Source organism: Subtercola sp. PAMC28395 (assembly GCF_018889995.1).
Taxonomy (GTDB): Bacteria; Actinomycetota; Actinomycetes; order Actinomycetales; family Microbacteriaceae; genus Subtercola.
This window is the reverse complement of the sequence record NZ_CP076547.1, coordinates 629,096-685,495: the sequence shown is the minus strand read 5'-3', so window position 1 is coordinate 685,495 and position 56,400 is coordinate 629,096. Positions and strand designations below refer to the sequence as shown.

At 64.3% G+C, this 56,400-nt stretch carries 55 protein-coding genes and 1 tRNA gene (2 of these 56 only partly in view); 35 read left to right on the top strand and 21 right to left on the bottom strand.

Annotation, left to right across the window (positions count from 1 at the left end):
• The 6 genes from KPL76_RS03285 to KPL76_RS03260 form a co-directional block, all read left to right on the top strand.
• Positions 1 to 466, top strand: the 3' portion of a protein-coding gene (locus KPL76_RS03285; protein WP_216335104.1) for a substrate-binding domain-containing protein. It extends 578 nt beyond the left edge of the window; 466 of the gene's 1,044 nt are visible here — the last part of the coding sequence; its start codon lies beyond the left edge, outside the window; its stop codon occupies positions 464 to 466.
• 62 nt (positions 467 to 528) lie between these two features.
• Positions 529 to 1,518 (top strand): ABC transporter permease, encoded by a 990-nt coding sequence (locus KPL76_RS03280; RefSeq protein ID WP_216335103.1) that lies wholly within the window; start codon positions 529 to 531, stop codon positions 1,516 to 1,518.
• Positions 1,515 to 2,306, top strand: a complete 792-nt coding sequence (locus tag KPL76_RS03275; protein WP_216335102.1) for an ATP-binding cassette domain-containing protein — start codon at positions 1,515 to 1,517, stop codon at positions 2,304 to 2,306. The genes KPL76_RS03280 and KPL76_RS03275 overlap by 4 nt, the downstream gene beginning before the upstream one ends.
• A gap of 179 nt (positions 2,307 to 2,485) precedes the next feature.
• Positions 2,486 to 3,394, top strand: coding sequence for a sugar phosphate isomerase/epimerase (locus KPL76_RS03270; RefSeq protein ID WP_216335101.1), 909 nt, complete (start codon positions 2,486 to 2,488; stop codon positions 3,392 to 3,394).
• A gap of 127 nt (positions 3,395 to 3,521) precedes the next feature.
• Positions 3,522 to 4,394: a sugar phosphate isomerase/epimerase gene (locus KPL76_RS03265; RefSeq protein WP_216335100.1), complete on the top strand. Its 873-nt coding sequence runs from the start codon at positions 3,522 to 3,524 to the stop codon at positions 4,392 to 4,394.
• Complete coding sequence (locus KPL76_RS03260; RefSeq protein WP_253202140.1) at positions 4,381 to 5,184, top strand: nucleoside/nucleotide kinase family protein; 804 nt, start codon at positions 4,381 to 4,383, stop codon at positions 5,182 to 5,184. Before KPL76_RS03265 ends, KPL76_RS03260 begins: the two co-directional genes overlap by 14 nt.
• 211 nt (positions 5,185 to 5,395) lie before the next feature.
• On the opposite strand, the gene KPL76_RS03255 is transcribed toward KPL76_RS03260, so the two are convergent.
• Together KPL76_RS03255 and KPL76_RS03250 are read right to left on the bottom strand one after the other, a co-directional pair.
• A complete protein-coding gene (locus tag KPL76_RS03255; protein WP_216335098.1) occupies positions 5,396 to 6,172 on the bottom strand; it encodes a VOC family protein in 777 nt (258 codons plus the stop codon).
• 233 nt (positions 6,173 to 6,405) lie between these two features.
• Complete coding sequence (locus KPL76_RS03250) at positions 6,406 to 6,876, bottom strand: Lrp/AsnC family transcriptional regulator (protein ID WP_216335097.1); 471 nt, start codon at positions 6,874 to 6,876, stop codon at positions 6,406 to 6,408.
• 143 nt (positions 6,877 to 7,019) lie between these two features.
• Between KPL76_RS03250 and ald the strand changes: the two genes are divergently transcribed.
• Positions 7,020 to 8,150, top strand: coding sequence for an alanine dehydrogenase (gene ald / locus KPL76_RS03245; protein WP_216335096.1), 1,131 nt, complete (start codon positions 7,020 to 7,022; stop codon positions 8,148 to 8,150).
• 126 nt (positions 8,151 to 8,276) lie between these two features.
• On the opposite strand, the gene KPL76_RS03240 is transcribed toward ald, so the two are convergent.
• A complete protein-coding gene (locus tag KPL76_RS03240; RefSeq protein WP_216335095.1) occupies positions 8,277 to 8,930 on the bottom strand; it encodes a TetR/AcrR family transcriptional regulator in 654 nt (217 codons plus the stop codon).
• 79 nt (positions 8,931 to 9,009) lie between these two features.
• On the opposite strand from KPL76_RS03240, the gene KPL76_RS03235 reads away from it, so the two are divergent.
• Both KPL76_RS03235 and KPL76_RS03230 read left to right on the top strand, forming a co-directional pair.
• Entirely contained in the window at positions 9,010 to 9,765 is a 756-nt protein-coding gene (locus KPL76_RS03235) for an SDR family NAD(P)-dependent oxidoreductase (RefSeq protein WP_216335094.1), read from the top strand.
• Positions 9,766 to 9,969: 204 nt separating this feature from the next.
• Positions 9,970 to 10,046 (top strand) — tRNA-Arg (locus KPL76_RS03230).
• A gap of 230 nt (positions 10,047 to 10,276) precedes the next feature.
• On the opposite strand, the gene KPL76_RS03225 is transcribed toward KPL76_RS03230, so the two are convergent.
• Together KPL76_RS03225 and KPL76_RS03220 are read right to left on the bottom strand one after the other, a co-directional pair.
• A complete protein-coding gene (locus KPL76_RS03225; protein WP_216335093.1) occupies positions 10,277 to 10,819 on the bottom strand; it encodes a HEAT repeat domain-containing protein in 543 nt (180 codons plus the stop codon).
• A 30-nt stretch (positions 10,820 to 10,849) separates the two neighbouring features.
• The gene (locus KPL76_RS03220; RefSeq protein WP_216335092.1) at positions 10,850 to 11,551 is read right to left on the bottom strand and encodes a phosphonatase-like hydrolase; all 702 of its coding nucleotides are present in this window, start codon (positions 11,549 to 11,551) and stop codon (positions 10,850 to 10,852) included.
• Between the two features lie 162 nt (positions 11,552 to 11,713).
• Between KPL76_RS03220 and KPL76_RS03215 the strand changes: the two genes are divergently transcribed.
• The 7 genes from KPL76_RS03215 (at position 11,714) to KPL76_RS03185 (ending at position 20,461) form a co-directional block, all read left to right on the top strand.
• Positions 11,714 to 12,880, top strand: a complete 1,167-nt coding sequence (locus KPL76_RS03215) for a TIGR03364 family FAD-dependent oxidoreductase (protein ID WP_216335091.1) — start codon at positions 11,714 to 11,716, stop codon at positions 12,878 to 12,880.
• Positions 12,881 to 13,118: 238 nt separating this feature from the next.
• Entirely contained in the window at positions 13,119 to 14,258 is a 1,140-nt protein-coding gene (locus KPL76_RS03210; protein ID WP_253202139.1) for an ABC transporter substrate-binding protein, read from the top strand.
• A gap of 7 nt (positions 14,259 to 14,265) precedes the next feature.
• Positions 14,266 to 15,192: an ABC transporter permease subunit gene (locus KPL76_RS03205; RefSeq protein ID WP_253202138.1), complete on the top strand. Its 927-nt coding sequence runs from the start codon at positions 14,266 to 14,268 to the stop codon at positions 15,190 to 15,192.
• Positions 15,189 to 16,010, top strand: a complete 822-nt coding sequence (locus KPL76_RS03200) for an ABC transporter permease (protein WP_253202137.1) — start codon at positions 15,189 to 15,191, stop codon at positions 16,008 to 16,010. Before KPL76_RS03205 ends, KPL76_RS03200 begins: the two co-directional genes overlap by 4 nt.
• On the top strand, positions 16,007 to 17,095 hold the full coding sequence (locus tag KPL76_RS03195) for an ABC transporter ATP-binding protein (protein ID WP_216335090.1): 1,089 nt from the start codon (positions 16,007 to 16,009) through the stop codon (positions 17,093 to 17,095). The genes KPL76_RS03200 and KPL76_RS03195 overlap by 4 nt, the downstream gene beginning before the upstream one ends.
• A 173-nt stretch (positions 17,096 to 17,268) precedes the next feature.
• Entirely contained in the window at positions 17,269 to 18,645 is a 1,377-nt protein-coding gene (locus KPL76_RS03190) for an aminotransferase class V-fold PLP-dependent enzyme (RefSeq protein ID WP_216335089.1), read from the top strand.
• Between the two features lie 181 nt (positions 18,646 to 18,826).
• Positions 18,827 to 20,461: a phospholipase D-like domain-containing protein gene (locus tag KPL76_RS03185; RefSeq protein ID WP_216335088.1), complete on the top strand. Its 1,635-nt coding sequence runs from the start codon at positions 18,827 to 18,829 to the stop codon at positions 20,459 to 20,461.
• Here KPL76_RS03185 and KPL76_RS03180 read toward each other — a convergent pair.
• Positions 20,458 to 20,910 (bottom strand): pyridoxamine 5'-phosphate oxidase family protein, encoded by a 453-nt coding sequence (locus tag KPL76_RS03180; protein WP_216335087.1) that lies wholly within the window; start codon positions 20,908 to 20,910, stop codon positions 20,458 to 20,460. The genes KPL76_RS03185 and KPL76_RS03180 overlap by 4 nt on opposite strands.
• Before the next feature lie 336 nt (positions 20,911 to 21,246).
• Here KPL76_RS03180 and KPL76_RS03175 point away from each other — a divergent pair, with 336 nt between their 5' ends.
• The 3 genes from KPL76_RS03175 to KPL76_RS03165 are packed head-to-tail and all read left to right on the top strand — an operon-like array spanning position 21,247 to position 24,374.
• Positions 21,247 to 22,407, top strand: a complete 1,161-nt coding sequence (locus tag KPL76_RS03175; RefSeq protein ID WP_216335086.1) for an LLM class flavin-dependent oxidoreductase — start codon at positions 21,247 to 21,249, stop codon at positions 22,405 to 22,407.
• 31 nt (positions 22,408 to 22,438) lie between these two features.
• Positions 22,439 to 22,969 carry a flavin reductase family protein gene (locus KPL76_RS03170; RefSeq protein ID WP_216335085.1) on the top strand — a complete coding sequence of 177 codons (531 nt, stop codon included), beginning with the start codon at positions 22,439 to 22,441 and terminating at the stop codon, positions 22,967 to 22,969.
• Positions 22,970 to 23,009: 40 nt separating this feature from the next.
• Positions 23,010 to 24,374, top strand: coding sequence for an NAD-dependent succinate-semialdehyde dehydrogenase (locus KPL76_RS03165; RefSeq protein ID WP_216335084.1), 1,365 nt, complete (start codon positions 23,010 to 23,012; stop codon positions 24,372 to 24,374).
• A 219-nt stretch (positions 24,375 to 24,593) separates the two neighbouring features.
• Here the strand turns inward: KPL76_RS03165 and KPL76_RS03160 are convergent, their stop codons facing one another.
• The 6 genes from KPL76_RS03160 to KPL76_RS03135 form a co-directional block, all read right to left on the bottom strand.
• The gene (locus KPL76_RS03160; protein ID WP_216335083.1) at positions 24,594 to 25,382 is read right to left on the bottom strand and encodes an SDR family NAD(P)-dependent oxidoreductase; all 789 of its coding nucleotides are present in this window, start codon (positions 25,380 to 25,382) and stop codon (positions 24,594 to 24,596) included.
• Positions 25,383 to 25,472: 90 nt separating this feature from the next.
• Positions 25,473 to 26,441, bottom strand: a complete 969-nt coding sequence (locus KPL76_RS03155) for an ABC transporter permease (RefSeq protein ID WP_216335082.1) — start codon at positions 26,439 to 26,441, stop codon at positions 25,473 to 25,475.
• Entirely contained in the window at positions 26,438 to 27,427 is a 990-nt protein-coding gene (locus KPL76_RS03150) for an ABC transporter permease (RefSeq protein WP_216335081.1), read from the bottom strand. The genes KPL76_RS03155 and KPL76_RS03150 overlap by 4 nt, the downstream gene beginning before the upstream one ends.
• Before the next feature lie 6 nt (positions 27,428 to 27,433).
• The gene (locus KPL76_RS03145) at positions 27,434 to 28,933 is read right to left on the bottom strand and encodes a sugar ABC transporter ATP-binding protein (RefSeq protein ID WP_216335080.1); all 1,500 of its coding nucleotides are present in this window, start codon (positions 28,931 to 28,933) and stop codon (positions 27,434 to 27,436) included.
• Positions 28,934 to 29,064: 131 nt separating this feature from the next.
• Entirely contained in the window at positions 29,065 to 30,231 is a 1,167-nt protein-coding gene (locus tag KPL76_RS03140) for a substrate-binding domain-containing protein (RefSeq protein ID WP_216335079.1), read from the bottom strand.
• A 241-nt stretch (positions 30,232 to 30,472) separates the two neighbouring features.
• Positions 30,473 to 31,537 carry a 2,3-butanediol dehydrogenase gene (locus KPL76_RS03135; RefSeq protein WP_205106570.1) on the bottom strand — a complete coding sequence of 355 codons (1,065 nt, stop codon included), beginning with the start codon at positions 31,535 to 31,537 and terminating at the stop codon, positions 30,473 to 30,475.
• Between the two features lie 327 nt (positions 31,538 to 31,864).
• Between KPL76_RS03135 and KPL76_RS03130 the strand changes: the two genes are divergently transcribed.
• Positions 31,865 to 32,914 (top strand): helix-turn-helix domain-containing protein, encoded by a 1,050-nt coding sequence (locus KPL76_RS03130; protein WP_216335078.1) that lies wholly within the window; start codon positions 31,865 to 31,867, stop codon positions 32,912 to 32,914.
• 59 nt (positions 32,915 to 32,973) lie between these two features.
• Here the strand turns inward: KPL76_RS03130 and KPL76_RS14885 are convergent, their stop codons facing one another.
• Entirely contained in the window at positions 32,974 to 34,014 is a 1,041-nt protein-coding gene (locus tag KPL76_RS14885) for a helix-turn-helix domain-containing protein (RefSeq protein WP_216335077.1), read from the bottom strand.
• Between the two features lie 206 nt (positions 34,015 to 34,220).
• On the opposite strand from KPL76_RS14885, the gene KPL76_RS03120 reads away from it, so the two are divergent.
• Positions 34,221 to 35,321, top strand: coding sequence for an LLM class flavin-dependent oxidoreductase (locus tag KPL76_RS03120; RefSeq protein ID WP_216335076.1), 1,101 nt, complete (start codon positions 34,221 to 34,223; stop codon positions 35,319 to 35,321).
• Between the two features lie 75 nt (positions 35,322 to 35,396).
• On the opposite strand, the gene KPL76_RS03115 is transcribed toward KPL76_RS03120, so the two are convergent.
• On the bottom strand, positions 35,397 to 36,821 hold the full coding sequence (locus KPL76_RS03115) for an NAD-dependent succinate-semialdehyde dehydrogenase (protein WP_256438721.1): 1,425 nt from the start codon (positions 36,819 to 36,821) through the stop codon (positions 35,397 to 35,399).
• Positions 36,822 to 36,969: 148 nt separating this feature from the next.
• On the opposite strand from KPL76_RS03115, the gene KPL76_RS03110 reads away from it, so the two are divergent.
• The 9 genes from KPL76_RS03110 (at position 36,970) to KPL76_RS03070 (ending at position 45,926) form a co-directional block, all read left to right on the top strand.
• On the top strand, positions 36,970 to 37,722 hold the full coding sequence (locus KPL76_RS03110; RefSeq protein ID WP_216335074.1) for an enoyl-CoA hydratase/isomerase family protein: 753 nt from the start codon (positions 36,970 to 36,972) through the stop codon (positions 37,720 to 37,722).
• The gene (locus KPL76_RS03105) at positions 37,719 to 38,582 is read left to right on the top strand and encodes a 3-hydroxyacyl-CoA dehydrogenase family protein (RefSeq protein WP_216335073.1); all 864 of its coding nucleotides are present in this window, start codon (positions 37,719 to 37,721) and stop codon (positions 38,580 to 38,582) included. The genes KPL76_RS03110 and KPL76_RS03105 overlap by 4 nt, the downstream gene beginning before the upstream one ends.
• A 2-nt stretch (positions 38,583 to 38,584) precedes the next feature.
• Positions 38,585 to 39,811: a CaiB/BaiF CoA-transferase family protein gene (locus KPL76_RS03100; protein ID WP_216335072.1), complete on the top strand. Its 1,227-nt coding sequence runs from the start codon at positions 38,585 to 38,587 to the stop codon at positions 39,809 to 39,811.
• Entirely contained in the window at positions 39,792 to 40,997 is a 1,206-nt protein-coding gene (locus KPL76_RS03095; protein WP_253202136.1) for an acyl-CoA dehydrogenase family protein, read from the top strand. The genes KPL76_RS03100 and KPL76_RS03095 overlap by 20 nt, the downstream gene beginning before the upstream one ends.
• A 12-nt stretch (positions 40,998 to 41,009) precedes the next feature.
• Complete coding sequence (locus KPL76_RS03090; RefSeq protein ID WP_216335070.1) at positions 41,010 to 41,543, top strand: flavin reductase family protein; 534 nt, start codon at positions 41,010 to 41,012, stop codon at positions 41,541 to 41,543.
• A gap of 1 nt (position 41,544) precedes the next feature.
• On the top strand, positions 41,545 to 42,717 hold the full coding sequence (locus tag KPL76_RS03085) for a thiolase family protein (RefSeq protein WP_216335069.1): 1,173 nt from the start codon (positions 41,545 to 41,547) through the stop codon (positions 42,715 to 42,717).
• 85 nt (positions 42,718 to 42,802) lie between these two features.
• On the top strand, positions 42,803 to 43,972 hold the full coding sequence (locus KPL76_RS03080; protein WP_216335068.1) for an NADH:flavin oxidoreductase/NADH oxidase: 1,170 nt from the start codon (positions 42,803 to 42,805) through the stop codon (positions 43,970 to 43,972).
• A 98-nt stretch (positions 43,973 to 44,070) separates the two neighbouring features.
• Positions 44,071 to 45,255 (top strand): AI-2E family transporter, encoded by a 1,185-nt coding sequence (locus tag KPL76_RS03075; protein WP_253202135.1) that lies wholly within the window; start codon positions 44,071 to 44,073, stop codon positions 45,253 to 45,255.
• A complete protein-coding gene (locus KPL76_RS03070; RefSeq protein WP_216335067.1) occupies positions 45,252 to 45,926 on the top strand; it encodes a potassium channel family protein in 675 nt (224 codons plus the stop codon). The genes KPL76_RS03075 and KPL76_RS03070 overlap by 4 nt, the downstream gene beginning before the upstream one ends.
• Here KPL76_RS03070 and KPL76_RS03065 read toward each other — a convergent pair whose 3' ends face one another.
• From KPL76_RS03065 to KPL76_RS03055, 3 genes are all read right to left on the bottom strand, one after another.
• Positions 45,927 to 46,424, bottom strand: a complete 498-nt coding sequence (locus KPL76_RS03065) for a gluconokinase (RefSeq protein WP_216335066.1) — start codon at positions 46,422 to 46,424, stop codon at positions 45,927 to 45,929.
• Complete coding sequence (locus KPL76_RS03060) at positions 46,425 to 46,742, bottom strand: putative quinol monooxygenase (RefSeq protein WP_216335065.1); 318 nt, start codon at positions 46,740 to 46,742, stop codon at positions 46,425 to 46,427.
• 64 nt (positions 46,743 to 46,806) lie between these two features.
• Entirely contained in the window at positions 46,807 to 47,901 is a 1,095-nt protein-coding gene (locus KPL76_RS03055; RefSeq protein ID WP_216335064.1) for a LacI family DNA-binding transcriptional regulator, read from the bottom strand.
• A 169-nt stretch (positions 47,902 to 48,070) separates the two neighbouring features.
• Between KPL76_RS03055 and KPL76_RS03050 the strand changes: the two genes are divergently transcribed.
• From KPL76_RS03050 to KPL76_RS03030, 5 genes are all read left to right on the top strand, one after another.
• Positions 48,071 to 49,318, top strand: a complete 1,248-nt coding sequence (locus KPL76_RS03050; RefSeq protein ID WP_216335063.1) for an extracellular solute-binding protein — start codon at positions 48,071 to 48,073, stop codon at positions 49,316 to 49,318.
• Positions 49,318 to 50,469, top strand: coding sequence for a carbohydrate ABC transporter permease (locus tag KPL76_RS03045; RefSeq protein WP_216335062.1), 1,152 nt, complete (start codon positions 49,318 to 49,320; stop codon positions 50,467 to 50,469). Before KPL76_RS03050 ends, KPL76_RS03045 begins: the two co-directional genes overlap by 1 nt.
• Entirely contained in the window at positions 50,469 to 51,371 is a 903-nt protein-coding gene (locus tag KPL76_RS03040) for a carbohydrate ABC transporter permease (RefSeq protein WP_216335061.1), read from the top strand. The genes KPL76_RS03045 and KPL76_RS03040 overlap by 1 nt, the downstream gene beginning before the upstream one ends.
• A gap of 122 nt (positions 51,372 to 51,493) precedes the next feature.
• Entirely contained in the window at positions 51,494 to 53,662 is a 2,169-nt protein-coding gene (locus tag KPL76_RS03035; RefSeq protein WP_216335975.1) for a glycogen debranching N-terminal domain-containing protein, read from the top strand.
• Positions 53,663 to 53,685: 23 nt separating this feature from the next.
• Positions 53,686 to 54,141 carry a DUF2269 family protein gene (locus tag KPL76_RS03030; RefSeq protein WP_216335060.1) on the top strand — a complete coding sequence of 152 codons (456 nt, stop codon included), beginning with the start codon at positions 53,686 to 53,688 and terminating at the stop codon, positions 54,139 to 54,141.
• 24 nt (positions 54,142 to 54,165) lie between these two features.
• On the opposite strand, the gene KPL76_RS03025 is transcribed toward KPL76_RS03030, so the two are convergent.
• The 4 genes in view from KPL76_RS03025 to KPL76_RS03010 are tightly spaced (at most 18 nt apart) and all read right to left on the bottom strand, a layout consistent with a single transcriptional unit that may run on beyond the window.
• Positions 54,166 to 54,435 carry a ferredoxin gene (locus tag KPL76_RS03025; RefSeq protein ID WP_216335059.1) on the bottom strand — a complete coding sequence of 90 codons (270 nt, stop codon included), beginning with the start codon at positions 54,433 to 54,435 and terminating at the stop codon, positions 54,166 to 54,168.
• Between the two features lie 18 nt (positions 54,436 to 54,453).
• A complete protein-coding gene (locus tag KPL76_RS03020; protein WP_216335058.1) occupies positions 54,454 to 55,704 on the bottom strand; it encodes an NADH-ubiquinone oxidoreductase-F iron-sulfur binding region domain-containing protein in 1,251 nt (416 codons plus the stop codon).
• Positions 55,704 to 56,258, bottom strand: a complete 555-nt coding sequence (locus KPL76_RS03015; protein ID WP_216335057.1) for a ferric reductase-like transmembrane domain-containing protein — start codon at positions 56,256 to 56,258, stop codon at positions 55,704 to 55,706. Before KPL76_RS03015 ends, KPL76_RS03020 begins: the two co-directional genes overlap by 1 nt.
• On the bottom strand, positions 56,251 to 56,400 hold the end of the coding sequence (locus KPL76_RS03010; protein WP_216335056.1) for an FAD:protein FMN transferase. 879 nt of this gene lie beyond the right edge of the window; 150 of the gene's 1,029 nt are visible here — the last part of the coding sequence; its start codon lies off the right edge, out of view; its stop codon occupies positions 56,251 to 56,253. Before KPL76_RS03010 ends, KPL76_RS03015 begins: the two co-directional genes overlap by 8 nt.

The window sequence follows — 56,400 nt, the reverse complement described above, 5'->3', positions numbered from 1 at the left end:
CGGCTTCAAAGCTGCCGCCACCGGCCTGACCGTGGTCAACGAAGTCGCCGCGGACTGGAGCCGTGACAAGGCCCTCACCGCAGCGACCGACATCATCGCCGCCAACCCGAACATCGCCGCGATCTTCGCTGCGAACGACGACATGGGCCTCGGCGTCGTGAAGGCCGTCGAGAATGCCGGCCTCACGGGCAAGATCGTGGTTGTGAGCGTCGACGGCAACAAGGACGCCCTCGAGTCGGTGCAGGCCGGTGGCCTCACGGCGACCGTCGCACAGTACCCGTACGCCATCGGTACCCTCGGTGTCGAGGCCTGCCAGGTAGCGGCGGCCGGCAAGACCCTGCCGGCAACGGTCGAGTCCCCCACGGCTCTCGTCACCACCGACGTCGCAGCGAAGGCGATCACAGCGTTCCCGCAGCCGTTCGACACCTTCGAGAACCCGCTGACCGCCCTGCTTCCCACGAAGTAGCAGTCACCCAGCTGCGCTGACCCCACACCGAAACACACCACGAGAGAAGTCGAGCTAACCCTGTGAGTACTGCAACACACACCCAGGCGGCACCGCCCAGACCAGCCAGAGCGCTGCTCGGCCAGGCGCGCAACGTCAGTTTCTGGGCCGAATACGCGGCTCCCATCGGGCTGGTCGCCCTGGTGATCGTCTTCTCGATTCTCTCGCCGACGTTCCTGACGGCCGGCAACATCAAGGCCATGCTGGTGGCCGCCGCGATCCTCGTGATCCTGGCGGTCGCCCAGTCCTTCGTCATCACCACCGGCGGGATCGACCTGTCGATCTCGGCGACGATGACGTTCGGTGCTGTCGGCTTCGGTGTGGCCTGGTCGGCCGGCGCGGGGATCGTCATCTCGATTCTCGCAGCGCTGGTCGCGGCCGGAATCATCGGTGTGATCAACGGGCTCCTCATCGCCAAGGGCAAGGTGACCGACTTCATCGTGACGCTCGGTACCCTGTCGGTGGCGACGGGGTTGGCGCTCATCATCTCCAACGGCAAGCCCATCACCGTGAACAGCCCTGAACTGTTGAAGTTCACAACAGGGTCGATCGGAGTCTTCGGCTACCCGGTCATCCTGGCCGCCGTCATCGCCGCCCTCGGCTGGTTCGTGATGTTCAGAACACGCTTCGGCCTGCACGTGCAGGCTGTGGGTGGCAACGAGGAGAGCTCGGTGGCCAACGGCATCGCGGCCCCCCGCGTTCGCATGGCCGTCTACATCATCTGTTCGCTGCTCGCCGGAATCGGGGCCATCCTGCTGGTGGCCCGCGTCGGTGCGGCTGAACCGTCGATCAACACCTCCTACCTGCTCAACTCGATCGCCGCTGTTGTCCTCGGCGGGGTGAGCCTGACAGGCGGCAAGGGGTCGATCGTCGGCCCCGTCATCGGTGCACTGCTGCTGACGGCCCTCACCAACGGGCTCACGCTTCTCGGTGTCTCGCAGTTCTACCAGCCCCTCGCCGTGGGCATCGTCGTTGTGCTCGCGGCCCTACTCACGAGGTTCCAGAAGAAATGACCGACACCAACGTCCAGGCCGCACTCCCGGTCGACCCGCACTCACCCGATGTCATTCTCTCTGCCCAGGGCATCACCAAGTCATTCGGTGGTGTGCGAGCGCTGAAGGGCGCCTCCATCGAGCTGCTGCGCGGCGAGATCACCGCACTCATCGGCGACAACGGCGCCGGCAAGTCGACGCTGGTGCGCTGCCTCTCCGGCATCCACCGGCCCGATGGCGGCACGATCACGCTCGACGGCGCCGAAGTGTCGTTCAGCACGCCGAACGAAGCGCGAAAGCTCGGCATCGAGACCGTGCAGCAGAACCTCGCTCTCGTCGAAGACCTCACGGTCTGGCAGAACTTCTTCCTCGGCCGCGAACTGACTCACGGCTTCGGCCCGTTCCGCACCCTGAACCGCAAGCAGATGAAGGCCACCGCCAGCGACCTGCTCGCCAACCTCGCCGTGAACTCTCCTCCCGTCGCCAGCAAGGTGCGTCGCCTCTCCGGCGGCCAGCGCCAGGCACTCGCCATCGCGAGGGCTGCCGGGTGGGGCAGCAAGATCGTCATCATGGACGAGCCGACCGCGGCCCTCGGCGTGCAGGAGACGGAGAAGGTCGAACAGACCATTCGCACGCTGCGGGACTCGGGTGTGGCGGTGTTGCTCATCAGCCACAACTTCGACCAGGTCATGCGCCTCTCGAACCACGTGTGGGTCATGCGCGGAGGGCTGGCTGTCGCCGGTCGCCGCACCGCAGAGACCGATGCCGACGAGCTCGTGTCGCTCATCACAGGAGCGAAGTCCGCGTAGGCGCGCGCGCGCCCAGGGTCCGGCTCCGTTCTTCTTCGGAACGGAGCACGATCTCCCAGCACAGCCACGCCTGAAACACAGTCCAGCCAGCCTCAACCCACCCAGCCCCAACCCACCCAGCCCCAACCCACCCAGCCCCACCCACCCAGCCCCACCCCATTCACACCAAGGAGCCACCCGTGCCAGCAAACCCGATCGGCATCCACGCCGGCCTCTGGGTCGGCGACTGGTCGCCCGCCTCGGCCACCTACGCCATCAGCGAGAGCGCCAAGGCCGGCTTCGACCTCATCGAGATCCCGGCCGGCGACGCCCCGAACATCGACGTCGCCCTGACCGCGAAACTCCTCGCCGACCACGGGCTCACGGGCGTCTACTCCCTCGCGCTGCCTGCCAGTGCCGACATCAACGATGAAGACGACTCCGTCGTCGCCAGAGGCGAGCGGATGCTCGAAGCCGCCGTGACCCTGGCCCGTGACACTGGCTCGAGGTATGTCGGCGGGGTCACGTATTCGAAGATGGGGCAGTACGATCATCCATTCACGGCTCGCTCACGGGCGAATTCGCAGGCTGTACTCGGCCGGGTGGCCGAGAAGGCGAAGGCCGCAGGCGTCACGATCGGTCTCGAGTTCGTGAACCGGTATGAGTCGAACCTGCTGAACACGGCGCAACAGACGGTCGATTTCATTCGCGAGATCGGTGCAGACAACCTTGCTGTGCACATCGACACCTTTCATGTGAACACCGAGGAGCCAGACCAGGTCACTCCGGTTCGCGTCGCAGGCCCGCTGCTCGCCTACATCCACGCCGGTGAGAACCACCGTGGGTACCTCGGCTCGGGCAGCATCGACTGGCCTGCGCTCTTCAAGGCGCTGAACGAGTCGAACTTCACGGGGCCGATCACCTTCGAGTCGTTCTCGGGCGCGGTGCTCGATCCGGAGCTCTCGCACACGCTCGGCCTGTGGAGGAACCCCTGGGTCGACCCCGCGGCCGTGGCACGCCACGCTCACGACTTCATTGCCACGCAGCTCGCGGCGGCAGCGGCCACATCATCGTTCTCGATTGCTCCGGCGACCGAGCTCGCGCACTGATCCCTCCGTCAGAACGCGCGCGCCATCCGGCACCATCACCACCCCTGACCACCACCAGATCCACTCCCCCAGACCGACTCACCCAGACCCACTCACCCAGACCGACTCACCCACAGAAGGAACCCTCATGACGCTCAACAAACTCGGTGTGCACGCACTCGTCTTCTCCGGCGGCACGACTCCCTCTGAAGTCGACTACGCCATCGCCCAGACGAAGGCGGCCGGCTACGACATCCTCGAGCTCTCGCTGCACGACGCGCAGAACCTCGACGCACCCGCAGCGCGGGCCGCCCTCGAGGAAGCAGGGCTCGACGTGGTCTGCTCGCGCGGCCTCGCCTTCGACGCCGATGTCTCGAGCGAAGACCTCGAGGTCGTCGCGCGCGGTGCCGCACTTCTGCAGTCGTCGCTGCAGGTGACGCACGACCTCGGTGGCACCATTCTGACCGGTGCGCTCTACAGTGCATTCGGCAACTTCGGCCGCGCACTCACCCCGGCGGGTCGCTCGAACGCCGTCTCGGTGCTCAAAGATCTCGCGGTCGAGGCACAGGGCAAGGGCATGACGCTCGGGCTCGAGATCTGCAACCGTTACGAGACGAACGTCATCAACACCGCAGCCCAGGCGCTCGCGCTCGCCGACGACATCGGCGAAGACAACGTCATGATCCACCTCGACAGCTACCACATGAACATCGAAGAAGACGACTTCGTGCGTCCGTTCCAGCTCGTCGGTGACCGCCTCGGCTACGTGCACATCGGCGAGAACCACCGCGGCTACCTCGGCAGCGGCCACATCGACTTCACGTCGTTCTTCCACGCCATGGCCGACATCGACTACACCGGTGGAATCACCTTCGAGTCGTTCTCCTCGACCGTCGTCTCGCCGACCCTCTCGAACGATCTGTCGATCTGGCGTAACCTGTGGAATGACGGACCCGCGCTGGCCCGCCACGCACACTCGTTCATCACGAACGCCCTCGAAGGAACCCGTGTCTACTCCTGAGCCAGGTGCTGCTGAGACCGCTCCTCGGGAGACGGCCCCAAGCGACCCGGTCTCTCCCGTCGCAGCCCCGGCACTGACCGGGTTGCCGGGCCTCGATGCGCTGGCCCAGCGCGCCATCACCCTGATGGTGCCCGGCCGCCGCGTGATCCTCGGAATCACCGGCAGCCCGGGTGCCGGCAAGACGACCCTCGCCGTCACGCTTGCGGCGCGAGTCACCGAACTGCTGGCCAGCGACGCCGCCAGTCCTGGTGATGGCGCGAGTTCTGGCGCTGACCAGCGCGGCACCGCCGTGCACCTGCCGATGGACGGCTACCACCTCGCCAACGCCACCCTCGACCGCCTCGGCAACCACGACCGCAAGGGTGCCATCGACACCTTCGACGGCTGGGGCTTCGTCGCTCTGCTGAACCGGCTGCTGGTCGAACTCGACCACACCGTCTATGCGCCCAGCTTCGACCGCTCGGTCGATGAGGGCATCGCCGGCGAGATCGCGGTGACTCCGGATGCCCGGCTCGTCATCGTCGAAGGCAACTACCTGCTCGTCGACCAGTCGCCGTGGTCCTCCGTTGCCGGGCTGCTCGCCGAGAGCTGGTTCTGCGCGACCAGCGATGAGGAGCGCCTTCGCCGTCTCGTCGACCGACACGAGCGCCACGGGCGCAGTCCCGAAGCTGCCGCGGAGTGGGCCACCACTGTCGACGGGGCGAACGCACTTCTCATCGAGGCGTCACGGCCGCGCGCAACGATCGTCGTTTCGGGAGTGGATGCGTCGATCATCCAGAGCGCTCGCTGACCGCTGCACCCACCGGGCCACTGGCTGACTGCAGCACCCACCGGGCCGCTGGCTGACCGTGCTTCGCACCTGCCGCGCACACCTTTCAATGGCCGCACGGACCTCGTTCGCCCGCCAAGGAACAGTCCACACGCCCTTCCGCGTGCACACTGCACGTCGTCGGGCGCCTGGACTGTTTCGTGGTGAGCTCCGACGCACCGGAGTCGCCGAGTCAGCTCGAGATGAGCCAGAACACCGCGCCCTGTGGGTCGGTGACCCCAGCCATACGGCCGACGCCGCCCGCGTCAAAGGCCGGCTGCCTCACCGAGCCACCCAGTTCGACGAGCTTCTCGACCGCCTTGTCGACGTCGTCGACCGCGAAGTAGATGTTCCACGCGTTCCGCGAGTCGACCTCGCTCGTCGCGACGGCCCCGGCGATGCTCCGGTCGTCGACGAAGAACTGGGTGTAGTCGCCCAGGCCTTCGGTCGCTTCGGTTTCGCTTCGCATACCTGCGGCGGCTTCATAGAAGGGGAGTGTCGACGCGACGTCGCTCGAGCGCAGTTCGTTCCAGACCACCGCTCCAGGCTCATTGACAACAGCTGAGCCGATGTGGCCTCTGGTCTGCCAGAGTCCGATGGCGGCACCCGAGGGGTCGAGCAGCGAGCCGATGCGTCCGGAGCCCGGGATCTCGTCGACCGGCCTGACCAGTGTTCCACCGGCTTCGACGGCACGCGCCGCGGCCGCATCAGCGTCGTCGACCGCGAGGTAGGTGTTCCAGTGCACATCGGTCTCGGCAGAATCGTCGAAATCCTGCATGAGGCCGGCGACGTTCTTGCCGTGCAGCGTGGACATGTAATAGGTGAGCCCGGCTTCCGGCGGCCCCATCGGGTAGGCGTCGTACTGCCAGCCGAACAGCGAACTGTAGAAATCACGGGCTGCAACGATATCGGTGGTGACCAGGTCCACCCAGCACGGGGTGCCCTGCAGGTAACTCTCGACGATAGCCATCGGTGTCTTCCCTTCGCGTATCGCGGAGCTGCGCGACGGTGCAGCCCTGCACTGGACTCCAGTATGAACTCCTGCGCAACCATTGAGAAGGGGGCTTTGTCAGCGACACCGCGGCAACGCCGCCCACTCGTTCGTCTGCGCGGCCGACGGCGTGCAGGCTGCACGCGCCGCTGCGCGTGGACGAACGGGTGGCGAGCACCCTGCCGCACCAGCGACCGGGGCGAGCTCGGCCGTCAGTTCACGACGTGCTCGAACACTATGCTCGTGCGGGTCGACGCCACAGAGGGGTGCGCCGACAGGTTCGCAACGACGAACTCGCGCAGGTGGTCGCTGTCTCGCGTCGCGACATGGATCACGAAGTCCTCTGCGCCTCCCAGAAAGAACAGCTGAAGCACCTCCGTGCGGCTGCTGATGTCGTCGCTGAATGCCGAGATGCTCTGCCTCGCTCCGGATTTGATACTCACGCTGATGAGGGCCTGAAGTGACAGGCCGAGGGCCGCAGGCGAGACCCGCGCGGTGTACCCGGTGATCACGCCGCGGTCTTCGAGCGATCTCACCCGAGTGATGCACGTCGACTGCGCCACGCCCACCAGTTCGGCGAGACGGCTGTTGGGCATCCGTGCGTTGGCCTTCAGCAGTTCGACCAGTTGGGTGTCGATGTCATCGAGCGGGCCGGATGACCGTGGAATCTTCGAACTAACCATCGTCTGGCACGGCTTTCGTTGCAGTTTGCGCGGCTGCGGGTCAGTTTGCCGCAGTATCCACTGATTTTACCTACCCGAAACGAGTATCTTGCGAAAATTGGATCACTATTCTGGCCGCGCACTGCTGAGCAACGGAGACGATCATGCGAGTTGGCATTCCCACCGAGATCAAGAACAACGAGAAGCGCGTCGCCGCGACTCCCGCCGGCGTGCACGAGCTCGTACGTCGTGGCCACGACGTCGTCGTGCAGAGCGGCGCAGGCCTCGGGTCGCGAATCAGTGACGCCGACTACGTGACTGCTGGTGCGACCATTCTCGGCTCGGCAGACGAGGTGTGGGCGAGTGCCGACCTGCTGCTGAAGGTCAAGGAGCCGATCGCTTCGGAGTACCCGCGCATGCGTGCCGGGCAGGTGTTGTTCACCTACCTGCACCTCGCTGCGTCACGGGAGTGCACCGATGCCCTGATCGCCTCGGGCACCACGGCCATCGCCTACGAGACTGTACAGCTCGACAACCGCAGCCTTCCCCTGCTCTCGCCGATGAGCGAGGTTGCCGGGCGCCTGTCTGTTCAGGTCGGCGGGTATCACCTGATGAGCGCGGCCGGTGGGCGTGGAGTGCTGCTCGGCGGTGTTCCCGGAACCCGCAAGGCCAAAGTTGTCGTCATCGGCGGGGGAGTGGCGGGCGAGCACGCCGCTGCAGACGCCGTCGGAATGGGTGCCGACGTAACCGTGATCGACCTCTCGTTGCCTCGCCTCCGCCAGCTCGAGGCGCAGTTCGGCGGGCGCATCCAGACCCGCGCGTCGTCGGCCTACGAGATCGCCGCGCAGGTACGTGACGCCGACCTCGTCATCGGCTCCGTGCTCATCCCCGGCGCGCAGGCCCCGAAGCTCGTGACCGACGCGATGATCGCCGAGATGAAGCCCGGCTCCGTGCTCGTCGACATCGCCATCGACCAGGGGGGTTGCTTCGAGGGCTCCCACCCGACCACGCACGACGACCCCATCTTCGCCGTGCACAACAGCATCTTCTACTGCGTCGCCAACATGCCGGGTGCTGTGCCCGAGACCTCGACGACCGCTCTGACCAACGCAACGTTGCCCTATGTGATCACGCTCGCCGAGAAGGGGTGGCAGAAGGCCATCGCCGACGACGAAGCGCTCGCCCGTGGCCTCAACGTGCACGCCGGGCTGGTGACGAATGCCCTCGTCGCGTCGGCGCTCGGCCTGCCCTACACGGCTCCGCACGACGCGGCCCTCGAGGTCGTCGCCGCCTGACCGCCCGGCGCGCCACCAGCGCGCCTCTGGGTGTTGCTGGCTCGACGTGACGCGATACGCCCTGACCCCACGGCTTGAGGGGCGAGTCGCGTCAGGTCGATCATCCACTCACGCTGGGCGATGCATTCAGGCGCTGAGGGGCCACCAGGCAGGGAGCAGCTGCCGGTAGGCGTGCAGGAACGCCTCTGCGTCGCGGGGCTCGGGTGTGTCGAGCCAGGTTGCGATCGCCCCCACTGAACCGTCGGCGATGAATCGCGTTGCCATCTCGGTGAGCAGGATGGGCGACGTCTGCTCGGCCCGGATGGAGCCTGCACGTTCGATCGCGGCCCCGCCGTGGCCGGGATGGGCTTCAGCGATGTCGTGGTCTTCGATGGTCACCGCCTGAAGGCTCACCAACAGGCGAATGGATGCTCCGAAGTGCGAACTCAGCATCGGGTGCAGGCTTGCAGACCCGCTCGTCTCGTTCAGGCCGAGTGCGTAGATGAGAGCGTGTTCGTCGACGTGGTGCAGAACGGCACGGGTGACCTCGGCCATCGCGGTGCCGGCAGTCTCTGCCGTCGCGTGCCGCAGGTGGCGCTCGCGGATCTCGTCGAGCTCCGTGCGCAGCACCAGCTCGAGCAGGGCCGAGGGGGACGCGGCGTGTTCGTAGAACGTCGAACGGTTGACGCCGGCGAGAGCGGCCACCTCAGAGGCGGTGATCTCGTCGCCCTGGCGCGAGGCGGCCAGAGTCAGGATCGCCGTTCGGAGTTTCTCGCGTGATTTGAGCTGTCGAGCATCCATGCGCCAAGTTTATCCGACACTTGTTGGTTAACGGGAGTACAGTGGTCATTCATTCGGCACAGAAAGAAGTATGAAAATCATGGCTACCTATGATGTTGCAGGGCGTTCCGCGATCGTGACCGGTGCGGGTTCGGGAATCGGGCGAGCGGTTGCGCTGGAGCTCGCCAAGAACGGCGCGTCGGTGATCGTTTCGGATGTGCGGCTCGAGGGTGCGCAGGCCGTCGTCGAGGAGATTCGCGCTGCCGGGGGCGTCGCCGAGGTGCTTGTGGGCGATGTGTCAGACCCGGCATTCTCCGAGGCGAGCGTTGCGGCGGCGAACGCGCTGGCGCCGCTTCGCATCGCGGTGAACAACGCCGGGATCGGTGGCGAGGCGGCACCGATCGGCGAGTACTCGCTCGAGAGCTGGCGCAAGGTCATCGAAATCAACCTCAATGCCGTGTTCTACGGGCTGAAGTACCAGCTGCCGGCCATTGCGGCCAACGGTGGCGGCTCGATCGTCAACATGGCATCGGTTCTCGGAAGTGTCGGCATCGCGTCGTCGTCGGCCTATGTCACCGCCAAGCACGGGCTCGTGGGGCTGACGAAGAACGCTGCTCTCGAGTACGGTGCGCAGAACGTGCGTACGAACGCTGTGGGCCCCGGCTTCATCCACACTCCGCTTGTCGATGCAAACCTCGATGCTGCCGCGCAGGAGTACCTCGCCTCGAAGCACGCGCTCGGTCGTCTGGGTAAGCCTGAAGAAGTCGCGGCGCTGGTCGCGTTCCTGGTCAGCGATGCCGCTTCGTTCATCTCGGGCAGCTACCACCTGGTCGATGGAGGGTACGCGGCGCAGTAGCACAGACCTGGCAGGGGCACCGCGGTTTTCGATCGCCGTGGCGGCCCGCCAGTCGCCCTCCGCTCTCAAGCATCCCCCTCCGTCTGTGGCCGTGCCTGAGCCATGGTAAATTGAACCAGTGGAGCCGCGAGGCCGCGATGTGCGAGTAGGTGGCACTTTCGTGTACTGTTGCTCCTTGTGTGAAAAACGTGTTTGATCACGCATGCGCCCGTAGCTCAGCTGGATAGAGCGTCTGACTACGGATCAGAAGGCCGGGGGTTCGAATCCCTCCGGGCGCACCACCGAGAACCCCCGCCCAGGCGGGGGTTTTCCTGGTTTCAGGAGCAAATACGTTCCGGTGATGTCTCGAACGATGTGAAGCTCGAGACACGGTTGACCAGCGGCAGCCCCTCGCTGCGGGGCGCCGGGCGCGGACGCGGTTCTGTCAGGTCACAACGCACTCTCGAGATGGTGGGTGCGCGGAGCGACCTGTCGGTCTGAAGTCTGGCTCGACCGCGTCAGAAGATGTCGATCAGGCCTCGTGCAGCCGGGCACGCAGGGCATCGAGTGACTGCTGTGCGGCGCGACGCACTTCTTTGTCGCGGTCACGAAGCAGGCGCTCGAGCACCTCAATGCTCGCTTCGTCGCCGACGGCGGCAATTGCACGCGCTGCGGCAGAGCGCACGCGGGCATATTCGTCGGTGGTGAGCCGGGCGAAATCACTCGGGATTCCGATGCTGCGGGTGGCGCAGACCCTGGCCGCCATTTCGCGCACTCGCCACGATTGGTTGGCGAGGCCAGCCAGAACAGCGGGTGCGGCTGCGTCGTCCCAGACGTAGAGAAGGGCACGGGCTCCCCAGAGCTCCGGCCAGTACAGGGCCGGGGCCCCGGCCAGGATCCCTTCTGCGTGCGGGCCTCCGACGACGCGCAGGAAGTCTTCGCCCTCGTAGCCGCCCGCGAGCAGCGAACGCGCACGACGGGCGACACTATTCTCGCCTTCGATCAGCACGAGCGAGTGGAGGCGCTCCTCGAGGGAGTCGTCAGGGGATGAAGGTGATGCATTCTGGTCTGCCATGGGTGAGTACAGACTAGCCCTGCTACGCGACTAGACCGGCTGACCAGACGGGAGCGTCTCCGGCAGGCGGGGAATGTCGGCGACGCTGTCGAGAATGTACCGGTGCGGGTATTGCATCAGCTCGGCCCGGCTGAGGCCGCCGGTCAGCACGCCCACGCCGATGACGCCGGCATTCTCGGCAGCGAACAGATCGACGGCCGTGTCGCCAGCTGCGAGCACAGCCCGCGTGCTGAGCGTTCCTGTCTTCTCCATCGCGTGGTGAATGAGGTACGGGGCTGGCCGGCCGGCGGCGACGTCAGACGTCGTGATCACGGCGTCCAGCAGGTCGTCATCGCTGTGCCCCACGGTCCAACCGAGCGATGCGAGCAATGGCAGGGCGACGTCGTCGGAGAAACCGGTGCTCAGTGCGATGGCGATTCCGCGGGAGGCGAGTTCGCGCAGGGCGGCTTCGACTCCGGGCAGTGCAACAGGCGGTCGGTCGACGTACGACGCGTGCAGGAGCGTGCGGAACCGGGCGAAGGCGTGGCTCACGAGATCGTCGTCGGCTGGCACCCCTCCGAGGCCGATCAGGGCAGTCAGTGCGGCAACCTTGTCGGTGCCCATCCACTGCTGCACGTCGGAATCGGTGAGGGTTGCGCCCGTCTCGATGACGGCGTCGGCAAGAGCGTCGTAGACGAGCCCATGGTCGTCGATCGTCGTTCCGGCCATGTCGCACACAACGAGCTCGATCACAGTGTTACGGCCTCCCCGTTGCACCAGATCGGACACCAGTGCGTACCTCGACATTTCATCAGTGAGAGTTGAATGCCATGTGAATGGCAGGCGACAGGATGCCCCGTGCTGCTCGCCACGCTTGACTTACGCCTCGTGGCACCCGCAGTCTCGAATACCGTGATGAATTCTCCCGGTCGTGCTCCCGTCGCTGTGATTGCCGAATGTGACGTTCTGGTGGTCGGTGCTGGCATCCTCGGCCTCGCTCACGCGGCCGAAGCCCGCAGGCGAGGGTTGTCAGTAGTCGTGATCGACAGGGACAGCCGCGCGGTTGGCGCGTCGATTCGCAACTTCGGGCACTGCTGTGTCACAGCGCAGTCCGGCGACCTCCTCGAACTCGCGCAGTTCGCACGCGAACGGTGGCTGCATTTCAGCGGCCGCGCCGGGTTCTTCGCCGTCGAGTCCGGAGCGCTCGCCGTTGCACGACGAAGTGAAGAACTGGCGGTACTCGAAGAGCTCGCACAGAGCCGCGAGCCCGGGCAGGTTCAGCTCATCAGCGCGGATGAGACCCGTGACCGCCTCTCCTCTGAACCTGATGAACGGTCTCAGTACGGCCGCGAGGTTCTCGGGGGAGCCATCCTGCGAGACGACCTGCGCGTCGACCCTCGCGAAGCCGTCGGTTCCCTGGCGGCCTGGCTGGCGGGTGAGGCCGGCGTGACCTTCTTGTGGCGCACGTCGTACCTGTTCAGTGATGAAGATCGCGCACAGACTTCGCGAGGGGTCGTCAGGGCGGCACGCACGATCGTCTGCGTCGGCCACGACATCGACTACGTCTTCCCCGAGCTGGCCGAGCAGTACCAGATCGAACGCTGTGGTCTGCAGATGGCACGCATCGAGGCGCCGCGGGCCCTGCGCATCGGCCCCGCTGTTCTCACCGGCACATCGATGCTGCGGTACCCCGCTTTCACTGACATGGATGCCGCGGCCGCCCTGGGCGCAGCCGTCGCCGCCGATGATCCGGAGCTCGTCGCTATCGGGGCGAATGTCATGTTCACCCAACGCCCCGACGGCACCATCATCGTGGGAGACAGTCACCGGTACGACGTCACCATGGACCCCTTCCAGCGTGAGCAGACGACGGAACTTCTCGTCGCGCGAATCTGCGAGATACTCGAGGTGGATGATGCGCGCGTGCTCGAGCGCTGGCAGGGAATCTATGCGTCCAGCCCGCAACGTCCTTACCTGGTCACGGACGTCACGCCCTGGGTGACGGCTGCCGTCATCACCTCGGGGGTCGGCATGACCGTCTCGTTCGGCGTCGCGGCGCGCACCTTCGATGCCCTCCGCTGACGTGGCGGGTGATCAATACCGTTGACCTGGCGCAGCGACCCCGATGCGGTGACCCCGATGCGGTGACCCCCAGTCGGGTGTCAAAATGTCACCGCCCGGCCGCCCGGATTTTGCTCGGAGTTTACGCGTAGAGCGCCCTCTGGTCACCCTCGCCGGTCACCATCGAGTGACCGACCCGGTGCCCTGAAGTGTTCGCCTCACAGCGCGAACGGCCGGCCGGTCACAGGAGGACACCTCAGTGAACAGAACACGTCTCATGGCGGGGGCGGCGCTTGCCGTCGTCGCAGCCGTCTCACTCAGCGCCTGCGCCGGCTCAAGCACGCCCTCGAGCACCGCAGAAACCAGCGCCAAGACCGCGACCAGTGCCGCGGATCTGGGCGGAATGGATGCGCTCGTCAAAGCAGCCACCGCAGAGGGCACGCTCAACGTCATCACTCTTCCGCCGTCATGGGCGAACTACGGCAAGATCATCTCCGGCTTCGAAGCGAAGTATCCCGGCATCACGATCGTCTCCGCAAACCCTGACGGCTCGAGTGCGGATGAGGTCGCGGCCGCAAAGGCTCAGAAGGGCCAGTCCACCGCCCCCGACGTCTTCGACCTCGGTACCGCCGTGCTCCAGCAGAACCTCGACCTCGTGGCGCCCTACAAGGTGTCGAACTGGGCAGACATTCCCGCCGATTTCAAAGACCCTGCTGCCAAGTGGTACTACGACTACACGGGTCTGATGTCCATCGGCTATGACTCCAGCGTCATCAAGACTCCTCCGACCTCGATGAAGGATCTGCTCGGCTCGGCCTACAACGGAAAGGTTGCCATCAAGGGTGACCCGACCCAGGCGAACGAGGCTGCCAGTGCGGTGTACCTCGCGGCGCTGCAGAGCGGCGGCAAGGCAGACAATGTCCAGCCCGGCATCGATTTCTTCCACAGCCTCAAGGCTGCCGGGAATTTTCTCGCCGTCACACCGACTCAGGCCACCGTTGCCTCAGGCGAGACGCCCGTGGTGATCCAGTGGAGCTACAACAACCTCGCTTGGGGTGCAGCTGGCGGATCGTCCGGAAACGCCAACTTCAAGACAGTCGTGCTCCCCGGCACAGCGCTCGGCAGCTACTACAACCAGGCCATCAGCACTGACGCTCCGCACCCGGCAGCGGCCCGGTTGTGGGAGGAGTACATCTACAGCCCCGAGGTGCAGAACCTGTATCTCGCTTCAGGCGCGTACCCCGCAACCCTTGCTGCAATGCAGACCTCCGGCACGGTCGACAAGACCGTACTCGCCTCGGTAGGCGAAGCACCGGCGAGCTTCGTGCAGCTGACGGCAGACCAGGCTTCCGCTGCGGCGGCTCTGCTGAAGTCGAACTGGGCAGCAGCGATCGGCTGACGATCAGATGACAGCAATTGTCGCCGCACCACCGGTACCGGTCGACAGCATCAGCGACGCCGGGGTCCTGCCCCGGCGTCGCTGTGCCGCCTGGCTGGGCCTCGTGCCGTTCTCTGCCTACGTCGTATTGTTCCTCGCGATCCCTGCCGTCCTGGCGGTTGCGAGCGGATTCTTCGATTCGACGGGCGATTTCACCCTTGCCAATTTCGCCGCTTACACGAACCCGACCATCCTCGGCAACTTCTTCTCGTCACTGTGGCTCTCGGCCCTGACTGCCGTTGTCGGCGCGATCCTCGGCGCACTGATCTGCTACGCCATGCTCGGTACGCGCGCTGAGACCGGGCTTCGCCGCACCGTCGATTCCGCGAGCAGTGTGCTCGCCCAGTTCGGTGGCGTGATGCTGGCTTTCGCATTCATCGCGACGATCGGCACCCAGGGCGTGCTCACCAAGTGGCTTGTCTCCATCGGTTTCACGACGAACATCTTCAACAACTTCAACAACAATGGTCCCCTTTTGTACCAGATCCCGGGGCTCGTGATTCCGTACCTCTACTTTCAGGTGCCACTGATGGTGCTCACCTTCATGCCCGCTGTGGAGGGACTCAAATCGACGTGGGCTGAAGCAAACGCCACCCTCGGCGGCACTCGCTTCACCTACTGGACCCGCATCGGTGCTCCGATCCTCGCGCCCGCCTTCTTCGGCAGCCTCATCCTGCTTTTTGCGAATTCCTTCTCGTCATATGCAACGGCCGCCGCGCTGATCTCCCAGGGCGGAATCATTCCACTCGCGATCCGCCAGCAGCTCACCAGTGAGACCATCGTCGGCGTCGCCAATGTCGCAGGTGTGCTCGCCCTCGGGATGGTTGTGGTCATGATCGTGCTGATGAGCGCGTATTCCGTGCTGCAGCGGCGGGCCTCGAGGTGGCGTCGATGAGCCGGCCACAAGAGACAACGCGGTACCGCGCGGAACCCGGGCGGATGGCGCGATGGGTCATCCTCGGAGTGGCAGGCGTGCTGTTCGTCGTACCAATTCTCTCGATGCTCGAGTTCTCGCTGCGCAGCGGGCAATCCGGGGCACACGGCCTCGAGCACTATTCAGCGATCTTCGGTGGAAGTGCGGGCACTTACGCGGTGCTCTTCCAGGGAATCCTGAACTCGCTGGTGATCTGCCTCATCACTGTTCTGATTGTGCTGTTACTGCTCCTGCCGACCATGATCCTGGTGGAGATCGCGTTTCCCCGGCTTCGCGGGGTTCTCGAGTTCATCTGCATCATTCCCATCACCATTCCCTCGATTGTTCTCGTCGTGGGTTTCATTCCGGTGTACTCGGTGGTTGCGCGGATCTTCGGCAGCAACCCGTGGACGCTTGCGTTCGCTGTGGGAATCATCGTGCTGCCGTATGCCTTCCGCCCTATCGCGGCCAACCTCGCCGGCGTCGAGGTCGTCACGCTCAGTGAGGCCGGGCGGTCGCTCGGCGCGAGTTGGGCCCAGGTGCTGTGGCGGGTCATCCTGCCGAATCTTCGCACCGGAATCGTCTCGGCCTGCTTCATCACCGTCGCGGTGGTTCTGGGTGAGTACACGATCGCCTCGTTCCTCAGTCAGAACACCTTCCAGACAGCGCTCGTGCTCGTGCAGCACACCGACCCATATGTCGCCGTGATCTTCGCGGTATTCGCCCTCGCGTTGGCGTTTGTTCTGTTACTCGTCATCGGCCGACTCGGAAGTCTCGGCCGCAACCGGAGGTCTCGATGACCACAACCGCATCAGCCACGTCCTTACAGACTCTGCGTGAGCGCCAAGGCTCAACCGTCGAACTGCGAAACGTCGTGAAGTACTACTCCAGCCAGAAGGCTCTGAATGGCGTGAACCTGTCGATGGCACCAGGGGAGTTCATCGCCCTTCTCGGGCCGTCGGGATGCGGAAAGACGACAGTCCTGCGCGCGCTCTCCGGCCTGGAATCGCTCTCTGACGGCCGCATTCTCATCGACGGCCTCGATGTTGCCCGAACCCCGGTCAACAAGCGCGACATCGGTATGGTGTTCCAGGCATACTCCCTCTTCCCCCACATGACCGTCTCGCAGAATGTCGAATTCGGGTTGCGGATGCGAAAAGTGGATGCTGCGGCCCGCCGCCGCCGGGCATCCGAAGCTCTCGACATGGTCGGACTCGACGGGTTCGGTGCCCGCTACGCACACCAGCTCTCCGGCGGTCAGCAGCAACGGGTCGCGCTCGCACGCGCACTCGTGACGCGACCGAAGGTACTGCTGCTCGACGAACCGCTCTCGGCCCTCGATGCAAAGGTGCGTGTTCAACTTCGCGACGAGATCCGCCGCATCCAGACCGATCTCGGCATCACCACTCTGTTCGTCACCCACGACCAGGAGGAGGCCCTGGCCGTCGCCGACCGGGTCGCGGTGATGCGTGAAGGCAACATCGAGCAGATCGGCACGCCGGAAGACCTCTATACCAAGCCCGCTACGTCGTTCGTGGCCACCTTCATCGGTTTGAGCAACGCCGTCAGTGCGGAGCTCTCTGGCGGCACAGTCTCTCTTCTCGGGTCGCGCTTGCCGCTCCTGGGGACGGGACCCGCCGACGGGCCGGTCACGGCCTACATTCGCCCGGAAGACATCGCGTTCGGCGGCTCGGGAATCCCGGCGACAGTCGTCGCCTCGAGCTTTCTCGGGTCTCTCCGCCGCACGCAAGTCAGGCTCGAGACCGGGGAGGTGCTCTTCGTTCAACACGACGTGCACCTGCACCCGGCACCGGGCGAGCGGGTGCACGTGGTGCTGGGCGGAAGGCCGGTGGCCGCCGGCGCCCCGGTACGCAGTTCGACGTGACGCCCGGCGGTGCTGGCGCGCCCCGCCTGCACTTCGAGACGCGCCTCGAGTGAATCGCTGGGGGATGAAGATGGTGCATTGCGGTCTGCCGTGGGCGCGTTCAGACTAGCCGTGTAGCCCACAGCGCTCGCCACGGCCTGCGAGGTGTGTTTTCGAGAACGAGGAGTTCAGTGATGACCTTTCAGCCGAGTGAGTTCCATGCCGCGATGGACCGGGCACACGCCGGCGCTCGCGAGTGGATCGATTCGATACCGGGCAGGCGGGTCGCTCCCAGCGCGAACATCGACGAGATGCTCGCCGTGTTCCGAGGCCCTCTGCAGGATCGCCCGACCGCCCCGGCAGACGTCGTCGACGAGCTGGCGAGGCTCGCGGAGCCGGGTCTCATGGCCATGCCCTCCGGTCGGTTCTTCGGATGGGTCATCGGCGGTACGCTGCCGGCGTCGTTGGGCGCAGACTGGCTGGTGAGTTCCTGGGACCAGAACGCTGCAATGCGGTATGCCTCACCGGCGACCGCAGCGATCGAACAGGTCGCAGGTGAGTGGCTCGTCGACGCCCTCGGCCTGCCGCCCGGCTCGGAGGTGGGCTTCACCACCGGCGCGACAATGGCCAACTGGACGGGCCTGGCCGCAGCGAGGGCTTACCTGCTCGACCGCGTGGGCTGGGACGTGAACACCCGGGGCATGCAGGGCAGCCCACCGATCACCGTGCTCGCCGGTGCCGAAGGGCACACCTCCGTCGATCTCGCGCTGCGGTACCTCGGCTTCGGTTCGCCCGCCAGAGTTCCGGCCGACGAGCAGGGCCGAATACTCGTCGACGAGCTCAGGGTTGCTCTCCGCGCGAGCGAGGGCCCGGTCATCCTGTGCCTTCAGGCGGGCAATCTGCACTCGGGAGCCTTCGACCCGATGGCCGAGGCGATCACGCTCGCGCACGAGTACGGTGCCTGGGTGCACGTGGATGGTGCGTTCGGGCTGTGGGCCGCGGCGAGCCCGACGCTCGCGCCGCAGCTGGAGGGTGTCGAGCTGGCCGATTCGTGGGCGACCGACGCGCACAAGACGCTCAACGTGCCCTACGACTGCGGTGTCGCAATTGTGGCCCACCCGGGCGTCGCGCGTGCAGCTCTCGGCACCCAGACCGCCTATCTGATGCGCGCGGAGGGTAACGCGCCCGACCCGATGGATCTGACCCCGGAGATGTCGAGACGGGCGCGCGGCGTTCCGGTCTGGGCTGCGCTGAAACAGCTCGGCCGCTCGGGGTTGACCAACCTCGTAGAGGGCCTGGTCTCGAATGCACAGGCACTGGCGACTGAGCTTGCCACGCTGCCCGGGGTCTCGGTGCTCAACGAGGTGGTCTTCACGCAGGTGTGCCTGAGTTTCGGCTCCGACGAGCGCACCCGCGAAGTGACGGCGAACCTCATCGCCGACGGCGCGGTATGGATGTCCGGCTCACGGTGGCGCGGGCACGACGTCCTGCGCATCTCTGTCAGCAATTGGTCGACCGGCGCAGACGAGGTCGCCTTCTCAGTGCAGGCCGTGCGAAGGGCAATGAGGTGACGGCGCGCGTTCCCGTGAGCCCCCTGAGGTGTTTGCCTGTAGAGCAGCGCTCATGAAAGTATGAGCGCGTGAAGACACCGGACGTTCGCCGCTGGACCGGGATCCCGGCTTGTGCGGTGGAGGGCTTTCTCCTGGCCTCTGGACGCGACGCCCGTCGCGGTCGACCAGCGAGAAGACATCGATGAGCGGCGATGATGCTGGTTCGTGGTTTCTCAGCCGCGAAGAACGCGGAAACCTGGCCACAGATGTGCATTCGGGTGCAGCCGGAGCCATAGCGTGGTCAGAGGGAAACCTCGTCCGACCACTCGTGCACGGGGCGAGCTACTTCGCCCGGCTTCATGAGGAGTTGACGGCGCTGGGCCCCGGAGACCGGGTCTGGTTCACGGACTGGCGTGGCGATGCTGATGAGCGTCTGACAGCTGACGGCCCGTCGATCGGCGACCTGCTCGCCAGGCTCGCCCGCACGGGTGTTGAAGTTCGCGGACTCGTCTGGCGCTCTCATGGGGAACGCGTGTCATCCCCGATCAGTGGCCGGTCGAACGAACTTCTGGGAAGAGAGATCAACGACGCCGGCGGGGAGGTGTTGCTCGACCAACGGGTCCGCCTGTTCGGTTCGCATCATCAGAAGCTCTTCGTCATCCGGTATCGCGACGACCCGTCGAAGGACGTTGCTTTCGTCGGTGGCCTCGATCTCAGCCACAGTCGTCGTGACGACGCAGAACATGCCGGAGACCCGCAGGCCGTGACCATGAATCCGCGCTATGGCAGACGACCCCCGTGGCATGATGCGGCGCTCGAACTCCGAGGCCCGGTCGTGGCAGACCTGCTCGCGGTCTTCGCCGAACGATGGAACGACCCGCATCCGCTCGACAAGCGCACCCCGTACCGGATGCTCGTGCAACGACTGGCTCACATGCCTCGCCATCCTCAGCCTCTCCCCGAGGCAGCGCCCCCGCCCCCACCAGCCGGCCCGCATTCGGTCCAACTGTTGCGCACATACGGGGTGAAACGACCACCCTTCCCGTTCGCCCCCGAAGGGGAGCGCAGCGTGGCCCGTGCCTATGCAAAGGCCTTCGCCCGGGCTCGCTCGCTGATCTACATCGAAGACCAGTACCTGTGGTCGACGGAGGTCGCGGCTGCCCTGGCGGAGGCACTGCAGCGCAATCCCGTTCTCACCGTGATCATCGTCGTGCCCCGCTACCCCGACTCCGACGGCCCTCTCACCGGGCCGCCTAAGAGGCTGGGGCAATTGCGTGCGGTCGGACTCCTGCGGCGGGCCGCGCCTGGACGAGTGGGAGTCTTCGACCTCGAGAACAGCGCAGGCACGCCGATCTACGTGCACGCGAAGATCTGCATTGTCGACGACACCTGGATGACGTGCGGTTCAGACAACTTCAACCGACGTTCCTGGACCACGGACAGCGAGCTCACCTGCGCCGTTGTGGATGAATCAGGAGACATTCGTGCGCAGTCCGGCGAGACGTCGGGGAGCGGTGCTGGGACCCACCCGAGCGTCGCCGGGACACTGGCACGGGACCTGCGGGTTCAGCTCTGGTCTGAGCATCTCGGTCGTGACCGGGAGGACCCGTCTGTGCTCGATCCTGCCGCAGGCCTCGGGGTGTGGAACGCTTCGGCCGATGCACTCGACCAGTGGCACGAGTCAGGTTGCTCGGGGCCGCGCCCCGAGGGTCGCGCGCGCCATCACCACATCGAACCGGTCACCGCCGCCCAGCGCCTCTGGGCGGCTCCGGCCAGCCGACTCGTCGTCGACCCAGACGGGCGCCCCCGCCAGCTGAGACACACAGCCCGGTTCTAGTCCCTGCGTGCGAGCTTCACGTGGTGGTGGAACAGGCGGCCAACGATGCTCGTAGGAGTGATGTGCACGAACACGTAGGGCTCCGTCGGCACCCAGTCGGGCAGCGCGGTGAACGCAGCATCCGGTACCTCGAAGTCGTCGGTGACCGCGTGGGCAGTGCCTTTGACTGTGACGCTCCAGGTGCCCTCGTCGGTAGACGCGTCGACCTCGAAGACGACCGTCTTGTTCGTCATGAGCTCGGTGAGCTTGGTTCCGGAAGCCGTACGGAAGACGATCGCGCTGCCGTTGCTGAAGTAGTTCACCGGAAAGATCTCGGGCTGGTCGTCGACGCTCACGCCGATACGGCCGAACGTCGCTCCGGTCACAAGGGCCCAGCTCCGGGCATCCGACAATTCGGTGACCGGTCCCTGGGGTGACCACTCTTCGATGTCATCTTCACGATCGGGCACGGTGACTCATCTCTCGAGGATGTCTTTGCATGGTCGCATTCGCTTTCGTGTGGTTGGCATTCTGGTGGCTGTTGCTCCGCACTCCACTATCTGGGGAGTCTCGATCGATCGACAGTGCCGAAGGTCCCACCTCAAACTGCCTCCGGACGTGTTTGCGCGATCTGTTCAAATTCTGGACGTATCTCCAATAGAAGCGACTGGCGCGAGAGTCTGGAAGTGTCGGATCTCCTCTTCAGCGGGGACGAGGTGCTCAGAAGTCGATTTCGGCTGTGGTTCCTGAGGCGATACGACATAACGTGACTGTGGCAGCGCCGCCCAATGAAGCGAGGTTCGGCAATGGGACTCAAGTTCGGTACCTTCATGGCTCCTTTCCACTGCCCGGCTGGCCAGAATCCGACTACTGCGTACCAACGCGACCTGGAGATCATCCAGCACATGGACCGTCTCGGGTTCGACGAAGCCTGGATCGGCGAGCATCATTCTGCTGGCCAAGAGCTGATTCCTGATCCGATGGCGTTCATCGCCTGGCTCGCACCACAGACGCGCGACATCAAATTGGGAACGGGTGTTCTCTCGTTGCCCTATCACAACCCGCTCTGGGTCGCTGACCGGGCATTGTTCCTGGACCGACTGCTCCGCGGTCGTTTCATGCTGGGCATCGGCCCCGGTGCGCTTCCGACGGACGCGACGATGGTCGGCATCACCCTCGAAGAACAGCGCACTGCACTGGAAGACGACACGGATGTTCTGATGAGCATTCTGCGGGGTGAGAAGGTGACGGCGCGAACGAAGCGCTACAACCTCGTAGACGCACACACGCAGCTCGCGCCCTACAGCGACTTCGACATCGTGGTGGCTGCCATAGCCTCGCCAACGGGCCCGCGCGCCGCGGCCCGCCACGGACTCGGGCTCATGTCGGTCGGCGCCACGGCCCAACGCGGGTTCGACGCTCTGGCGCTGCACTGGGATGTGATGGAAGAGCGAGCCCCGCGCTTCGGGCATGTTCCTGATCGTTCGAAGTGGCGGCTGTGCGGCCCGATGCACCTGGCCGAGACGCGGGAGCAGGCGATCGAAGACGTCAAGTACGGGCTCGATGACTGGTCGGAGTACACCCAGCACGTTCTTGCGACACCGCATTTCCGTGCGGTGGGCGCGACGTTCGAGGAGAGGGTGCAGTGGGTGAACGAGTCGGGGTTGGGCGTGATCGGCACCGTTGACGATGCCATCGCCCAGATCGAGCGACTGCAGAAGCAATCCGGTGGGTTCGGCTCGTATCTTCTGATCCACCATGAATGGGCCAGGCATGCAGCGACTCTGAAGAGCTACGAGCTGTTCGCAGACCACGTGATCCCGCGATTCCAGGGGAGCGCCGATCGCCTGGTTCAGGCAACCGAGTACGCGATCTCCCGGTGGGACGAACTCGACGCGCCGCAGGCGGCTGCCATCCAGGCCGCGACCGACAGGTATGCCGCCGAACGCCTGGCTTCGCGGCCCTGAACCTCCTCTGAAACGACACAGGAGTCCCCTCATGATCACCCTCCAGCAGACGATCGATCGCGATCAGCTCAGGCGCGCCTTCGGCTCGTTCCCTTCAGGAATAGCGGCGATCTGTGCATACATCGACGGCAAGCCCGCGGGAATGGCGGCGAGTTCGTTCACGTGGGTGTCGCTTGATCCACCACTGGTCTCTGTCTGCATACAGAACGAATCCACTACGTGGCCGATTCTCAGACAGTGTCCGCTGTTGGGATTGAGCGTGCTCTCGCAATGGCACGACAAGACCAGTCGGCAACTGTCGGTGAAGGACGGTGATCGCTTTGCCGGGGTCGAGTGGGATGCCGGCCCTGACAACAGCGTGCTCATCCGCGGTGCTACGGCCTGGATGGAGATCTCGATGTTCAAGGAGGTGCCTGCGGGAGATCACACCATCGCGATCCTCCAGGTGCATCGCTTCGACTGGGTTCCCAACACCCCGCCCCTTGTGTACTACGGCAACAAGTTCCGCAAGATCAGCATGACCGCAGAAGAAGAGTTACACGCCACCGCAGAGCAGTGGTGATCATCCGCCACCCGGCGGATGCAGAACAGGAGAACAACAGATGTACAGAACTGTCGACCCGACGTCAGGCGAAGTCATTCGCGAATTCGCTGATCTGAGCGATGAGGAGGCGACGCACGCACTCGAGCGAGCCGATGCCGCCTATCGCAGCTGGTCGGCTTTGCCGATCGGCGAACGTGCCGCCATCGTCGGGCAGATCGGGGCGCTTCATCGTGAGCGCACGGAGGAACTCGCCCAATTGATGACGCTCGAAATGGGCAAGCCGATCACGCAGTCCCGGGCCGAAGTGCAGCTCGCGGCGTCGATCTACGAGTACTACGGGCAGAAGGGCCCCGCGTTGCTCGCGGACGAGACGCTCGACATCGCGGGCGCCGGAGTGGCCGTGGTGCGCACCGAACCCATCGGCGCCCTTCTGGGGGTCATGCCGTGGAACTTCCCGCTCTACCAGGTCGCCCGCTTTGTCGCTCCCAACCTCCTGCTCGGCAACACGATCCTGCTCAAGCACGCGAGCAACTGCCCGCAACTCTCGCTCGCCGTCGAACAGATCGCGAGTGATGCCGGAGCCTCCAACGGTGAATATGCGAACGTCTTCGTCACCCACGGGCAGATCGAAGGAATTATCGCCAGCCCTCTCCTGCAGGGTGTCTCGCTGACGGGCTCCGAGAGCGCGGGTCGACGGATCGGGGGGTTGGCGGGCCAGAACCTGAAGAAGTGCGTACTCGAACTCGGCGGCTCGGACCCGCTGATCATCCTGCCCGGGGCTGATATCCCCCTGGCCGTCTCTGCCGCCGCCACGGGGCGATTCTGGAACGCTGGGCAGGCGTGCACATCGATGAAGCGCACGATCGTCTCTGAAGAGGTCTGGGATGACTTCTTCCCTCGTTTTCTCGAAGAAGCGTCGACGTGGCACACGGGCGACCCGAAGGATCCCGACACGAAGATGGGGCCATTGTCGTCGCCTGGATCTCGCCGCGATGTAGCCGAACTGGTGGATGACGCCGTGGCGAAGGGCGCGAAGGTGCATCTGGGCGGAACGATTCCTGAGGGTGATGGCGCCTACTATCCCGCAACTGTGCTCTCGGGAGTCACGCCGGACATGCGTCTCTACCACGAGGAGATCTTCGGACCGGTAGCCGTTGTGTACAAAGTCGCTTCGACAGATGCGGCGGTCGACCTTGCGAACGACTCACCCTTCGGTCTGGGCAGTGCAGTCTTCGCCGGATCAGGAATCGAGGCGGATGAGGTTGCCGGTCGGCTGGAGGTCGGCATGGTCGGAGTCAACATGCTGATCAGGAGCGCTCCTGATCTGCCGTTCGGCGGCGTCAAGAATTCGGGCATCGGCAGGGAGCTGGGCCGCTTCGGTCTCGACGAGTTCGCCAACAAGAAACTCGTTCGTCGGGCGTGAGCTACAGATGACCCCAGCCTGAAAGGGGGAGCCCCGCAGAAACCCGCGGGGCTCCCCCTTTTTGTCGGCACAGAGCCGACTGTCACAAAGAGGCTGGATCACGCTCCGACGAACTGACAGGTGCTGTACGCAAAAAAGCTGGCCGCGTGCGGTTCCGTCAAGTGGAACCGGCACGCAGCCAGCTTGTCTGTTGGGGCCCCGGGAAGGGGCCGCAGGTGGTTAGACGAGCACCATTCCGCCGTCGATCATCATGACCTGGCCGGTCATGTAGTCCGAGTCGGATGATGCGAGGAACAGCGCCGTACCGATGACGTCTTCTGCAACACCCTTGCGACCGATCAGGTTGGCGCCCGAGAACTCGTCCCACGCCTGGCCGACCTTGGCGGATGCGCCGATCTCGACGAGGTCTTCGTCGAGCTTCTTCCACAGGGGAGTGTCGACGACGCCCGGAGCAAATGCGTTCGAGGTGATGTGGTGTTCGGCGAGCGCATTTGCGGCCGACTGGTTGAGTGCGATCACGCCGAACTTGCTCACGCAGTACGAACCGAAGTTGCCGTAACCCTGGCGACCGGCAATCGATGACGTGAGGATGAGTTTTCCGCCGTGGCCCTGCTTGATCATCTGCTTGGCGGCCTCCTGCTGGCAGATCAGGGTGCCGAGAGCGTTGACGTCGAGCGTCAAGCGGAAGTTGTCTTCGGTGATCTCGAGGAACTTCTGCGGCTTGATCATGCCCGCGATGGCGAACAGAACGTCGAGCTTGCCGAACGCCTCGACGGCGGTCTCCACGGCTTTCGCGACATCTGCACGCTCTGTCACGTTGCCGGCGATGGAAACAGCCTTGCCGCCTGCGGCGATGATCTCGTCAGCCACCGCTTTGGCGGCGTCGGCGTTCAGATCGACGATCGTCACACCTGCGCCTTCCTTGGCGAGGGCGATGCTCACGACTCGACCCATTCCGCTGCCGCCACCCGTGACGAGGATGCTGCGACCTTCTACGCGTCCTGACATTTTCTTCTCCTTATATTTATGGTGAGTGGTTCCCGCCCGGAGGAGTCGGAATCGACTACTCGAACTGAACCGTGGATCGGGCTTGGGGGATCAGGCCGTGACTTCGGCGAGCTTGCGTTGACGGCCTCGCTTGTTCTGTTCAGAGATGCGCTTGATGCCGTAGTCGATGAGAACGATGGCCAGCAGGAAGATGCCCGTGAACAGCTGCGAGACGAAGGCTTTCGATCCCATGCCGGCGAGGCCCGAGGCCAGAACGGCGATGATCGCGAAACCGAGGAAGACGTTCACCATCGTGCCGCGACCGCCCGACAGGCTGATTCCGCCGACGAGCACAGCAGCGAGGCCGGTGACCAGCATCGATTCCAGCGCATCGGGAGCCGCGGAGCCGGAGAGGGCGCTGGTCAGAGAGCCACCGACGGCGCCACAACCTGCCGAGATTCCGAAGGCGACGATCATCCCGCGTTTGTAGTTCACACCGGCTGCGATGGCCTCGTGTCGTGAACTGCCCAGCGCGTAGAGCTCGCGGCCCCACCTCGTTCGGGCAAGGAAGATACCGAGGCCGATGAGAACGACGAGGGCCGTTGCCGACAAGGGAGAGAGGAAGAGGAACTTCACCTGGAAGACGTCGGAGGCGAAGATGTCGTCGACACTGATCGCCAGCCCGCCGCATACCAGCCACGTCAGACCCCGGATGAGGATGAGCGTGCCGACGGTGAAGACGAGGGAGTTGATGCCCAGCTTCGCGATCGCCCAGCCCTGGAGCATTCCGAGGAGGGTGCAGCCGATGATCGCAATCACCACGGCCACGATCAGGCCGAGACCCGAGAAGACGACTGTCAGAGCGCCTGCGAGAGCCGCCATCGAGGCGATGGAGAGGTCGAATTCGCCGGCGATCATGGTCACGGCGAGCCCTGCAGCGATGACGCCGAGCGGAATGAGGCGTTCGAGGGAGGCCTCGACGTGGAAGTTCGGGTAGAGCGAGTACATCGAGACGATGACCGCGATGAGTACCACGAACTGGAGCAGGTACCGCTTGAACCATGCAAATACGGGATTCATCGGGAAGCCTTTCGCAAGAGGTGAAGCGTGATGACAAGGGCGACGACGACGAGGCCGAGAACGAAGTATCGCGTGCCCTGAGGGATTCCCGACAGCACCATGATCTGTGTGATCGTCGCGATGAACAGAGCGCCGATCGCGGACTTGACCGGTGAGCCGTCACCACCGGTGATCGCAGTACCACCCACCAGAACAGCGGCCACGACGTTCATGGTGAGCTCGGGAAAGTTGTCCGCCTGGATCTGCAGGGTCTGCGACACCTGCAGGATGGCCGCGACGCCGATGCCGACCGAGAAGGCGAGGAACGCCCAGATGGTGGTACCGGTGGCCGAGATTCCGCTGTTCCGGGCAGTCGCCTTGTTCGCGCCGAGAAGGTGCAGGTTGCGGCCGATGAGGGTGTGTTCGGTCAGGAACCATGCGACGGCAGTGAAGCCGATGAAGATGAAGACAGGGAGGGGAACTCCGAAGATGGCGAAGGTGGCAAAGGCACCCATGCTGTTGTCTGCTGCTGCCACGACCTCGCCCTTGGTGAGGATGGCCGTCGATCCGTAGATGATCGCGCCGGCCGCCAGAGTCACAACCACAGGATTCAGGCCCAGCCCGACTATGTAGCCCTGGATGAGTCCGAGTACCAGTGCGACGACGATCGCTGCAAGAGCTGCCACGAAGATGTTCCCGGTCGCGCTGCCCACCCACAGGTAGATCACACCAGAGAAAACGGTGCTGGCTGTCACCGCGAGCGAGAAGAAGTTGCCCGAGAGGGTGACGGCCGTCATTCCGACCGCGATGATCCCTGTGATCGATGTCGCGAGCAGGATCGCCCTGATCGTCTCGAAGGTGAGGAACTGGGGCACGAAGATGCTCGCTCCGACGTACACCGCCGCGATGAGGATCGGCAGAGCCGAGTTCCTGATTCCGTTGATCGCCCGGCGTTGGCCGGCACGCTCCTGGAAGCCGGTAGTTGTTGGTTGAAGTGTTGTCGTCATTTTGATTCAGTCCTCACGGTGCATGACTTCACGGACAAGCTCTGGCTCTGTCCATTCGGATGCTGATTTGCTCGACGTCTGTGCCCCTCGGTAGTACGTAGCGATCGTGTCGGAGAGGCCCAGGATTTCATTGGTGTCAGATGAGCTGACGATGATGCCGACGCCGCTGTCGCACAGTCGGCGGAGTTGGGCGTAGATCTCGGCGCGTGCGCCGACATCCACCCCTCGTGTGGGCTCTTCGACAAGAAGGACCCGCGGCCGGATGCCCAACCATTTTCCGACAGCGACCTTCTGCTGGTTCCCACCAGAGAGGTTGCCGACCGGAGTCTGCATGCGGGCAAGGTCGATGGCGAAATTGCTTGCGCTTCGTGTCGCTTCGTCCATCTCCTGCTTGCGGCTGACGAATCCCACGCGGGAAACGCGACGAAGCCAGGGAGAGGAGAGATTCCGCTTGATCGAAACTCCGGCGAAGATGCCGTCCTTCTTACGGTCGGGGGAGCAGTAGGCGATTCCGATGACGATTCCACGGCGCCGTCCGCGGAGGTCGATTGGTGACCCTTCGAGTTCGACTGTGCCGGCCAAGACGTCGGCGTTGCCTGCGATGGCCTGCATGATTTCCGCGGTGCCAGACCCGAGCTGCCCGGTGAGCCCGAGGATCTCGCCGCGCCGAACCTGGAGGTTGACTTCAGATCGCATGCCGGCGATCTTGAGGCCGCTGGTCTCAAGGACGACCTCGCCGATACTCGGAGACTTCTCGGGATAGAGGTGCCCGAGCTCGCGGCCGATCATCAGTGCAACGACCATGTCGACGGTGAGATCGGAGACGTTTCTCGACGGCTGGCTCTTGCCATTTCGGAAGATCACCACCTGGTCGGCGATTTCGAAGACTTCGGGGAGACGGTGAGTCACGTAGATGACGCTTCGGCCTTCGGCAGCCAATCGCTTGACGACGCGAAGAACGCGCACGATCTCTGCGTCGGAGAGTGCGGCTGTGGGCTCGTCGAAGATGACGATCTTCGCGTCTTTGGCCAGAACGCGGGCGATCTCGACCAGCTGCATCTCTGCAACAGTGAGGTTCTCGACCGGAGTGTTGGGGTCGAGATCTTCAAGGCCGACGCGTTCGAGAATGGCTTTTGCGGCGGTGTTGAGCTTGCTCGGGCTCCACCACCAGGAGGCGCCGCGTTGCCCGAGAACGAGATTCTCGGCAACGGTCAGGGTGCCGACGGTGCTGAATTCCTGCTGCACCACAGCAATGCCCGCGGCCTGGGAAGCGTTCACTGTGGGGAGGACGACTTCTTCGCCGTCGATCGTGATCGTGCCGCTGTCGGGAACGATGAGGCCCGAGATGATCTTGACGATCGTGCTCTTGCCGGCGCCGTTCTCACCGAGAAGGGCCACCACTTCTCCGGGCTTCAGCGCGAGGTTCACGTCATCGAGAGCGCTGATGGCCCCGTACGACTTCGATATGCCTTTTGCTTCAAGTCGGAACGGAATGGTCTCGTTCATGCTTTCCTCCACAGTGAGATTCGCGTTGTTCGGTGCGGTGAGACGGTGGGCCCGTCAGGGGTTCCGCAGCTGGGTTCGGGTAACCCCTGCTGCGGAACCCCTTTCGGGCTGCTGGCTGAGCGCTGGGCGCGTCAGTTTGTTGCGGCGTCACCCATCAGTGCCTGGAAGTCGAAACCCCAGATCTTGAAGCTGTCGATGTTGGCAGCGGTGACGCTCGGGTTCATCATGTACGTCGTGCGGGTGGGGGGCGTCATCTCGAGCTTGGGCTTGGCTGCGTCGGACGCAATCGTGACGGTTCCGGCCGTGACCGAGCCCGTGGCGAGGTACTGAGCCGTGTTGTCGACGATCAGTGTGCCTTCGATGACCGGCGACTGCAGAACAGCCGTCGTGATCTTGCCTGAACGCAGGTTCGCGGTCGACCCTGATGACGTTCCTGTCATGAGGAAGACGTCGGTGCCAGGCTTGAGGCCGTTCTGTTCGGCGGCCTGCACAACACCGTTACCCATGTCGTTGGTCTGCACGTAGATGATGTCGATACCGGCCGAGAGGTACTTCGGGATCGCGGTGCTGGCAGCCGTGAAGGCTCCCTGGGCGTCGAAGTTCGCAGCGCCTTCACGACCGAGGTAGTTGATCTTGCCGTCGGTGACCTTCATGAAGGCCGTGTGGCGGTCTTCACCAGCGGCGTAGTCGCCGGATCCGAGTGAGATCTCGAGAACGTTCGGCAGTCCGCCGGGGCCGTGGAACTTGTAGCCGGCCTTCGTCAGGGTGTCGATCTGGGCCAGAGTGTCTTTACCGGCCTGGTCGCCGATTCCGAGGTCAGAGACGCCAGCGTAGCCGATCTTGATGAACGGGTCTGCTGCGGGGTCGATCAGCTGGTTCCACTGCAGAACCGGTGCAACCTTCGAGAGCGCGCGAATGGATGCTGTCGCATTCTTCGCGGAAGCCGGCCAGATCAGAACAGCGGCAGCCTTCTCGCCGGTGGCGAGCCATTCCTGCACCTGCTGGTCTTCTTCGGTCTGGCTGAAGTTGTTCTCGATGATGCTCGAGGTGTAGCCGAGGTTCTTCGCTTCAGCTGCAGCGGCCTTCGCTGCTGCGGCCAGGTAGACGTTCGACGTCGAGGGCATGAAGATCTTGATGAGTGCGCCCTTCCCGTCGAGGGTGCCTGAACCCGAGCCCGCTGCTGCGGTGCTCGAGCTTGACGATCCGCCCGTGCTGCAGCCTGCGGTTGCGACCGTGAGGCCGGTGATGAGGGCGGCAGCTGCCACTGTCTGCCAACTCAAGAGTTTCCGAGTGCGCATTTTCTGTGCTCCTTTGCATAGTGTGTGATTGCTTCATCGGTGCTGACTGCGCAGTGTTCTGAATGACTGCGCTGTCGATTGGGACGCGAAACGTTCGGCTCCGGGAGATCTTTCAACAAGATCGAGTCGTGCTCGTGGTGCTTCGCGATCGCCATCCTGCTGTCAAAATCCCGTCGCCCCGTGAGAATGTTCAGTATCTGCACAGGGCGACGGAGATCGACAGGGTTAGTCGTGCAAACGACTACGGGTGAACGATGATCTTGACGTTCTCTTCTTTGTTGTGGATCAGCTGCTTGAAGCCCAGCTCCACGACATCCTCAACCGAGATTCGGCCGGTGATGTACTGCTCGACGTTCTCGATACGCCCCTCCTGCAGGAGTTTGATGACGGCAGCGTGGTCGTTCGCGTACGCGCTCGTTCCAACGAGGTTGAGCTCGCGCATGGTGAGGCCGAAGAGATTGACGTCGGCGTTGTGGCTCCAGATGGAGACGTTCACGACTGTTCCGCCGCTCCGGGTGGAGTCCATTGCCGCCTGGAGGGCCGGCGAGGCAGCGACGCACTCGAAGGCAACGTCGGTTCCCCGGCCACCGGTGAGCTCGCGGATCGTCGCGACCACGTCTTCAGCTGTGGGGTCGATGACGCGCGTCGAGCCGGCTGAGAGGACCTTTTCTTTGCGGATGGTTGAGATCTCGACGTTGTAGATCGTCTCGACACCGATCGCCTTGAGAATCAGGGTCACGAAGATGCCGATCGGGCCGGCGCCGAACACTACGGCCGTGTCACCGGCCTTGGCTCCGGAACGTCGAACCGCGTGATGGGCCACGGAAAGAGGTTCGACGAGCGCGCCCACCTCGGTTGAGAGCTCGCCCAGCGGGTGCACCATTGCTGGGTTGTTCACCACGACGTACTCCGCGAAACCACCGCCCCAGCCGGAGAGGCCGTAGTACCCGGCCTTCGGGCAGAGGTTGTACTGCTCGCCGCCGAGGCAGTATTCGCACTCGCCACACAGGATGTAGGGCTCGAGGGCGACTCGTTCGCCGACCGTGAGCCCGGTCACACCCTCGCCGAGGCCTGCAATCACGCCGGCGAGTTCGTGGCCGAGCACCACCGGAGTCGTTTCACCGGTCAGTGGGTGTGGATGCCCGGGCTTCGGGCAGAAGATCGCTCCCTCTTCGAACTCGTGGAGGTCGGTGCCGCAGATTCCGGTCCATTCGACCTTGATCTTCACGCTCCCCGGAAGCAGTTCCGGCTCCGGGATCTGTTCGGTGCGGATGTCTTCTTTGCCGTAGAAGCGTGTTGCTTTCATCAGCCATATCTCCTTTGATTGGGTCTTCGGCTCTCGCCCGATGTCGTGTCGCCACCTGCGGAGCCTCGAAGGGCGCTCGTACGTAAACGCCGAGTCAAGAGAATCTAAGGGCACCTCGAAACCGCTCGAGTCGGACTGTTCATTTCTTGAACATGGTGCCGATCGCCTGTGTTTTTGTTATTTCGGCAGAGGCCATGCCAAGGAATTTGTAACAAATTGCCTGTTCATTTTCTGCACCCCCCCTTCCAATATCCCAATCGATGATGTAATGGACCGGGCGTGATTTTTGTTGCGACCCGTCCGACCAAAGGTGATCGAGCGACAGAGATGACGTACTCCAGCAGCTGGGAAAGGTTCGTCGAAACCGAATCCGTGAACGGCGTCCGGCTTCCGATTGCTGCTTCCTGGGCGCGGTCCGCCGAGTCGAACCCCCTCGAACCATCGATCGAGGTACACAGCGAACCAGATCGCGACGACGTACTGCTCCGCGCGGCGCGCGGAGTTCTCGATGGTGTTGAAGAGGCGCTTTCGAACACCACGACCTGGGTCTCCCTGGCGGATTCGAAGGGCATCGTCATCTATGAGTGGTCATCGACCTCGAGCCTCCGTCACCGACTCGACAACGCATCCGTCGCGAAAGGCGCGCTCCTTGAAGAGCATGCGGTGGGCACCAATGGAGTGGGGCTGGCCTTGGCCACCAGGTCGCCTTCGCGTGTCAACGGTGCTGAACACCTGAATCCGGCGTGGCACGACCTCGTCTGCGTCGCCGCCCCCCTCATACACCCGCTGTCTCGCGAAGTGATCGGTATCGCCAACATCACAGCGCTCGTCGCTGAAGAGAACCAGCACGTGAAGATCGCGTTGAATTCCCTGACCTCCGGCATCCAGGATTCGTTCGCCTCAGGCCTGCGAACGAGACACCAACGTTTGCTCGATGCTCATCTCCGAGTGACGAGGGCAACCCCTCTGATGGTGATCACGCTTGACGGCCAGACCATGATCGCTGAGAATTCCAGGGAACTCGCCGGGTTCGATCGCGACATGATCTGGAGCCTCATCGAGCGTACGGGCGCCTCCGCCACCCAGCTCACACTGCCGAGCGGTCAGCGGGTGCGACTGTTCCCGATTGATCAGACCGACATTTCAGCGGGGTGCTCGCTCGTGTTCGGGGCGCCGATCGGAAGCCACACCGATCGTGTCCGCATGCACGATGCCAAATGGCGCTCACTCGGCCCGATCGAACAATCCGAGCGTGATGTCATCATCTCTGTGCTGAGGGAGGTTGAAGGAAACAAATCGATCGCTGCGGACAGGCTGCAGATCTCCCGCGGCACGCTCTACGAGCGCCTCAGGCGTTACGGCCTGGAAGAAGTCTGACGAGGTTTCCTGATTGGTGAGCTTTTCTGAACTGCACTTCGACGCACAGTTCGAATGGGTCAGAGGCCGTAGCGCCGAAGACGCTCGTAGAGCGTGCCTCGGGAGATCTGCAGCTTGGCTGCCGCTTCGGACTTGTTACCACCGGTCGCGTGCAGTGCGGCGAGGATGACCTCGAACTCGGCCTGCTCGAGCGGGCCCAGACGCTCGCGGCAACCCTTCTGGGCTTCGATTGAGCGGATCCCGCCTGCCCCGACCAGCTCTGCAACCCTGCGACCCGGTTCGAAGACCAGCGAGCAACCCTCTGAGAGACGACCCCGCACGACAGGGATCAGCTGGAGTCGTTGCCCCGAAGGCAGCGAGAGTTCGGTCGCAAGCGGCCCGACGCTCTCGATCAGCTCCCAGATGGATTGCCGGTCGATCAGCGCGCCCAGGTCGTCTTCGACGATCATGGTGAACGCATCGAGGGTCACGACAGGACCCCGGGATTGTTGCCGTACGCGCAGGTGCGCATCGAGCAGACGCTGGTGCCGGGTGCGCGATCTCGCGAGCAGGCCGTGCTGAATACCGGCGACCATGGAGTTGAGCGTGATCTTGAGGTGCTGGTTCTGCTCCGCAACGAGGCACGTGATGTTCACGACGCCCATCATGGTCTTGGTTACCGGGTGGATGATCGGGCTCGCGCCGCACGCGAAGGGATGCCAGCTCTCGTTGTAGTGTTCGGAGCCTTTCACCAGAGTGCGGCTCCGTCTGGCAAGCGCGGTTCCGACACCGTTCGCTCCAGCGTGGGTCTCGGTGAGATCGGCTCCCGCCTCGACGTCGGCGCGCGACATGAGGTTCTTCACGTGGGAATTCGACGCCCACTCGTACGTGATGACGCCGGAGGCATCGGCAACAGCCAGCCATGTCGTCGTATCGGCGAGGGCGTCTTCCGTTGAACGAAGTACGTCGTGGGCAGAGCGCATGAGCTCCTGGCTGAGCTCGAAGGGACTCAGCTCTACAGAATCGGTGCCCCGATCCTTTGCCTGCACCAACGCGGTGGGTGCTGTGTTCCTGGCGTCAAGCTCCCTGACGAATGATTCCCAGCTGACCGCACTGTTCATTCCCAACCTTTCGCAGTCGCGCGTCGTCGCGTGACCACTCAGTATCTTGCGGCCGGGCTGCAGGGCGCCTGAATTGTTCAGTTATTGAACAGCCGGGAGATAACAAACCGGGAATGTTCGGTTAGTGAACAAGACGCACTGGTGGATGGCTGGCGGAGGGAGTATCGGAATTCGTGAATGAGCCATTCAACGGAGAAAGGAATACCATGAAAATCGGTCTGTTCGGAATGCCGCTGCACCCGCCGACGCGGAATCGCGGAGAAGTTTATGTAGAGGACGCGGAGAGAGTCATCCTGGCTGACAAGCTGGGGTTCGAGGAGGTTTTCATCGGGGAGCACGTCTCCTGCACGACGGAGCCCATCCCCGCGCCAATGATGTTCCTCGCGTCACTCATCAGCCGTACCGAGCGCATCAAGCTCGGTACCGGCGTGTTGGCGCTGCCCAACCACCACCCGGCACTCGTCGCAGCTGAAGCCGCGATGTTCGACCACCTGAGCAACGGGCGATTCCTGATGGGCATCGGCCCGGGCGGACTCGCAAGCGACATGGAGCTCTTCGGAGTGCTAGATGGCCAGATCCGCAACGAGAAGATGATGGAGTCGATCGACATCATCCTCGATCTCTGGAAGAGCGAACCGCCCTACCAGGTCAAGACCAAGCACTACGAATTCGGCATCGAGGCCACGTTGATTCCGGAGCTGGGTGTCGGTTCGATCGGCAAGCCGCTCCAGCAGCCGCACCCCCCGATCCTCTCAACGGCGATGTCCCCGTTCTCGGGCAGCGTCAAGAGCGCCGTCGAACGCGGCTGGGCTCCCATGACCGCCAACTTCTGCCCGCAGTTCGTGGTGCAGAGCCACTGGCAGAAGTACGTCGAAGGCTGCGACTCGATCGGCGTCGAGGCTACCGGTGACGAGTGGCGCGTGTCGCGCAACATGGTCATTGCCAGCACCGACGCAGAAGCGAAGGACAGGGTCTTCGACCCCGATGGTGGCAACTACTACTACTTCTCGTACCTCTGGGAAGTTCTGAAGGCGGCAAACTACACCGCAGTCATGAAGCAGGACCCCTCGACCCCAGACGAAGATCTCACGGTCGAAGACCTCATCGAGAGCATGGTCATCTACGGCTCACCCGACACGGTGACCGAGAAGCTCCAGGCGTTCCGTGAGTCGACGGGTCCGTTCGGTACCCTGCTCCTGTCGATGATGGACGGCAGCGGTGTCAACGAAGCGCGGGAGCGCGAGACGATGACTCTTCTGGCGAACGAGGTTGCTCCTCGTTTCCAGGGACAGCCGGCCCTGGCCTAGTCGCATCACAGAGAAGGGGCCCGGAGCGAATGCTCCGGGCCCCTTCTCTGTTTCCGCTCCGCGTGTTGCTGGCGGCTACGCGGGGATGCGCACGAGTTTCTTGTTGGCGAACTCGTACATGCCGTAGCGGGACAACTCGCGGCCCACACCGGATCGCTTCACGCCGCCGAAGGGCAGATCCGGCGCGCTCCTGCTGATGCCGTTGATCCAGACCATGCCGAAATCCAGTTCCGCCGCTGCGGACGTCAGGCTCGCATCGTCGGCGCCGAAGAGCGAAGCCGAGAGCCCGAATGGCGATTCGTTCGCCAATTCGATGGCTTCGGCGAGGTCGGCCACCCGGTACACGACGGCAACCGGGCCGAAGAGTTCTTCGCTGTAGGCGCGCATCTCCCGGGTCACACCGGCCAGCACGGTCGGTTTGAAGAAGTTGCCAGGGCCTGCAACGCGACCACCCGCGACGAGCAGGGTCGCACCAGCCTCAACGGCGTCGGCGACCTGACCCTCCAGCTCGTCGACGGCGACCGCGGTAGACAACGGGCCGAGCACTGTCGACTCCGACAGCGGGTCACCCGGCTGATAGGACTCGATCGCGAGGGCGAAGTGCCTGACGAATTCGTCGTAGGCGCTTTCGACGACGATGAAGCGTTTCGATGCTGTGCAGACCTGTCCGGCGTTGTTCATCCTGCCGATGGCGGCGGCCTTGGCGGCGGCCTTCATGTCGGCAGGGTCGACGACGATGAAGGGGTCCGACCCACCGAGCTCAAGCACGTACTTCTTCATGTGGCGACCGGCGATCTCACCGACCGCAGAACCTGCGCGCTCCGACCCGGTGAGAGAGACGCCCTGGATCCGGTCGTCGGCCAGCATCGTCGCGACCTGGTCATTCGTGGCGAAGACGTTCGTGTAGACCCCGCCCGGTACGCCCGCATCCCTGAGGATCTCTGCGATCGCGAGGGCGGAACGAGGGCAGTTCGGAGCATGCTTCAGAATGATGGCGTTGCCGAGCATCAGGTTGGGCGCAATGAAACGCGCGGCTTGGTAGTACGGAAAGTTCCAGGGCATGATGCCCAGCAGCACGCCGATCGAATCCGTTCTGACCCACGCTTCACCGCCGCCCATGATCTCGAGTCGCTCGTCTTCGAGGAACTTCTCAGCGTTGTCTGCGAAATAGTCGAAGATGGATGCCCAGATGGAGACTTCCCCGCGCGCCTGCACGATGGGCTTGCCCATCTCAGCGGTCACAATCGACGCCAGGGCCTCCGAACGTTCGCGACAGAGCTCTGCTGCCCGCTTGATGATCGCCCGGCGTTCTGCGAGTGGAACGGCCCTCCAGAGTCGGTAACCGTGACTGGCCTCGGCAAGTATGGGTTCGATCTCCGAATCTGCCAGGGTCTCGAACTGCTGTTCCACTTCTCCCGTGGCTGGGTTGATCGATTGGTAATGACTCACCGATGCCTCCTCGACATAGACGTGACAAGAGCGTCGCGAAGGATTGCGCACTCTTTCAGATTGTCGATGGCCGAGCAGGATCGCACCCCTTCAAGCAGCTGAAATGGTCAAGAACTGCACAGTCACCATGTGCGGTGTCGCCGATCGTGTTCACTGGCATCTCAAGGTCGCAAAGACGCGGAGAGGACGCAGACAGCCAATGACATCGATCCAGATCGACGAAGCAGAAGATCGCGTGTTTGCTCGGATCGTTCGCCCGGAGACGCGCAACGCGATCGACCGGGAAATGGTCGAGGAGCTTCACGAGCTCTGCGCGTCGCTCGAATCCGAACCGCGAGTGTTGATTCTCTCGGGAACAGACACCGAACGAAACGCGGTCTTCGCGTCAGGGGCCGACATTCGCGAACTGCGATATCGCCGACGTGACCAGGCTCTCTCTGGCATCAATTCCGGCCTGTTCGACCGGATCGCCCGGCTCCCGCTCCCTGTGATCGCAGCAGTTGACGGCTTCGCCCTCGGAGGCGGAGCCGAACTTGCCATGGCCGCAGACTTTCGCATCGCAACTCCGCGTGCCCGGTTCGGTAATCCCGAGACCGGTCTCGGCATCATGGCCGCGGCTGGTGCGACCTGGCGACTTCGTGAACTCGTCGGAATCGCGGTTGCGACGGAGATTCTCCTGGCCGGACGAATCCTCGACGCGCGCGAGGCTCTCGCCCTACGCCTCATCACTGAGATCCATGAACCCGAAGACCTGCTGAACGCAGCGTCCCGCCTCGCTGACCGCATCGTCGCCCAGGATCAACTTGCCGTGAGGATCACCAAGATGGTCATGCACATGCCGCGTTCGGCGCATCCGTATGTCGACGACCTGGGCCAGGCCGTGCTCTTCGAAGCCGACGGCAAAGAGCAGCGGATGACGGCGTTCTTGAACCGAAAAGGAACCGAAAGATGACAGTCCCAGAGTATGTCGGAGTGTTGGGTGGCGGCCGGATGGGCGCCGGTATCGCGCACGCCTTCCTGATCGCAGGAGCGAACGTCGTCGTCGTCGAGCAGACCGAGGAATGGGCCCAGGGCGCACGAGGCCGGGTTCTCAGCAGTGTCAAGAACAGTGTCGCTCGTGGCGCCGTGAGCGAGACTGAAGAGGAGATCAGCAGTCGTTTCAGCGTCGCCACGACGCCGGAGGCGTTCGAGAACGCTGGGCTTGTCGTGGAAGCCGTGCCCGAGCAGTTCGACTTGAAGCTCGCAGCACTCACGGGGGTGGAACGGGTCGTCGCTGACGACGCATGGATCGCCACGAACACCTCGTCCCTCTCCGTACAGCGCCTGGGATCGCAGCTGAGCATCCCGTCTCGTTTCGGTGGACTCCACTTCTTCAATCCTGTTCCTGCGTCGACGCTCGTCGAGATCGTCGTGGCAGACACGACCTCCGGTGACTACGCGATCCAGGCGGCCGGATGGGTGGAGGCATTGGGTAAGACATCGATCACCGTGCGCGACAGCCCGGGCTTCGCAAGCTCCCGACTCGGGCTCGCCATCGCTCTCGAAGCGATGCGCATGGTCGAAGAGGGCGTGGCCAGCGCTGCCGACATCGATGTGGCCATGGAACTCGGCTACAAGCATCCGGTCGGGCCTCTGCGAACTTCTGACCTTGTCGGTCTCGACGTTCGGCTCGGTATCGCCGAGTACCTCTTCGACACCATCGGCCCCAGGTTCGAGCCACCACAGATCCTCCGCGACCTGGTCGCCCGAGGTGACCTCGGTCGAAAGACGGGCAAGGGATTCTTCGACTACGGCACAGAGGGTGCCAAGTGACCATGAACGAGTCCGTGTTCGGCAGAAAAGCGACAGGCCCTCTCGCCGGCCTGGTCATCGCAGACTTCTCGCGCGTACTTGCCGGCCCCTACTGCACGATGCTGCTCGCAGACATGGGTGCCACCGTCATCAAGGTGGAGTCGCCTGCAGGCGACGAAACCCGCAACTACAAGCCACCGGTGCTCGGCGAGGAGTCGACGTACTTCCTCTCTGTGAATCGCAACAAGCGGTCGATCGTGCTCGACCTCACGACAGAAGACGACCGGATGATCGCCCACGACCTGGCCGCAAGCGCCGACGTCGTCATCGATAACTTCAAGCCGGGTGGTTTCGCCCGCTTCGGGCTCGGGTACAGCTCGATCGCCGCAGTCAACCCCACGGTCATCTACGCGTCGATCACCGGCTTCGGCACTGCAGGTGGTGCAGACCTACCCGGTTACGACCTCCTCGCGCAGGCGATCTCGGGAATGATGGACCTCACCGGCAACCCCGGAGGCGAGCCGTTCCGGGCTGGGGTCGCTGTCTTCGACGTCATGACGGGATTGCATGCCTGTATCGGCATACTTGCAGCGCTCCATCACCGGGACCTGACGGGTGAGGGCCAGCAGGTCGAGATGAACCTGCTCTCTTCCGCTCTTTCAGGCCTGGTCAACCAGACCGGTGCCTACGCACTGTCGGGAACGGTGCCCACGCGCATGGGCAACGAACACCCCAGCCTCTACCCCTACGCGCCGTTCCCCACTGCAGACGGCCAGATCGTCATTGCTGTGGGCAACGATTCTCTCTTCCGTGCGCTCTGCGCCGGTATCGGCAGGGCAGAGCTCGGGGTCGATGAGCGATTCGCGACGGCGCCGGCGCGCAATCACAATCGGGGGGAATTGCGACCGATCCTAGAAGAACTGCTGAGTGTGCGCACGGCCAGCGAGTGGGCTGACCTGCTCCAGGCCACGGGTGTTCCGGCTGCCCCCATCCTCAATGTGCAGGGCGGAGTCGAGACTGCTGCGCGACTCGGGCTCGAACCCGTCGTGGCTGCCGGTTCGGGTGAGCGGGAACTGCCGGGCATCCGAAACCCGATTTCGTTCTCGCGCACAGCGCCGAGCTATGACTGGGCGCCCCCCGTGCTGAATGAAGGCCGGGTCGACGTACTCGACTGGCTCTACGGCCCGCCAGTCACATCAGATCTGCCAGCCACACCAGAGAAGAGGAATCGTGAACGACCAACTGAATGACGTATTCGCCGTCGACTCGGACTACTACCGGGTGACGGACTACCTCAGCGACGAAGACCGTGCGCTCGCAGCGAAGGTGCGCGCGTTCGTCGATGCCGAAGTGACGCCCGTCATCAATGAGTACTGGGAGAAGGCGGACTTCCCGTATCACCTTCTGCCCAAGGTCGCGGAACTCGGAATCGTCGGCACGGCGATCAAAGGGTATGGCGCACCCGGGCTCACCCGCTTGCAGACCGGCCTCGTCGCCATGGAACTCTCGCGAGGAGATGGCAGCTTCAACACGATCAACGCGGTGCAGTCCGGCCTGGTCATGGGCACGATCAACCTTCTCGGGAGTGAGGAACAGAAGACACGTTGGCTGCCCGAGCTGGCCGCGCTGCGCAAGCTCGGAGCATTCGCCCTGACGGAGGCCGCTCACGGATCCGACTCTGTCGGCCTCGAATCGACAGCAGAGCTCGTCGGAGACGAGTACGTGATCAGTGGAGAGAAGCGCTGGATCGGTCTCGGCCACGTGGCCGACGTTGTCATCATCTGGGCGCGCGATGTCGCCGACAACAAGGTCAAGGCCTTCGTCATGGAGAAGAACGCCGACGGAACGTATCCGGAGGGTTACCACGCCGAGGCGATCACCGGCAAGATGGCCAAGCGGGCCATCCAGCAGGCGGCGATCACCATCACGGGTCTCCGGGTGCCGGCAGGGAACAAGCTGGCGCTGTCGAAGTCGTTCCGGGATGTCTCTTCAATCCTGAACATGACACGGACGACGGTCGCCTGGGAGGCGCTCGGGCACGCGCAGGCGTCGTACGAGATCGCGGTGCGCTTTGCAAACGAGCGGGTGCAGTTCGGCAAATCCATCTCGAACTACCAGCTCGTGCAGTACAAGCTGGCCAACATGCTCGCCGACCTCACGGCTATGCAGCTGATCTGTTTCCGCACGGGCGCACTCCAGAACGAGGGCCGCCTGACCAATGAGCAGGCCTCTCTCGCCAAGCTGTTCACCGGCCAGAAGTCGCGCGCCCTGTGCCGCGAGGCACGCGACATGCTCGGCGGCAACGGAATCCTGCTCGAGAACCATGTGGCGCGCCACCTCCTCGACATGGAGGTCGTGCACACCTATGAGGGCACCGACTCCATGCAGGCACTCATCCTCGGCCGGGACATCACCGGCGTTCCAGCGTTCAACTAGTAAGGACCGATCATGATCAAAGAGAACTACGACCCCCTCACCGAAGCGGTACTCAGCGCCGATGAATTCAAGAACGCCTTCAGGGATCATCCTGCCGGTGTCGCAGTCATCACTGCAGATGCTGGCGATGGGCCCGTAGCGCTGACCGCGACGTCAGTCGCTTCGGTCAGCGCCGAGCCGCCCCTCATCATGTTCTCGGTCTCGGCGATCTCGTCGAGTACCCCGACGATCCGTCGGGCACGCACCGTGGTGGTTCACCTCCTGAGTGCAGAGCAGCTGCACATCGCCAAACTGGGCGCCACAAGTGGAGTCGACCGGTTCGCGGACCGCACACTCTGGGACGTGCTGCCGACCGGCGAGACGTACTTCCCCCAGGCCCGCACGTGGATCAGGGCGCGCGTTCTGAACCAGATGCAAGCCGGAGGCTCGTCCATCGTGCTGGTCGAGGCGCTCGAAGCGAAGCCGCAGCTACCTGCTGAGACAGACCCGCTGGTGTACCACAACCGTGCGTGGCACCGCCTGGGCGACCACAGCCGGATCGAGTGACATGACCGCCAGTTTCGTCTACGACGCAATACGCACACCGTTCGGCCGATTCGGCAAATCTCTCTCGGGCCAGAGGCCCGATGACCTGCTCGCTGTCACGATCAAGGAGATCCTCGCCAGGAACCCTGGAGTCGACCCCGCGAGGATCGATGACGTCATTGCGGGGGCGGCCAACCAGGCCGGCGAAGACAACCGCGACGTGGCACGCATGTCCGCACTGCTGGCGGGGCTGCCGACGTCGGTGCCCGGTGTGACCGTGAACCGGCTGTGCGGCTCGAGCCTGCAGGCGATCATGGATGCGAGCAGGCTTGTGGAGACCGGCGATTCCTCACTCGTGCTGGCCGGCGGGGTGGAATCGATGAGCCGGGCACCCTGGGTCGTCTCCAAGCCGAGCAAAGCCTTCCCCGCGACGAATGAGATCATGCATTCGACGACGATCGGCTGGAGGCTGGTCAATCCACGTATGCCGAAGGAGTGGACCATCTCCCTCGGGGCCTCGAACGAGATCCTCGCCGAGCGCTACGGCATCACCCGCGAGGAACAGGACGCTTTTGCGGCCAGCAGCCATGTCAAGGCGGCTGCTGCCTGGGATGCCGGGATCTACGAGAACGAGATCGTCTCCGTTCCGGGGGTCGACCTGACCCGTGACGAGGGAATCCGTGCCGACTCGACGGTCGCTTCTCTCTCGGGGTTGAAGCCTGCATTCGCAGAGAACGGCACGATCACCGCCGGCAACTCGTCACCCCTCAACGACGGTGCATCGATGCTCATCATCGGCGCGGAGAATGCGCCGATCGATGCCGAACCTCTCGCGAGGATCATCGGCAGGGGCGTGGCCGCCGTCGACCCCGATGTCTTCGGTATCGGCCCTGTCGAGGCGGTCAACAGGGCCCTTCGCAACGCGGGCAAGACGTGGGCCGACGTGGACTTCGTCGAACTCAACGAAGCATTCGCTGCCCAGAGCCTGGCCTGCCTTCGTCTCTGGCCCGAGCTCGACCCGAGCCGGGTGAACATCCACGGGGGCGCGATCGCGATCGGGCATCCCCTCGGTGCATCCGGTGGCCGGATCGTCGGTCACGCCGCACACGAGCTCAAGCGACGCGGCGGCGGCGTCGCCGTGGCGGCCATCTGCATCGGTGTGGGCCAGGGGCTCGCTGTCGTTCTCGAACGCTGATCGCGTCAAGCCCAGAACCCCGTAGTAGAGCATTCGACCACACGTGGTCCGAAGCCAGACCTCGTCAGAAGAAGGACAACGCACAATGGCACAGGGTTCGGCACTGTTCAGCCCACTGACCCTCCGGGGTGTCACCCTTCGCAATCGCATCGTCGTGAGCCCGATGTGGCAGTACAAAGGGGTAGACGGCTTCGCGACGGACTGGCACCTGATGCATCTCGGGCGATTCGCTGCGGGCGGGGCCGGCCTCGTCATCCAGGAGGGCACGAGCCCCATCCAGTTCAACAACGGCACTGCCGGAGACCTGGGGCTGTGGGCTGACGAGTTCATCGAGCCGCTCAGCCGGATCGCGAAATTCATCACCGACCAGGGTTCGGTGCCGGGCATCCAGTTTCTCCAGACCGGCCGGAAGGCCAGGGGCAAGTACCCGTGGCACGGGCGAGGGCCGCTTGAACTCGACGAGGGTGCTGACTGGCAGGGCTGGGAGGTCGTCGGAGCAACAGATACGCCCCATGCACCGGGGTACCCGGTGCCGCGCATGCTCAGCACGGTTGACATCGCCGATACCGTCGCGGGCTGGGCGAGGGCCGCTGCCCGGGCCGATACTGCCGGCTACGAAGTACTCGAGCTCCAGGGCGGTCACGGCTATCTAATCCACGAGTTCCTGTCGGCGGTGACGAACACCCGCACCGACAAGTACGGTGGCTCGTTCGAGAACCGCATTCGCTTCCTGGTCGAACTCGTCGAAGCCATCCGGCGTGTCTGGCCCGATCGCAAAGCGCTCTTCGTCAGGCTGTCGGCGATCGACGGTGACGGCTGGGACCTCGAAGACTCGATCACGCTCGCGCTGACTCTGAAGGGGATCGGCGTCGACCTGATCGACTGCTCTTCGGGAGGGATGGGCGCCACGGCGGCCTCCCCATTGGAGCCGGGTGCTGGTATCAAGCTCGAACCCGGTTACCAGGTTCCGCTCGCCCGGGCCGTGCGCTTGAGAGCTGATATCGCCACGATGGCGGTCGGCCTGATCGTGAATGCCCAGCAGGCAGACGACGTGATCTCGTCCGGGAGCGCCGATCTTGTGGCGATGGGCCGGGAGCTTCTCCTCAGCCCCAACTGGCCGTTGATTGCCGAGAAGGAGCTGGAACAGCAGGCGGTTTTCTCCAGCGCACCAGTTTCGACAGCGTACTATCTGGCAGGCCGCGAGAAGTCGATGAGCGCGCTGTCGGCGCCGATTGCGACGCGGGCACTGCTCTAGCCTTTCTGCCGCACACTCCGTGCGCGACGTGGCGTTCACCGCCGGGGGCCGCGGAGCAATACCATGTGGTCAATCGCCAATGCTGCCAGGAGACCCGAATGACCGACAACACCACCGACGGCGGCCTCGACGCCATACCGACGGCCGACAACGACGCTGTGACGGGCTCGAACCACGCTGGCGCCCCCGCGGGACCGCTCGTTGTCGAGACCGGTTCGATCATCGACGACCCCGGGATGCTCGGAATGCCACACCGCGGGTTCGGCTGGGGGTATGTGGTCACCCTCGGTGTGCTCGGGGCGCTCGCCACCGGGCTGGCCATCTACAACCTCCGCACCATCGTCTTCTCAGTCTTTCTCGCTCTATTCGTGACCGTCGGGCTCGACCCGCTCATCCGCTGGTTCGAGCGGCGAGGCTTCAGCAGGGCGTGGGCGCTGGTCACGGTCATCCTCTTGATCGTCGCTGTGTTGGTGACGGTGATCTGGGTGATACTGCCGTTGATCATCCAGCAGGTCAGCCAGCTGGCGACGTCTATCCCGGCGGAGATCACCCGGCTACGGGATGAAGGGTGGTTCGACCAGACCAACGAAGCCAGCAATGGAGTGGTTGGCGCGATTCTCAGCTGGGTTGCGAAAGAAGCGAGTGACCCGCAGGTGTGGGTCACCGTCGGCAACGGGCTCGTCGGGCTCGGGCTCGACATCGCCAACGCCATCACCTCCGGCTTCTTCATCGCGATTCTGACGATCTACTTCGTGGCGACCTACGATGCAACCAAGGAGGCGGGATTCAAGCTGGTCGCAGCGTCGAAGCGGGCGTCGTTCGAGAAGTACACCAACCAGATCCTGCGCAACGTCGGCAAGTACCTGAGCGGCATGGTGATCCTCGCGTTCTGCAATGCGGTCTACAGCGTCGTGCTGCTCTCGATCGTGGGTGTGCCGGGAGCGTTCATCATCGGAATCGCAGCATTCTTCATCACGCTGATCCCGCTGATCGGCACGGTTCTCACCACGGCCGCTATGACCGTCATCGCGTTCATCCACTCGCCACTCTCCGCGTTGATCGTTCTGATCTTCATGCTCATCTACATGCAGGTCGAGGCATATGTGCTGACACCCAAGGTGATGAGCAAGGCTGTGTCGGTCCCCGGTTCGGTGGTGCTGATCTCCGCCCTGGCCGGCGGAACCCTGTTCGGACTCGCCGGAGCACTCGTGGCCATCCCGATCTCGGCCGGTGCGATCCTCATCATCAAGGAGGTTGTCATGCCGCGGAGGGAACGCGCGTGAGTACACCACCCAAATCCAGCAGAGAACTCTGGTGGGACGCGCGCACCGCGTGGCCCATGACGGTGCTCTCTGTCGTCTTTCTCGGCGTCTACTCGCTCGCGATCCTCTGGGAGTCGGCGCCTCGGGATGCGGTGATCGGACTGCGGGTCTCGATGATCGTGATCTGGGTCGTGTTCCTTGCGGACTACGTCGTGCGGGCAGTGTTGAGTGCACGCCCGCTGACATTCGTCGCGACCCACAAGGTCGATGCGCTCACGGTGATCGTGCCGTTCCTCCGACCGCTGCGCATCCTGCAGTACCTTCAGAACCTCTCGTATTTCCGCCAGGCGAGCGGCGCTGCGGTGCGCACCCGGATCCTGATCGTCGCCGGCGGCTACGCAATTCTCTTCGTGTGGATGATCGCCCTGCTGGAGCTGAACGTCGAGCGGCACGCCCCCGGCGCAACGATCACTTCGATCGGCGATGCGCTGTGGTGGGCGTCGGTGACCATCACGACCGTGGGGTACGGCGACACGTACCCGGTGACCCCGCTTGGACGAGTACTCGCCATCGTGCTGATGGCAGGCGGCCTGGCGATCGTCGGCACGGTCACCGGCACGATCATCAGTTACATCGGTGAGCGGATCAAGCTGCCGGGCGTCAGCACGACGAAGTCGACCGACCAGAACTGATCACCGGGCGCGGATGGCCGCGACGGCGCGAGCGACGAGGGCAAGCGGGGCGGCGTCGATCGAGAGATCGATGCCCCGTTCATCCGGTTGCAGCGGCTCGAACGCCGCCAGCTGCGAATCGAGCAGCGCCGGGGGCATGAAGTGGCCGGCGCGACCGGCCAGTCGTTCGGCGAGGAGCTCACGCGAACCGGTGAGGGTCACGAAGAACGTGTCGGGCGCCGATGCCCGGATCTGGTCTCGATAGCGCCGGCGCAGTGAGGAACACGCCATGACCAGGCCATCGTTCTCGGCAGCCCGCATGGCCTGGCCGATGCTTTCGAGCCAGGGCTCGCGATCCTCGTCGGCGAGGGGTGTGCCGCCCGCCATCTTGGCCACGTTCGCCGTCGAATGGAGCGAATCAGCGTCGACGAATGGCACACCGAGCTCCAGGGCGAGTGTTTCGCCGACCGTCGACTTGCCCGAACCGCTGACCCCGGCGACGATGACGAGGTCTGACACCTAGAGCTGGCCCTGTACCTCTGTGCCCGCTGGAATCGGGACGAGGCGGGTGACAACGACGGGTTCGGCCAGCAACCCCGCGAGCGATGAGTTCAGACGTGCAACGGGTTCACCGGCACCGTGTCGGTCGAGCTCATCGACCGAGCTCCATTTCTCGAGCATGACGATCGTGCCGTCGGGGGCGTCATGGATGGCGTAGAGTTCGCAACCCGGCTCGTCGTGCACCTCCGCGATCGCGATGGAGAGTGCTTCGATGAGTGCGTCGCGCGCACCCGTTGCCGGCGTGAAGACGGCGGTGACGACAATGGGATCTGACATGGGGAGATTCTTGCATGGATGATCGGTCGATGCAGCGCGTCCTTCGGGCTACGGCGAAACCCTGTCAACGACCGGGGGCGGTCGACGTCTGCTTCGTCTCGGAGGCCGCGCCCGCCGAGTAGTCGAGCGACTGCCGCACCACAAGACGGGGTGTCAACAGCCGATGCCTCGATTCGGCTGGAGGGAGGCCGTCGCCCGGCTTGAGGGTGGGCGCATCGAATCCGCCGACCAGAAGCTCGAGAACCCCAGCGGCGACCTCGGCCAGCGGCTGTTCGACGCTCGACAATCCCACGGCTGCAGCCACAGGTGTGTTGTCGTAGCCGGTGACGGCAACCCCGCGCTCGTTCGCCATCATCGCGCCGAGGGCAAGTGAGTCGCTGGCGCAGACCACCGCATCCAGTGCTGGGTTCGCAGCGAGGAGCTCGGACATCGCGGCTCGGCCTGAGGCCACTCCATCGTCGATTGCCACTTGTAGTGCGGCGAGTTCGACGTTCGACAGAGGTGTGCCAGAGCCCGCCATGGCCTCGAGCCATCCGCGCCTGCGGTCGTCGCCGGTGCCCGACGGGCTCGGCCAGCCGATGTAGCCCACCCGCGGCCCGGCTGTCGCGAGGGCGTGGGTTGTCGCTTCACGTACGCCCGAGCATCCGTCGACGTCGACCCAGAGGTGTTGCGGGTCCTCCATGTCGTCGATGCCCCAGGGGCGCCCGAAGGTCACGAAGTCGTGCCCATTGGCGATGAGCCAATCGGTGCGCGGGTCGCCATGAAAGGTGGAGGTGAGCACGAAGGCATCGACGTCAGCACCGTCGAGCAGACGCCGGTACTGCGTGATCTCGTCGTCGGGGTCAGAAGCGGTGAACAGCAGGATGCGCAGGCCGTACGCGGCTGCCTGCTCGGTCAGCGCGTGCAGAAAGCGATCGAGAACCGAACCCGAGATGCCGTCGACCATCGGGTCTAGCCGGATGCCCAGGGTCGAGCTCTTGCGGGTGCGTAGCCGTCGCGCCGAGGCGTGCGGGCGGTATTCGAGGGTGTCGATCGCCCGCTGCACACGCTCTCTGGTGTCAGGTCGCACGATCGCGGGCGTATTCAGAACGTTCGACACCGTCTGTTTCGAGACCCCTGCGGCCTCTGCGACGTCGGAGATGGTGGCGAGCCGCTTCATGACCCCCATCATGCCATCATCGAGCCTTCGATGCTTGGATCGATCAAATCGATTTCTTGACAATGCGGCGGGGGCGAGGTTAACGTGAATGCACAGCAATTTGATCGATCAAATTTTGCGGTCGCAGACGACTGCCGATCGACCAAGGCCGGGTATCCAAGGAGAAATCATGCAAAGAAGCAAGAAGATGTGGGCCGCCCTCGGCGCACTCGCCACGATCACCGCTGTCGGCCTGGCCGGCTGCAGCGGGTCGAGTTTCAGCGGCGGCAGCGCAGGCGCCACCCAGAACGCAGGCTCGCCCCTCACCGTTCTGATCGGCTCGAGCGGTGACGCCGAGACGAAGGCCGTGACCGACGCGGTCGCCGCCTGGTCGTCATCGTCAGGAACGACCGCCACCGTCAGTGCGGCCTCAGACCTCAACCAGCAACTCGCCCAGGGCTTCGCATCGGGCAAACCCGCCGACGTGTTCTACGTCTCGACCGATGCGCTCGCCGGCTACGCAGCAAACGGGTCACTGCTTGCCTACGGCGACAAGCTCGCAAACAAAGACGACTTCTACCCGACGCTGGTCAGCTCGTTCACCTACGACGGCAAGTTCTACTGCGCACCGAAGGACTTCTCGACCCTCGGCCTCGAAATCAACACCGACATGTGGGCGCAGGCCGGCCTGACCGATGCAGACATCCCGAAGACGTGGGACCAGCTGAGCGCGGTCGCGGCCAAGCTCACCACGGCCGACCACGTCGGCCTCGCCTTCTCGCCGGAATACGCCCGTCTCGGTGCCTTCATGGCACAGGCCGGTGGTGGGCTCGTCAGCGCCGACGGCAAGACAGCCACCGCCAACAGCGCAGCGAACGTCGCCGGGCTCCAGTACGTGAAGTCTCTGCTCGCGAGCGGTTCGGCCAAGACCACCAAAGACCTCGGCGCAGGCTGGGGTGGCGAGGCCTTCGGCAAGGGCCTCGCAGCGATGACGATCGAGGGCAACTGGATCGGCGGCGCAATGAAGAGCGACTACCCGGCCATCAAGTACACGGTCGCACAGCTGCCAGCTGGGCCGGCCGGCCAGGGCACACTCCAGTTCACCAACTGCTGGGGCATCGCTGCCGACAGCCAGAACCAGGACGCTGCACTCAAGCTCGTCGAACAACTCACCTCCACCGACCAGCAGTTGTCATTCGCCAGCGCATTCGGCGTGATGCCGTCTGTGCAGTCGGCAGCCGACAAATGGAAGGCGGCCAACCCCACCTTCGCACCGTTCCTCGAGTCGGCCGACTTCGCTCAGGGTGTACCCACGGCGAAGGGTGCCTCCGATGTGATCACCGATCTCAACTCGCAGCTCGAATCCATCGCAACGGGTGACCCGCAGGCCATTCTCGACCAGACCCAGAAGAACCTCGAAGCGGTCGTCGGCAAGTAATGTCCGTCACCTCCGGGTCGAAGGCCACCACTTCGCGTCGCGCCGCAATCGCGGGGCGCGAAGGGGTGGCCGGGTGGCTCTTCACTCTGCCGATCATCGTCATTCTCGGCCTCTTCCTCGTGGTGCCTGTCGGTATGGCGCTCTGGGTCAGCTTCTCTGACTGGTCTGGCAGGGGCAGCCCCTTCTCGGGCGATGTCAGCTTCATCGGGTTCAATAACTACCAGGACCTGCTCGGTGGTGGCGGGCTCGCAGAGCGGGACTTCGGCATCTCGCTGCGCAACAATGCCTGGTACGTGCTGCTGGTCGTGCCCCTGCAGACGGCGGTCTCGCTCTTCCTCGCGGTCATGGTCAACCGGGCCATCCTGCGCGGCCGGGGTTTCTTTCGCACCGCCTTCTACTTTCCTTCGGTGACGAGCTCGGTTGCCATCACCGTGCTCTGGCTGTTCCTGTTCGGAGCCACCGGTGCCGTCAACAAGCTGCTCTCCTACCTGGGGGTCAACGGGCCCAACTGGTTCGCAGACCCGTCGGGAATCGTGCACAACTTTCTCGCGCTGTTCGGCGTGACCTCGGGCCCCGCCGTGCTGACCGACAACACGGCGCTGGGCGTCTCCTACTGGGACTGGCTGTCTGGCCCGTCTGTTGCGATGACGGCCTTCATTCTGATGGCGATCTTCACCACCAGCGGAACGTTCATGCTGCTCTTCATTGCAGCACTGCAGAACCTCAGTGGTGAGACGCAGGAGGCGGCAATGATGGATGGCGCGAACGGCTGGCAGCGTTTCTGGCGGGTGACCCTGCCGCAATTGCGACCCGTGCTCTTCACCGTGCTCACTCTGGGGCTCATCGGCACCTGGCAGGTGTTCGACCAGATCTACACCGGCACACAGGGTGGCCCCGGCAAGACCACTGTCACCCCGGCGTACCTCTCCTATACCTCTGCTTTCAGCAACCAGGAGTGGGGCAAGGGTTCGGCGATCGCGTTCATGCTCTTCGTCATCATCGTCGTTCTGACGCTGGTTCAACGGTGGGTGCTGCGCGAGCGCGGCGTCTCCAGGCGACGCATGCGGGCCTACCTCCCTGCAGCATCAGAGACGAATTCCTCGGCTGCAGCCGTTGCCGCCGTCGCCGAGAAGAAAGACGAGGTTCGCTGATGAGTGCAGCTGTCGCCCCGAGCATTCCCGCAGTGGCGCAGAAGGCTCCGCGGCGCCGCCGCTCAGGCCCGGGTCGCAAGGAGCTGATCGCGCGGTCGGTGGTCTTCGCCATTCTGATCGCGATTGCGGTCGTCTACATCTTCCCGTTCCTGATCAACGTCGCGACCTCGTTCAAGACCGACGCCGAAGCCGCGGCCAACCCGCTCTCGCTTGTGCCGCAGACGTTCACGACGGCTGCCTACGAGCGACTATTTCTCAGCTCGGACTTCCCCGTCTGGTTCAAGAATTCGGTCGTCGTGACCCTCTTCGTCACGGCGGGCCGGGTGTTCTTCGATTCGCTCGCGGGTTACGCCCTCGCACGGCTCCGTTTCCGCGGTCGCAACCTCGTCTTTCTGGGGCTCATCGCCGTGATGAGCGTGCCGGGCGTCGTTCTGCTGATTCCGAAGTTCCTCGTCATCAACCAGCTCGGCATGTACGACTCGTATTCGGGCATGATCATTCCCTTGTTGGCCGACGCGGCCGGCGTCTTCATCATGAAGAGCTTCTTCGAATCGATCCCGCCGAGCGTCGAGGAGCAGGCGAAGATCGACGGCGCCGGTGTCTTCCGAACGTTCTGGTCGATCGTTCTTCCCATGGCGCGGCCGGCGCTCATCACCATCATCATCCTGTCGTTCCAGGGGTCGTGGAACGAACTGACGCACTTCATCGTGTCGACGCAGTCCCCGGCCCTCACCACTCTGACGAAGGGTGTGGCCTCCCTTGCAAGCGGGCAGCTCAGCCAGGGTTCGCAGTACCCGCTCAAGCTCGCCGCGGCCGCGGTCATGACCATCCCGGTGGCGATCGTCTTCTTCATCTTCCAGAAGCGCATCCTCAATGCCAGCGACGGCGCGGTGAAGGAGTGAGGTAGCGCCGACCCTGGCGGGCTGCGCACGAGCCCCCCCGCACGCCGCGCGCGCCGATTTCTGCCGCCACCCAGACGATTCCCGCCGCATCAGAACAGCCGTTCCCTGAAGGAGACGCTCTCATTCCCGCACAAGCCGCTTCACTCCAGCCCCTGCTCAACGACGACCTCGTTCTGCTGAGTGCACCCACCCAGTTGTGGTCGAGCTCCGATGGTGAGGTCGGCAGCAAGCCGATCCACGGCTTCTACCACTCGGAGTCACGGGTCTTCTCCTCGATCTCGCTCACCGTCGGTGGCGAGGTGCCGGAGCCCATCGCGCAACACCTGCGCCGCGCTGGCGCCGCGTCGTTCGTCTCACTCCTCCGACGACTCGACGGCCCAGGGGCCGACCCTCGAGTCAGGCTCGACCGCGCCCGCGTGATCGGCGACGGCACCCTCAGGGAGACGCTCACGCTCACCTCGGCGCGTGCGGCGGAGATACAGACCGTCATCCGGATTGACCTCATACCCGATTTCAGCGAGATCCAGCTGGTGAAGGCAGGCATTTCGGGCGAGGGCTCGAAGTACTCGATCAGTCGGACCGGAGACGGCGGAGGTGGGGCCGCACCAAACGGTCAGCAGCCACGAAACGCAGAGCCCAACGACGCAGAGCACGGCGGCACCGGTTCGGGCGTCGAGGGGTGGAGCACGCCGGTCGTCCTCACCTCCGGGAGTATCACGGCCCGGGTCCGAATACTCAGTGAGGGTGCCGATGACGCGTCGATCACGGTGCCGGGCGATGACTCGCTCACACTCCAATGGTCGATCCGACTGCCGGCACACGGCTCTGTCGCTCTCAGCTGGTCGGTCGACGTCGTCGACGAGGCAGCGGTGGTCGAAGGCACAGGCGAAGTGACTGCGGGTTCCGAGGGGGTGCTGCCGGTCATCCGGAGCGGTGACAGCAGGCTTGCCAACTGGGTCATGCGCGCGCTCGACGACGTGCACGGCCTGCGCATGGTGACGAAGGCGCTTCCCGATGAGCCGTTTCTGGCAGCCGGTGCACCGTGGTTCTTCACGCTCTTCGGCCGTGATTCGATCTGGGCGGCGCGCTTCATGCTGCCGTTCGGCACCGAGCTCGCGGCATCGACGCTCCGTGTGCTGGCGGCCCTGCAGGGAACGGCAGAGGTGGCCGACACGGCAGAACAGCCGGGCAAGATCATGCACGAACTGCGCCCGGGGGTGCTGAACATTCCGGGCGAAGACGTCTCTCTGCCACCCCTGTATTTCGGCACGGTCGATGCCACCCCTCTGTGGATCGTGCTGCTGCACGACGCCTGGAAGTGGGGGCTCGCCGACGCCGAGGTCGAGGCGTTGCTACCGAACCTCGTCGCCGCCCTCGAGTGGATGCGCGACTACGGCGACAGCGACGGCGACGGCTTTCTCGAGTACGTCGACACCACCGGTCACGGCCTGGCGAACCAGGGCTGGAAGGATTCGGGCGACTCGATCCAGTGGCGTGACGGTTCTCTGGCCGAGGGCCCGATCGCGCTCTGCGAGGTGCAGGCCTACGCCTATGAGGCTGCTGTCGGCGGTGCCGCACTGCTTCAGCACTTCGGCCACGACGCCAGCCCATGGCTCGACTGGGCCGACGCTCTGAAGGCCCGCTTCGACGCCGCGTTCTGGATCGACGACCCCGACGGCGCGTACCCGGCTGTGGCGCTCGACGTCAACAAGCAGCGTGTCGACACGGTGACGAGCAACATCGGTCATCTGCTCGGCACAGGCCTGATTCCGGATGCCCGGGCGGGCCTCATCGCACGCCGGCTGGTCTCACCCGACCTCAGCTCAGGTTTCGGCCTGCGCACGATGTCGGCAGACTCGGCCGGGTTCTGGCCGCTCAGCTACCACGGCGGGTCGGTGTGGACGCATGACACCACCATCGCAATTTCGGGCCTGGTGCGCCAGGGGTTCACTGCTGAGGCGGCGGTGCTGATCGAGGGCCTCCTCGCCGCGGCTGCGGGGTTCGACTACCGGATGCCCGAGCTGCACTCCGGCGACGCGCTGGTCGATGTCGGGAGCCCGGTCGCGTATCCGGCTGCGTGCCGGCCGCAGGCCTGGTCCGCGGCTGCGGCGGTCAGCGTGCTCGCTTCGGCTCTCGGGCTCGAGCCCGACGCGCAGGGTGGTTCGCTTGCTGTTCGGCCGATCATTCCTGTCGTTGCCGGCACTCTTCATGTGGAGGGCCTGCGATTCGCGGGATCACCGCTCGGCGACCTCGACGTGGATGCCGATGGCGTGGTTGTTGGACGCGCCTAGCGGCGTGGCGATAAGGTTCGAACATGTCAATCATCTTCATGACCCTGCACGTTGTCGCCGCCGTCTTCATCGCCGGGCCGCTGGCCATTCTGCCCATGGTGGGGCTTCGCGCAGTCCGTGAGGGCAACACCGTCCAGGCGGCCAGTCTTGCGAAGTCGACTTCGCTGCTCAGCTGGCTCTCGCTGATCATCGTCGTGCTCGGCTTCGGCGCGCTCGGCATGAGCGACCCCACAGACAACTTCTCGTTCTCTGACACCTGGGTGTGGCTCTCGATCGTGCTCTACGTCGTCGCGTTCGTGCTGACCATGTTCGTCGTCGTTCCGGCGCTGCGAATTGCGGGCGAGGCCCCCGCAGTCGCAGGCGACGGCACAGTAGTCGCCGCCGCCAAGCCGGCGGGGTACTCGCGCATCGCCATGGGCTCGGGCATCTCGACGCTGCTGCTCGTGGTCATCACCGTGCTGATGGTCGCCAAGCCCTGATCTCTGGCTGAGCTACTGCGCTTGTCAGCCGGTCTTGCCGGTGGGGATGAGTGTCAGGGCGAGCTTGGGGCAGAGCGCCACTGCGTCGTTGGCGGCGTCGAGACTGCTCTCGCCGATTCCGACGTCTGACCGCGAAGCCGATTTCGTCGCCAGCGGGTAGCCCCAGCGATCGCGCGTCAGCTCGCGGGGGAGAAGCTCTGTGCAGAGCCCGCGGCCGTCGCACCTGGTCCAGTCGATGTGCAGCCGGGCGGCAGGAGGGCGTGTTCCGGTCGAGCCGAGTGTTCGTGCGGCCATGATCGTCGTTCCCTTCTTCTAGCGTGACTGCCGGGTGCAGCGACCCGACAGGTGGTGGTTGGCGTCGTCGGCGAACACCGACAGCGCACTCAACGCGAGACGGGCCGTGCCGTCGGGGTGGTGGCATGAACCGCGGCCGGCGACCGTGTCGCTGAGCTCACGGAGCTCCCGTCGCAGGTTGGGGTCCCGATGCCCGGAGGCGATGCGGGTCAATACGCCTGCCATGGCGGGCAGCCCGAACATGCATGGCCCGCACTGGCGCGCGGACTCGTTCGCCAGGTACTGCACGATGTCGGCGGTCGCCTGGAGCCCGCAGCGCTGCTTGCTCAGAACATAAAGAACTCCGGCGCCGGGGTGCCCGCCGAGCGGGGCGAGCGCCGCAGCCGAGAGTTCCACTCCGAGGTTGTCTGCAGCGACCCAGGTGCCGTGGTAGCCCCCTACGAGCACGGCGAGAACGTTCGAGCGGTCGACCCCGCGCGTGGCGAGAATGTCACGCAGAGGAGTGTCGCCCGCAACCTCGGTGACGCCTTCGTGCTGCACGTCTCCTGACACGGTGACGAGACGGGTGCCGGGGTCACGATCGCTGCCGATACTGCGGAACCAGCGTGCCCCGTAGCGCGCGATGAGGGCGATGTGGGCGAGTGTCTCGACGTTCTGAACGATCGTGGGCCGCTTCTTGAGACCCGAGTCGCTGAGTCGCCTGATGCGGTCGGTCGGCAGCGCGATGCCGTTCTCGATGGCGTTGACCACAGCGCTCGCCTCGCCGGAGATGAACGATTCGGCGGCTTCGACGAGCACGATGTGCCGGGCATCCGGTCGCTCATTCAGTGCGTGCTGCACTGCTCGAAAGTTCTCGGCCACGGTATAGAGGTACACCTGCGATGCCTTGATGGCTGACGCGGTCGCCAGCAGCCCGTCGATCACGAGGTGGGGCGAATTCTGCAGCAGGGTAGCGTCTTTGGTGCTGCGGGGTTCGCCCTCAGCGCCGTTGGCGATCACGATCGGGCTGCTGCGCAGTACCCGGTCTGCCCGGGCTTCGTCGGCAGCGGCGAGCTTGCGCCAGGTGGCGAAGCCGGCGCCGCCGCGGCCGGTGAGCCCCGACGCCTCGAGAGCCACGAGCAGGGTGTTGGTGATCGTCTCGGTGGCGAGCGGCCCGTAGCTGCGCAGATGAGCAGCGTGGCTGGCTGCGGCGCCGGCGACGAAGAGACGGTTGGTCGTCGCGGGAGGCGTGACGGCCTGCACGACAGGCACTGAGCGGGTGGCAGACATCAGGCGCTTTCTTGGCGGAGTCGGGCGGATTCGACAAAACGGGACGACAGTCGCCAGATGAGGGCGGTGCCCACGGCCAGCGTGCAGACCGCGGCGAGCAGCAGGAACCAGCTGCTGGTGCCGTCGGTGCCGTTGCCGATGGAGTGAACCATGGCGATCGGCCACATGGCGTAGCTGAACCAGTGCACCGCCCTGAACACCTTCACGCCGAGGCGTTGCCGCAGCAGGCTGGTGACGATGATGGCGATCAGCAGGTCGACAGCCACGGTGCCGAGACCCTGCCAGAACGGCTTGTACGAGCCAATGAACGGCACGAGAATATCGGTCACGTTGAGCTTGGCGTACGAGTCGAGCAGCAGCGAGCCCACGTGCAGCAGAATGAACACGCTGCCCACGAGCGACACGTTGCGGTGAACCAGGGTCACCGAGAAGCGCGGCAGGCCCGGTAGCAGACGACCCGATCGCGTGATGATGCCGAGCACGATCGACGCCGTGAAGAGGATGAGGGCGACGACGCCACTGGCGCGGCCGAAAGCCCAGAGTGCCTCATCCATGGTTCACCAGTTCTTCTGTCTGTGCGGTCTGTGCGGTCTGTGCATCGTCGTCTGCGGCGGGCCACGAGCCGGTCGTGATGGTGCGGCCGGCCTGGTCGATGAGCCGTGCATCGGCATGGATGCCCGTGAGCCACTCGGTCGC

Coding starts and splice junctions, on each gene's coding strand:
- KPL76_RS03275 (WP_216335102.1), top strand. CDS start 1,515: ATGACCGACACCAACGTCCAGGCCGCACTCCCGGTCGACCCGCACTCA.
- KPL76_RS03265 (WP_216335100.1), top strand. CDS start 3,522: ATGACGCTCAACAAACTCGGTGTGCACGCACTCGTCTTCTCCGGCGGC.
- KPL76_RS03255 (WP_216335098.1), bottom strand. CDS start 6,172: ATGGCTATCGTCGAGAGTTACCTGCAGGGCACCCCGTGCTGGGTGGAC.
- KPL76_RS03250 (WP_216335097.1), bottom strand. CDS start 6,876: ATGGTTAGTTCGAAGATTCCACGGTCATCCGGCCCGCTCGATGACATC.
- ald (WP_216335096.1), top strand. CDS start 7,020: ATGCGAGTTGGCATTCCCACCGAGATCAAGAACAACGAGAAGCGCGTC.
- KPL76_RS03240 (WP_216335095.1), bottom strand. CDS start 8,930: ATGGATGCTCGACAGCTCAAATCACGCGAGAAACTCCGAACGGCGATC.
- KPL76_RS03235 (WP_216335094.1), top strand. CDS start 9,010: ATGGCTACCTATGATGTTGCAGGGCGTTCCGCGATCGTGACCGGTGCG.
- KPL76_RS03225 (WP_216335093.1), bottom strand. CDS start 10,819: ATGGCAGACCAGAATGCATCACCTTCATCCCCTGACGACTCCCTCGAG.
- KPL76_RS03215 (WP_216335091.1), top strand. CDS start 11,714: ATGAATTCTCCCGGTCGTGCTCCCGTCGCTGTGATTGCCGAATGTGAC.
- KPL76_RS03205 (WP_253202138.1), top strand. CDS start 14,266: ATGACAGCAATTGTCGCCGCACCACCGGTACCGGTCGACAGCATCAGC.
- KPL76_RS03200 (WP_253202137.1), top strand. CDS start 15,189: ATGAGCCGGCCACAAGAGACAACGCGGTACCGCGCGGAACCCGGGCGG.
- KPL76_RS03195 (WP_216335090.1), top strand. CDS start 16,007: ATGACCACAACCGCATCAGCCACGTCCTTACAGACTCTGCGTGAGCGC.
- KPL76_RS03190 (WP_216335089.1), top strand. CDS start 17,269: ATGACCTTTCAGCCGAGTGAGTTCCATGCCGCGATGGACCGGGCACAC.
- KPL76_RS03185 (WP_216335088.1), top strand. CDS start 18,827: ATGAGCGGCGATGATGCTGGTTCGTGGTTTCTCAGCCGCGAAGAACGC.
- KPL76_RS03175 (WP_216335086.1), top strand. CDS start 21,247: ATGGGACTCAAGTTCGGTACCTTCATGGCTCCTTTCCACTGCCCGGCT.
- KPL76_RS03170 (WP_216335085.1), top strand. CDS start 22,439: ATGATCACCCTCCAGCAGACGATCGATCGCGATCAGCTCAGGCGCGCC.
- KPL76_RS03165 (WP_216335084.1), top strand. CDS start 23,010: ATGTACAGAACTGTCGACCCGACGTCAGGCGAAGTCATTCGCGAATTC.
- KPL76_RS03160 (WP_216335083.1), bottom strand. CDS start 25,382: ATGTCAGGACGCGTAGAAGGTCGCAGCATCCTCGTCACGGGTGGCGGC.
- KPL76_RS03155 (WP_216335082.1), bottom strand. CDS start 26,441: ATGAATCCCGTATTTGCATGGTTCAAGCGGTACCTGCTCCAGTTCGTG.
- KPL76_RS03150 (WP_216335081.1), bottom strand. CDS start 27,427: ATGACGACAACACTTCAACCAACAACTACCGGCTTCCAGGAGCGTGCC.
- KPL76_RS03145 (WP_216335080.1), bottom strand. CDS start 28,933: ATGAACGAGACCATTCCGTTCCGACTTGAAGCAAAAGGCATATCGAAG.
- KPL76_RS03140 (WP_216335079.1), bottom strand. CDS start 30,231: ATGCGCACTCGGAAACTCTTGAGTTGGCAGACAGTGGCAGCTGCCGCC.
- KPL76_RS03135 (WP_205106570.1), bottom strand. CDS start 31,537: ATGAAAGCAACACGCTTCTACGGCAAAGAAGACATCCGCACCGAACAG.
- KPL76_RS03130 (WP_216335078.1), top strand. CDS start 31,865: ATGACGTACTCCAGCAGCTGGGAAAGGTTCGTCGAAACCGAATCCGTG.
- KPL76_RS14885 (WP_216335077.1), bottom strand. CDS start 34,014: ATGAACAGTGCGGTCAGCTGGGAATCATTCGTCAGGGAGCTTGACGCC.
- KPL76_RS03120 (WP_216335076.1), top strand. CDS start 34,221: ATGAAAATCGGTCTGTTCGGAATGCCGCTGCACCCGCCGACGCGGAAT.
- KPL76_RS03110 (WP_216335074.1), top strand. CDS start 36,970: ATGACATCGATCCAGATCGACGAAGCAGAAGATCGCGTGTTTGCTCGG.
- KPL76_RS03105 (WP_216335073.1), top strand. CDS start 37,719: ATGACAGTCCCAGAGTATGTCGGAGTGTTGGGTGGCGGCCGGATGGGC.
- KPL76_RS03100 (WP_216335072.1), top strand. CDS start 38,585: ATGAACGAGTCCGTGTTCGGCAGAAAAGCGACAGGCCCTCTCGCCGGC.
- KPL76_RS03090 (WP_216335070.1), top strand. CDS start 41,010: ATGATCAAAGAGAACTACGACCCCCTCACCGAAGCGGTACTCAGCGCC.
- KPL76_RS03085 (WP_216335069.1), top strand. CDS start 41,545: ATGACCGCCAGTTTCGTCTACGACGCAATACGCACACCGTTCGGCCGA.
- KPL76_RS03080 (WP_216335068.1), top strand. CDS start 42,803: ATGGCACAGGGTTCGGCACTGTTCAGCCCACTGACCCTCCGGGGTGTC.
- KPL76_RS03075 (WP_253202135.1), top strand. CDS start 44,071: ATGACCGACAACACCACCGACGGCGGCCTCGACGCCATACCGACGGCC.
- KPL76_RS03060 (WP_216335065.1), bottom strand. CDS start 46,742: ATGTCAGATCCCATTGTCGTCACCGCCGTCTTCACGCCGGCAACGGGT.
- KPL76_RS03055 (WP_216335064.1), bottom strand. CDS start 47,901: ATGAAGCGGCTCGCCACCATCTCCGACGTCGCAGAGGCCGCAGGGGTC.
- KPL76_RS03050 (WP_216335063.1), top strand. CDS start 48,071: ATGCAAAGAAGCAAGAAGATGTGGGCCGCCCTCGGCGCACTCGCCACG.
- KPL76_RS03045 (WP_216335062.1), top strand. CDS start 49,318: ATGTCCGTCACCTCCGGGTCGAAGGCCACCACTTCGCGTCGCGCCGCA.
- KPL76_RS03040 (WP_216335061.1), top strand. CDS start 50,469: ATGAGTGCAGCTGTCGCCCCGAGCATTCCCGCAGTGGCGCAGAAGGCT.
- KPL76_RS03030 (WP_216335060.1), top strand. CDS start 53,686: ATGTCAATCATCTTCATGACCCTGCACGTTGTCGCCGCCGTCTTCATC.
- KPL76_RS03025 (WP_216335059.1), bottom strand. CDS start 54,435: ATGGCCGCACGAACACTCGGCTCGACCGGAACACGCCCTCCTGCCGCC.
- KPL76_RS03020 (WP_216335058.1), bottom strand. CDS start 55,704: ATGTCTGCCACCCGCTCAGTGCCTGTCGTGCAGGCCGTCACGCCTCCC.
- KPL76_RS03015 (WP_216335057.1), bottom strand. CDS start 56,258: ATGGATGAGGCACTCTGGGCTTTCGGCCGCGCCAGTGGCGTCGTCGCC.